Below are 57,671 nucleotides of genomic sequence, written 5' to 3' on the forward strand. Positions count from 1 at the left end.
TCCTCGTCGGGCTCCAGTCCGGCGGCGACGAGTTCTTCCCGCCAGCCGCGCAACCGCAGGTGTGCCGGCTGGCGCTCGCGGCCGGTGCGGGAACCGATGAAGGCGATCCGCCGGCGTCCGATGGAGAGGAGATGACGGACTGCCTCACGAGCCGCGGCCACGTTGTCGATGGCGATGTGATCGTAGGGGGCCTCGTACTCCCGCTCCCCCAGCAGCACCAGCGGCGCAGTCTCGTCCCGCCCGGTCAGGTCCTCGGTCTCCAGGTGGATCGGACTCAGAATGAGTCCATCGATGACATGGGAACGAAATCCCTGGCTGACCAGGACCTCCTGCTCACGCAGTCCGGCCGTGTGGTCCACCAGAACGGTGTAGTCGTACCGGGCGGCCGCGTCGATGACCGCGCCGGCCAACTCGGCGAAGTACGGGTTGCCGAGTTCGGGGACGGCGAGGGCGATGATGCCGGTGCGGCCCTTGCGCAGATGGCGCGCGGTGAGGTTGGGGCGGTAACCGAGTTCGTCGATGGCCTGCTGCACCTTTGCGCGCATGTGCGGTGTGACGTGGGGGTAGTTGTTCACCACGTTCGACACGGTCTTGACCGAAACGCCCGCCCACTGCGCGACGTCTTTCAGACTGACGCCCACTACACTCCTTCGCTGGACCGAACCGGGGCCCCGGAAACATCCGGGTCCGGCATGCTGTGCGCCGGGCGCCGCCGGCACTGCGGCCGTGCGGCACCCGGTGTTCCTCAGGTGGTTCTGCGGCTCCGTGCCAGGTATCGCTGCGCCACCACGACCACGATCAGGAAGCCGCCGCTGACCACGGACTGGTAAGAGGAGTTGAGCGAACCGATCTGGTTGATCAGGTTCTGAATCACCGCGAGCAGCAGCACCCCCCACAGCGTGCCGCTCACCGAACCCGCGCCGCCGATGAGCAGCGTGCCTCCGATGACGACCGCCGAGATGGCGTCAAGTTCCATGCCAACACCGATGATGGTGACGCCGGAGGAGAGCCGCGCCGCGTTGATCGCGCCTGCCAGGCCGGCCAGTAGCCCGCTGAGCAGGTAGACCATGACCTTCGCTCGGGCGACGGGGAGACCCATGAGCGTCGCCGCGTCGGCGCTGCCGCCCACGGCGAACAGTGTCTGGCCGAAGGAGGTGCGTTGCAGGACCAGACCTCCGGCGCCGAAGAGCACTGCGGCGATCAGGATCGGATAGCCGAATCCCCAGATGCTGCCCTGCCCGACGTGGGCGAAGGCCGACTCCTTGGGAACCAGGTACGTCGTGGCGCCCTCGTCGGTGATGGCAAGCAGCAGCCCACGGGCGGCCAGCAGCGAGGCGAGGGTCACGATGAACGGCGCCAGACCGGCGCGTGCGATGAGGAGCCCGTTGAGGGCGCCGATCGCTCCGCACACGGCGAGTGGGACCAGCAGGGCCGGGAGGATGCCCCATTGCGAGGCCCAGGCCGCGAGTACGCCGCCGAGCGCGAATACCGAGCCGACGGACAGGTCGATGCCGCCCGTGATGATCACCAGGGTCATGCCCAGTGCCACGATGGCAAGGAAGGATGCCTGGACCGTCACTCCGCGGGCGTTGTCCATGGTGGCGAAGGTCGGATAGACGAACGACGAGACAACCACCACGAGGACCAGAACGGCGAGTACGCCCTGGCGTTGGACCAGTGAGGCGAAGCGCTCCCTGCCGGTCGACTGTTCGGCAGCGGCGTCCTGCCAGGGGGGGCTGCCGGGCGGAACGGGTGCGGCCGGCGATCGAGAACCGGCTTCGGAGGAACCGAGTGCTGAGAGGAGTTTCATCGGGATCGGCGCTCCCGGGCGACGTATACGGCGGCGAGAATGATGGCCGCCTGGGCTATCTGGGCAGTGGAGTCGGGCAGATCGTGCTTGACCAGGGTGGCGCGCAGCAGCTGCATGAGCAGAGCGCCGGCGACGGTGCCGAGGACGCGGATGGAACCGCCGCTGAGCGGTGTCCCGCCCACGACCACGGCGGTGATCGCGGACAGCTCCATCAAGTTGCCCAGGGAGGAGGGGTCGCTGGCGGTGAGCCGGGCGGTGGCCAGCACGCCCGCCAGCGCCGCTAGTACGCCGCACAGGACGTACACACCGGTCAGGACCCGTTTGACCGGCAGACCTGCCAGTGCCGCGGCGGGGCGGTTGCCACCGATCGCGACGACCTGTCGGCCGAAAGTGGTGCGGTGTACCAGGAAGGCCACGGCGAGCGCCAGCACACCGGCGATCAGAACGACCAGCGGGATGCCGAGGAAGCTTCCGGTGCCCAGGGCGAGCAGATCGGGGTTGGCGATCTGCTTCAGCTGTCCGTCGGCCACGACCAGGGCGATTCCGCGGCCGCCGACGAACAGGGCGAGGGTGGCGACGATGGGTTGAAGGCCGACCAGCGACACCAAGGTGCCGTTCACCGCGCCGACCACGGCGCCGGCCAGGAGAGCGATGAGGAGGGCCGGCACGAGTCCGTAGCCGAGGTAGAGCGGCAGCAGGGCGGCGGCCAGCGCCATGGCCGAACCCACGGACAGGTCCACGCCCTCGGTGCCGATCACCAGGGCCATGCCCAGAGCCACGATGACAACCGGGGCGGCCTGGATCAGCTGGGTGCGGAAATTGTCGACGGTGACGAAGTGCTCTGTGAAGAAGGCGTTGAAGACCAGCAGCGCGGCAACTGCGGCGTATACGCCGTACTCCTGGAACCATGCGGGGTCGCGCAGCTGTGACAGGCCGCGCCCCGGCACTACGGTCGCTGGGCTGGTCATCGGAGATCCTCCTTGTCGGCCGAGGCCTTGGCCGGGACGTGCGGGCCGGTGCCGGTGCCGGTGATGTCGGAGTCCGGGGCGGGATGCATTCCTGCCGGAGCGGCGGCTGCGGAATGGTCGGCGAGCACTTCCAGCAGTGCGCTCTCGCCGACCTGATCGCCGGTCAGCTCTCCGGCCACGGACCCGCCCCGCAACACCACGATCCGGTCGGAGCCCTCGACCAGTTCCTCGAGGTCGGAGGAGATCAGCAGGACGGCGAGGCCTTCCTGGGCCAATTCGTCGATCAGCGCCTGCACCTCGGCCTTGGCACCGACGTCGATGCCGCGAGTGGGCTCATCCAGCAGCAGCACCTTGGGCTGCAGGCACAGCCACCGCGCGAGCAGGACCTTCTGCTGGTTGCCGCCGGAGAGTTCACCGACCTTCTGCTCCGGGCTGGAGGCCTTGATCCGCAGCCGCTTCATGAAAACGTCCACGATGCGGTCCTGCTGCTTGCGTGAGACGACGCCGACCCGGGACAGCCGGGGCATGGCGGCGAGCACGATGTTCTCCCGGACCGACAGGCCCGGCACGATGCCCTCCGCCTTGCGGTCCTCGGGCAACAGACTGATCCCGGCGCGGATGGCACTCGCGGAGGTCGTCCGACGCAGCGGCCTGCCGGCGATGCTGATCTCTCCCGCGTCCAGGGGCAGGGCGCCGGCCAGCGTCTTGGCCGTCTCGCTGCGCCCGGATCCCAACAGGCCGGCAAGTCCGAGCACTTCACCCGGATGGAGATCCAGGCTGATGTCGTCCAATTGATGTCTGCGGGTCAGACCTTTGGCCGTGAGGACGGGCCGGCGCGCGACGTCATGTCCCTCGTCTCCGAATGCTGTCACGCCGTGCCTGCGGACCTCCGTGATCTCCCGGCCGAGCATCATGGACACTAGGTGCATGCGGTCCACGTCGGCCAGGTCGCCTGTGTGGACGTGCCGGCCGTCGCGCAGAACGGTGACCCGGTCGCAGACGCGATACAGCTCGTCCATGCGATGGCTGACGTAGACGACAGCGATGTTCTGCCGCCGCAAATCCCCGATGACCTGGAACAGGGTCTCCACCTCTCGTGGTTCCAGGGACGAGGTGGGTTCATCCATGACCACCACCTGGGCCTGGACAGACACTGCGCGGGCCAGCGCGACCATCTGCTGCGTCCCGACGCCCAAGGTGTGCAGCGGCCGCCGGGCATCGACGCGGACGCCGAACCCGGCGAGCAGCTCGGCCGCCTCGCTGTGCATGCGCCCGAAATCGATCAGCCCGAAGCGGGACTTGGGCTCACGTCCGAGGAAGATGTTGCGGGCCACGCTCATCAGAGGGACAAGGTTCACCTCCTGGTAGATCGTGGAGATGCCCGCCTGCTGCGCCTCGAAGGGGCGAGTGAAGTGCATCTGCCGTCCGGACAGCAGCAGTTCGCCGCCGTCCGGGCGGTGGACGCCGGTGAGTACCTTGATCAAGGTGGACTTGCCCGCCCCGTTCTCGCCGACGAGGGCGTGGGTCTCGCCTGCATGAACGGTGAACGAGACGTCGTCGAGGGCGACTACGCCGGGGAACCTCTTGCTGACGCCGCGGGCCTCCAGCAGTGCCGGTGCGTTCGGCGACTGTGCGCCTGCCGCAGCGGACGCTGCCGCTTCGGGGGGTGCCATGAACCTGGCCTTCCGGAGATCGTATGGGTGGTTCCCAGGCCGCCACGAGATGAGACGGGGGTCGTGGCGGCCCGCAGCGGCATGGGTCAGTACGCTCCGCCGATCGACGACTTGGCGTTGGCCTCGTCGTAGGCGCGGTCGGAGATGATGACGTTCTCCGGGATGGACTCGCCGCCGTAGAACTTCTGCGCGGTCGCGAAGGCGAGCGGGCCGAACCTCGGGTTGGACTCGATTACCGCGTTGTACTCGCCGTTGGCCAGGGCCTGGACGGCGTTGCGCGTGCCATCGATAGAGACGATCTTGATGTCCTTGCCGGGCTTCTTGCCGGCGCCCTTGAGAGCAGTGAGCGCGCCGAGGCCCATCTCGTCGTTCTCGGCGTAGACCGCGGTGATCTCCGGCTTGGACTGAATGAGCTGCTCCATGACCTGCTGACCCTTGTCGCGTGCGAACTCGCCGGTCTGCTGGGCGACGATCTCCAGGCCGGGCGCCTTGGCCTTGATCTGGTCGACGAACCCCTTGGTGCGGTCGGTGGTGACGTTGTTTCCGGAGGCGCCCAGCAGAATGGCGACCTTGCCCTTGCCCCCCGTGGCCTTGATCATCGCGTCGGCTGCCCGCTTACCCTGCTCCACGAAGTCCGATCCCAGGAAGGCGAGGTAGTCCTTGCACGCCGTGGCGTTGATCTTCCGGTCGATCGTCAGGACCGGCACGTGCTTGTCGGCTGCGGCCTTGAGGGCCGGCTCAAGACCGTCGGAGTTGAGCGGCGCGACGATGAGGAACTGTGCCCCCTGGGCGAGCATGTCCTGGATGTCGCTGATCTGCTTGGACAGTTGCGACTGTGCGTTGGTGGTCAGCAGCTTCTTGACCCCGACCTTCGCCGCCTCGTCCTTGATGGACTGCGTCTCGGCGATGCGGAAGGGGTTGGCCTCCTTCTCCGACTGGGAGAAGCCGACGATTGCGTTCTTCAGGTCGACCTTCGGGGCGCCGTAGGCGGTCAGGGCGCAGCCCGGGCCGGAACTCGCCTCCGGCGTCTTGGCTGACTGCGCCGCCTGGGACGCATCGCTGCCCCCGTTCTCGGTCGTCTCCGACTTCGAACAGCCGGTGGCGGCAAGGGTGATGGCCGCGATGGAGAGCCCTACGGCGGAGAGCGTGCGGGACCTGTGCGTGGTGGTCATGAAAGGACACTCCTTGGCGGACGGGACGGTGCCGCCGGGCGGCGTACGGTCGCGGGCAGTGCGGGAGTGCAGCCGTGCCGCCCTGGATGACCGGAGCGTGGGCGTACGGTTGCCGAAAGGGGCTGTGAGCTGCTGGAAAGCCGTGTAACTGGCTCAGTTCCGGACTGTCTCCGACTGGCTTTACAACGTTATATAGGCGCCCTGGTGCCAGCGGCAAGAGGGTTGCAGCGACGTTTCCTAAGCGTGTCCGAGCCGACGCGACGAGCCGCCATGCCGGATGTGGACGGGCGGGGACACCTGTTGCCGAACCTCTGGACAGCCGCCGGGCGACGTGCTGTCATTCCGGTGTCACACAGGTTTCCAACGTTGGAATAACGGGCCGGGTACGCCACTTGCTACCGCGGACTTTGTCGACGGCGCCCACATGTGCAGCGAGCCGCGAGGCCCACCGAGCCCCTGTCCTCATCGGCCGCATCAGCCCCCACAGTTCCGGCTCCGAGTCCCTCTGCGCGAGGAAGAGTCCATGACACGACAGCCCACCCATACCCGACGATTGCTCCGGGCGCTGCTGCTTGCCGTTGCCCTGGCGCTGCCGATCAGCGGCCTGGTCCCGATCGCGCCGACTGCCGAGCCGGCCGCTTCTGCGGCCACATTCGCCGACAACGACCCATCCGGCGCCGTGAAGGGCCTGAAGGGCGAGTACTTCAGCATGTCCGAACCGGGCGCCCGGGACTTCGCCACCCTCGGAGGAGTCTCGCTCGACCCGCAGATCAACTTCCCTGGCCTGGTCCCCATGTTCGAAACGCTGACCGGTAAGGGAGAGCACACGACAGCCCGCTGGACCGGCCAGATCGAGGCGCCCACCACCGGCGACTACACGTTCTACGCCATCGGCGACAACGGCTTCAGGCTGTTCATCGACGGCAAGGCTGTCATCGACCACTGGCAGCCCGACTGGGACACGGAACAGACCAGCGAGCCGGTCACTCTGACCGCCGGTGAACGCCACGAATTCCGCCTCGAGATGTTCCAGGACACCGGCGGCGCGAACATGTTCCTGCGCTGGTCAAGCCCCACGCTGGCGAAGCAGTTCGTCCCCGAGACGGCGTTCACGCCGCCGGCCGACTTCCAGTCCTTTCCGGTGGAACTCTCCGTCGCCGAGGACGGCCTGCGCCTGCAGGCGACGTTCGAGGGCGCGGTCAGCGCCATCGACGCCGTCAAGGATCACCTGAAGGTCGAGGCCGACACGTCGCCGATGCCGGTCGAGGCGGTAGCCGTCGCCTCGGACGACCCTCACTCCCTGGTCGTCACGCTGGCGGCGCCAATCCAGAAGGACCAGCGGGTCCGCGTCACTTACGACGGTGAAGGCGGCCTCAAGGCCGGCGCCGACACCGTGCCGCTGATCATCCGTACGGCACGGAACGCGTCCACGCACCGGCTCACCACCACGTGGGGCGACAAGCTCGACAGCAAGAACCCGCTGCCGGAGTACCCCCGTCCGCAGCACGTGCGCGACCAGTGGAAGAACCTCAACGGCCCCTGGCAGTTCGCCGGCGCCGACGCGGGCGAACAGCCGGTGTTCGGCAAGAACCTCGACGAGAAGATCATCGTGCCGTTCCCGGTCGAGTCGCAGCTCTCCGGCATCGAGCGGCACGAGGACCACATGTTCTACCGCAAGCTCGTCACCGTGCCCAAGGACTGGAAAGTCGGCAGCAGTAAGCGGCTGAAGCTCAACTTCGACGCCGTCGACTACCAAGCCCGCGTGTGGGTCAACGGCAAGCAGGTCGCCCAACACACTGGCGGCTACACCGGATTCAGCGCCGACATCACCGACGCGCTCCAGGGCACTGGACCGCAGGAGATCGTGGTCGCGGCAACCGACACGGGCGGCATCAACCAGCCGACAGGCAAGCAGTCCACTGCGCCGAGCGGCATCTTCTACACCCAGTCGTCGGGCATCTGGCAGACCGTCTGGATGGAGCCGGTTGCAGACACCTCCGTCGACGGCCTGATCACCACGCCCGACATCGACTCCAGCAGCCTGTCGGTGACCGTCAACTCCGAGCACGCCTCCTCCGCGGCCCGCGTCAAGGCCGTCGCCCGCGACACCCGGGGCAGGACGGTCGGCACCGTCACCGGCCCCGCGAACAGCCGGCTGCGCCTGCCCGTCAGCAAGCAGCACCTGTGGAGCCCGGACGACCCGTATCTCTACGACCTCGAAGTCACGCTGACCGACGGCCGGTCCACCGACTCCGTCGACAGCTACTTCGGCATGCGGAAGATCGGCGTCGAGAAGGTCGGCGGCTACCAGAAGCTCGTCCTCAACGGCAAGCCGATCTTCTCCCTCGCCATGCTGGACCAGGGTTTCTGGCCCGACGGCCTGTACACCCAGCCCAGCGACGCCGCCCTTGCCTTCGACCTCAAGGCGCAGAAGAAGCTCGGCTTCAACGCGGTGCGCAAACACATCAAGGTGGAGTCCCCCCGCTGGTACCACCACGCCGACAAGCTCGGCCTGCTGGTGTGGCAGGACTTCGTCGCCGGCAGCCTCACCAACGAGACCGGTCGAAAGGCGTTCCTCGACGAGGGCAAACAGGCCATGCAAATGCTGCACAACTCGCCCTCGATCATTGGCTGGATCGTGTTCAACGAGGGCTGGGGCGAATGGGACCGCGAGGAGACCGGCCGCATCGCCGAGTCCGTCAAGGCGGCCGATCCCTCCCGCGTGGTCAACGCACACAGCGGTGTGAACTGCTGCGACTCCAAGGGCGACTCCGGCAAGGGGGACATCATCGACCACCACGACTACGGAAACCGCGAGGCACCGTTCCCCGACCACCGCGCCGCGATGGACGGCGAGCACGGCGGCTTCACCCTCCGCACCCCCGGCCACATGTGGCCGGGTGCTCCAACGGCGATCTACAGCGGCGTGGCCGACAAGGACGCGCTCACCCGCAAGTACGTCGAGAACACCGAGACGTTCTACCTCGCAGCCGCCGGGGCAGAACTGTCCGGCTCGGTGTACACGCAAGTCACCGACCTCGAGAATGAGCTCAACGGTCTGTACACCTACGACCGTCGGGAGATCAAGGTCGACCCGGCGAAGGTGCGCGAGATCAACCGAAAGGTCATCGCGGCGGGCGCAGCCGCCAGTGAGCGGCAGGAGCTGCACGGCGGTGCGTTTCTGGCCCCTCGACGAGGGCGAGGGCACCACCGCGGGCGACAAGGGCCCCAACCGCAGCTCGCTGACGCTTCGTGAAGGCGCCTCCTGGACTCCCGGCGTGAGCGGCACAGCGCTGAAGTTCGACGGTGAGGGCCAGTACGCCCAGACCGAGGGCCCGGTACTCGACACCACCAAGAGCTACTCGGTGTCGGCCTGGGTCACGCTCGATTCGATTCCCGGCAACTACGCGACCGTGGTCAGCCAGGACGGCAGGCGCACGGAGAACCCGTTCTACCTGCAGTACGGGCAGGGCGCCTTCGCGTTCAGCACACCCGGCGGCAACCGGGCCCGCCTGGAGACCAAGCCCGAACTGGGGCGTTGGTACCACCTCGTCGGGGTGCGTGCCACCGCGAGCGACGACATCCAGCTGTACCTCGACGGCCAGCTGGTCGCAACGGCCGCATCCGGCCCCGCCGACGTCAGCACCGGGCCGTTGTCCGTCGGCCGCGCCAAGTTCGCAGGTGCGAACACCGACTTCTGGAACGGCGCAATCGACCAGGTGCACGTCTACGACAAGGCGCTCACGGCCCAGGAGGTGAGCGCGCTCCACGACCAGGAGAAGCCGTAAGCCTCCTGCTCAACCGAGGATCCCCGGTGAGCGGGTCGTGACCCGCTCACCGGGGGAAACCCACCACGGCACCCTCACAGGCCGCCCGAAGTCTTTCGGGCGGCCTGACGCTGCCGTGGAACTCCCGTCGCGGGCGCGTAACCGGCAGGGCGCCACGCGGTGACGCGATGGCGGATTTCATGCGAAGGGAACTGGCGTCACTCGGCTATTCAACCGGCTCCGGCCAAGCACCTGTAGTCCCCATCGATACTGTGAACGAAAAACGCAGTCTCACGGCGTGGAGTCTCTTGATCGAGCAAGGTATATATGTCAACGCGGTACTCCCTCCCGCCGCGTCGCCCGCCTGAGGAGCAGCTACATCGCGGTGCACATCAAGGAGCAACTCGCCCGGGCACTCGAGGGCTTCGGCGCGGTCCGCGACCAACTGCTCGATTGACGACTTATCCACTGAGACTGACACGGAGTCATACCGGAGTCACAGCGCCACCCAACTCGGGCACTGATGGCTGTGCGTCTGCGGCCGATACATCTGAATGCGTCGCTTGCCTGCTGCCTTGGCGCCGTACATCGCCAGGTCGGCATTGCGCATCAATTCGTCGGGGGTGATTCCCGGAGTGGCCACCGCGAGCCCGATCGAAGCCGCGACCACGGCTTCGGTCCCCGCGAGGCGGTAGGGCTGTGCCAAGGCGAACAGCAGCCGCTCCGCCACCTCCCGCGTCCGTGACTCACACGCTCCCGCCTCGCCCTCCAGCAGTGCGCCGAACTCATCCCCGCCGAGGCGGGCAACGGTGTCTTCCGCTCGTACCGCAGCCTGCAGCCGCCGCCCAGCCTGGATCAGCAGTTCATCGCCCGCCGCATGCCCGGCCGAATCGTTGACTTGCTTGAAGCCGTCCAGGTCGAGGAAGAGCACCGCGGGCGGTGCACTGTCGGCCGACCGCTTGGCAAGGGCGTGCTTGACCCGATCGGCGAACAGGGCACGATTGGGCAGGCCGGTCAGCGCATCGTGGAACGCCAAATGCTCCAGTTGTGCCTGCAGCGCGACCCGCTCACTCACATCCCGGCTGTTGGCGATCAATCCATCGGCGTGAAGACTGATCGTCGACTCGATGTGGCGCCACTGTCCGTCGGCCGACCGCATCCGGCAGGAGACACGATGATTCAGGCTGTGACTGCCGAGATGGTCTTCCTCCCTCAACTTCTCGACGGTTTCCTTCAGCGGCGGCATGTCGTCGGGATGAATGAGCAGCGGCACGCGGGTGCCAAGAAGATCCTCAGGCCGGTACCCGAAGACCTGTTGCACAGCTGGACTGATGTAGAGCAGGACACAGTCCTCGCCGGCGATGGCGATCACGTCACTCGAGCCCTGGACGAGCGTACGGAAGTGGTCCTCGCGGGTGGCGACCTCTCTGGTGAGGCAGAGACTGTCAGCGTGTACTACGCCTTGGCGCACACTCAGTGCGCACAACACGGTTCCTCCGACGACGAGCATGACCACATCGAGGCGGTAACCGGACAAGGTGTGCACCACAACGGCCACCGCGCAGACGACCACGGGGAGGAACGCCGCCACCACCCCCGCCACGGGCAACTCCCGCCGGTCCACGTCCAGGACACTGGCGCCGCCGGGCAGCCACGGCGCCGCGGCGATAAGGAACATTCCGGTCATCGAGCATGTCTCGATGACGGGAATCGTGGTTGAGACGGCAGGCTCTGCCGAGAAGATGCGGAAAATGTCGCTGACCGCGAGGACTACGAGTGCGAATGCCGCAACGGTGACGGACGCGCGCTGTTCGCGTGGCCTGGCGAAGCGCAGAACCAGCAGCAGTCCCAGGACGAGGGTGTCCGCGACCACTCGGCCGAGATCGGACAGCGCTGCCAGGACGTCACCGCCCAGATCTGCCCGGTGCAACAGGAATACCCAGCCAAGGGTGAACAACGATCCGGCAATCATCCACCCGTCCAAGAGCCGTCGCAGCCAGGTCAGCCTCGTGCCGCCGTCGCCGGCCGCGACGACCAGCCCGGCCACGCCCAGGCTCAGCGCGACGGCGATGCCGGCCACGGCAAGCAGTTCGACGGCCGAATAGAGCATCCCGGTGGGCGGCCGAAGCAGTGCTGTCAACTGGCGCAGCACAAGCTCATGGATGCCGGCCGCACCCGCGGACAGGCCGAGCAACAGCAGGCGCAGCCGCACTCGTCCCGTGGCCGAACGCGCCCGCGCGAGGATGGAGAGGACGGCCACGCCGTGCGCAGCGGGCACCCCGATATCGGCCACCGCCAGCCCCACCTGGGCGAACCGCCCGCCCATTGCAGCTGCGACCACGGAGCCGATGCAGACGGCCTGACCCACTCCCGCCACGTACAGCCACCTGCTGCGCAGCTCGGCCGGTGGCGGCCCTCCCCCGTCAGCGCGCTCAAGCACCATACGCAACACGAACTCCCCGAGATTGTGCCCGGCTCAGAAGCCTCGTCCCTGACGTCCACGATGGAGTAGGGACGGCAGGAAGGTAGAGGATCTTCGTCGCTAATCGGGACGTATGATTCGGAGTTCACCTGAATTAACGACAGATCCAGGCATCGTCGAGGCTGATATGACTGCTGCGTGGTAGGGGGGTCGCGTCGGCGGGGCATCGCCGCCCGGGCCTGCTCTTCAGGCTCACGCCACTCGTCGGACGCGTCGTACGTCGATCGTCGGACACCGGCCGCGTCGACACGAGGAGGTCAATGGCGGTGGCGGAGCCGGGCCGTGGAAGGGGCGGCCGTCAGCCGGAGGAGCGGGACAGTGTAATGGCGCGTCCACTCATCAGGATGTACATGCGCCGCCGTTCTCTCGCTGACGGTTAGTCGGGAGATACGCTACGTCAACAGCGAGATCGCCGACGGGCATGCTCACCGTGCCGGGAGGAGAACGGGTGGTCGCGGACCGGTCGGACACGCAGCGAGCTGAAGGCCGAGCACCGGACGAGGAGCAGCGCGAGCGGGACATACGGGTCGTTCCCAGAACCCTTGAGCGCGATGCCGAACTGGTCGTTGTCAAGGCGGCGTTGGACGCCGTGAGCGGCGTTTCGACGACGGGTGCGGTGATCCCCGCCGCACGCCGCGGTGGGTTGCTGGCCTTGACCGGACCGGCCGGGGCAGGCAAGACGACCCTCTTGGAAGAGGTGCGTCGCCTTGCGGCCGAGCGGGATTGCACACGGCTCTTCGCGAAGGGCGGCGAGCAGGAACAGAGTCTCGCCTTCCATGTGGTGCGGCAGTTGCTCCAGCCGCTGCTGGCCTCGTACTCCGAGAGCGAGCGCCGGGAGGTGCTGGGTGACTGGTACGGCATCGTCGGTCCATGCGTCGGCCTGAGTCCCGCCGCGGAGCGCGCGGTGCCGGATCCGCAGGGGGTGCGGGACGGTCTGGACTGGGTGGTCACTCATGTCGCGGTAAGGCGCGGCCCCTTGGTCCTGGTCGTCGACGACGCGCACTGGGCGGACGCGGAGTCCCTGGCCTGGCTGACCTCATTCGCCGCGCGTGTCGAGGACCTGCCCGTCCTCGTGGTCGTCGCCTACCGCCCGGAGGAAATGCCTGACGAGGCAGAGGCGTTCAGCGACATGGTCGAGCGGAGCCGGGTGCGTCCGCTGGACCTGGCGCCGCTGACGCCGGCCGCGGTCGCCGATCTGATGCGCGAGGCGCTGGGCACCGGGGTCGACGACGACTTCTGTCACGAAGCCTGGCTCGTCACCGGAGGCAACCCCTTCGAGACGGTCGAGCTGGCGGCCAAGGTACGCGACCGTCGCCTGGCCCCCACGCGGGAGAACGCCTGTACGTTGCGGGACCTCGCGGCCGAGACCAAGGGCGGCGGCCTGGTGGACCGGCTGGAGCAGCTGGGCACGGTCGCGGTGCGGCTGGCCTGGGCCGTCGCCGTCCTCGGTTCGGAGGCGAGCTTCGGCCTTGCGGCATCACTGGCGGCGCTGGGACCGGCCGAGGCCGCGGAAGCGACGGATGTGCTGCGGGCCGAGCGCATTCTGACCTACGGCATGAAGCCGGAGTTCGTCCATCCGCTGATCGCGACGGCGGTCTACCGGGCCATCCCGTCCGCGATGCGAGTGGCGCTGCACGGCAAGGCCGCCTGGGACCTCGTCGAGGCGGGCGAGAGCCCGGCCGTAGCGGCCCGGCATCTGCTGGAGACACAGCCGGAGGGCGACGCCTGGGTGGCGGAGCAACTGCGCGAAGCGGCCCTGGAGTATGTGCACCGCGGTGCTCCCGACGCTGCCCGGCGCTGTCTGAGCCGCGCGCTGCGCGAGCCTCCGCCCGCGAGCCTGCGGGCCAACGTGCTGCATGAACTCGGTTCCCCGGCGCTGCTGCTCGATCCGACGGTGACGGTGAACCATCTGCGGGCCGCGTTGCAGGAGCCGGCCCTGCCGTCGGCACTGCGGCAGAGCATCGTCATCCGTCTCGGGCGGGCGCTGTCGCACTGCGACCGGCTCACGGAAGCCGCGGAGGTGGCGATGGAGGAAGTCCGTGTCGCCACGGACTCTCGGGTGCGTCTGCGCATGCTCATGGAACACTTCATGTTTTCGGCGTTCACGTCCGACGACCGGCAAGCGCCGGTCCTTTCGCGCCGGCTCAGCCAGCTCACGCAACGGTTGTCCGGCCAGAGCCAGACCGAGCGTTATCTCTACGGGCTGCGCGCATGGGATGCGATGGTGCGCGGCGAACCGGCGGCGACCGCCCTGGAGTTCGCGGAGCGGGCGCTGGGTACCGGCGGGATGAGCTGGACGGACGAGCAGTGGGGCTTCGAAGTCCCGTCGCTGGTGGCCCTCACCTTCCTCTACTGCGACCGCCCCGACCGGGCCGAGGAGCTGTACGCGGCGGCCATCGCCGAGTACGAAGAGCAGGGCTGGCGCGGGGTGCACCTCTCGCTCGGCTACAGCCTGCTCGGCTATATCCGGTTCTGGAAAGGCCAGCTCACCGACGCCGAGGACTTCGTACGCGCCGGGCTGCAGCTCGGGGACCGCCTGGGGCCCGCAGGCACCCATGCGCAGTGGTACGCGCTGGCGAGCCTCATCGAAATCCTGATGGCCCGCGGGGAGACCGCGGCTGCCCAGGAGCTGGCGGTGCAACGTCGGTTCGGCAAGCCGTTCCCGTCGGCCGTGACGCTTCCCGACGCCGAGACCGTCCACGGCGAACTGCTGTTGGAGCGGGGCATGGACCAGGAGGCCGCCGAAGAGCTGGCCGCGGTGGGCCGCCGCCTGGACCTGCGCGGTATGCGCAATCCGGCCTGGTGCCCGTGGCTGCCCCATCTCGCGCTGGCCACCCGGACGATGGATGCCGGGCAGGCGCTGGACCTGGCGCGGGAGGCGCTGCGCCGCGCCGAGCGCTTCGGCACGGCAACGGCGGTGGGGAAGGCGCTGCGGGTGCTCGCCCGGGTGACGGACGGGCCCGAGGGGATTGCTCTGCTGCAGCGTGCCGTCACCACGCTGGAGTCGGCACCGTCGTCGTACGAACTCGCGGGCGCTCTGGTCGAGTTCGGTATCGCGCTGCGCCGTGCCGGACTCCTGGCGCAGGCAGCGGAGACGCTGCACCGCGGTGTGGACCTGGCCGGTCAGTGCGGGGCCGGGGGTGTTGCGGCGCGGGCGCGTGACGAGTTGGTCGCGGCGGGGCTGAGGCCGCGCCGCTTGGAGGTGGTACGGCAGGGGCCGCTTAGCGGAGCACCATCCGCGTAGTCAACGGCGCACGGTAGGACGTGCGCGCGGTGCCGTGCACCACATCGCGGTGGCATGGTGCGCCGGGGGCCGCATCGTGGTTTCCCCCGGCGTGGAGAGGTGAAGCATCAAGGGCGTACGAACGGAGAGTAGATGCTCTCCGCCCTGATTTGTTCGCTCTTGCTTCCTCGTCTCGCTCCCTCGGAGGGGGCCATGCGCGCTGCTGTGGCAGGTGCGGGGGGCCACACCCTGATGGCCCTCGATGATGCCGGCCTGCTCGGCGACCTCGCACTGACCTGGTCCGGCGAGTTGCTCCACTCAGCGGCCTCACACCCCTCCAACTGCGTGCGGCGCTCGGCGTGGTGGACGCACCGCCGGGGCAAGTGCACCGTGCTGATGGCCCTCGCCGTCGCACGAGCCACTCCTGCGCAACTCCGCCTTCTGCGTGCTCTGGTGGGCCGCCCCGAGCTGCCCGAGGACCAGGCGGACTCCGTACGGGCAGTTCTGGAAGCCACCGGCGCCCGCCTCGCGGTGGAGCGGATGATCGCCCGTCGCTGCCGCCGAGCCATGAAAGCCCTCGACCTCGCCCCCTTCCCGGGGGCTGCCGTCGAAGCCCTGCGCCACCTTGCCCACGCCGCTTCCGTGAGGACGTCATGACCGAATTCTTCCTGCCCGAGCTGCCTCGGCTGCTGCCCGTGGCCTACCACCCCAAGGCGGCGCAGATCGAGTTCCGGTCGAACGGCTGGGTGCGCAGCCGACTCGGCGACTGTTTCCCGAGTGAGGAAGACCTGCTGTCCTTCTTACGTCAGCGGAACGGACTGTACGGACCACTGACTGTGCCGTACGCCGACGAGCAGCGGGCACTCGATGTCGCCGACTGGTACCAGTACGTCACCGTCATCGACAGCTTCGTCTCTGACCGCTCGGCGCTGGGAGCCGATGAGGCCGGTGCCCGGGACGTATTCGCCGGCATCATGGACGACTTCCACGGTGACGGCGGCGGGAGCGAGGACTTTTCCTACGGCATGGCGGGCAAGGAGCTGTGGCGTCGTATCAGCCCTGGACTCTCTCCAGGTCAGATCCGCCGGTTCTCCGGTGCTCTCGAGGCGTTTCTGCGCGGGTGCGTCACGGAGATCCGTTTCAAGCTGACCGAGCGGGTGCCGGACTACGAGACCTGCATGACCGTGCGTCTGGACAGTTTCGGCTGCGACTTCATCCGGTTGATGACCGAATACGCGGCGGGCGTCGACATGACCGGATGCGATCGGCTGCTCGCAGACGTGCACACGCACTGCATGCGGCAGATGATCATCGTCAACGACCTGCTCTCGTGGCGCAAGGAGCATGCGCAGGGCGACAAGATGACGGTGGCCCGCGTGCTGATCGAGCGCGAGGGACTCGGTCTGCAGAGTTGCGTCGACCGGCTCCGTGAGCTGGTCGAGCACCATGAGAAGGCCTATATCGCGGCCCGGGACCAGGTGCTGGACGGTCCACACGCAACGCGCGCGGACATCCGCGCGTATCTGAACGGCCTGGACCACCTGATCGGTGGCAGTGCGGAGTTCGAGTACCTCACGCCTCGCTACTTCGGCGACGGCTACGTCTGGGACGGATCCACCTCGGGCTGGATCAGCCTCACCGCACCCGTCACCCGATTCCGGGCGAGACCCAGCGCCGATACCAATACCGATGCACAGAGCGGCAGTCCGCAGGCGGCGACACCATCCATGACGAGGAGCTGAAGAGTGGCAGACACTGCACGCATACGGCCGGGCACCGGACACTCGACGACCGGCGTGGCCGCGCCGTCGAGGAAGGGCCGCGCCCCCGGCCGGCTCCCCGTTCTCGGCCACGCGATCCCCCTGCGGCGCCGTCCGCTGGAGTTCCTGGAGGGCCTGCCCGAGCACGGCGACCTGGTCGAGATCCGTCTGGGCCCCCAACCCGCCTACATGGCCTGCCACCCCGAGCTCGTGCGACAGGTCCTGCTGGACCCGCGTACCTACGACAAGGGCGGCCCGCTGTTCGACAAGGTCCGGCCCCTCGTGGGCAACGGCTTGTTCAGCTCCGCCTGGGCGGAGCACCGATTACAGCGTCGGCTGGTGTATCCCGCCTTTCACCCCAGCCGGACGGCGTCGTATGCCGCCATGATGTGCGAAGAGATAGACGCCCTGCTCGGTTCATGGCGGGAAGGCCGTGCCATCGACCTCGCCGCCACGCTGCATGCGCTGACGGTCCGGGTCACCACGCGAACCTTGTTCTCCACCACGGCCGATGCCCGGGCCGTTGCCGACGTACAGCATTGTCTGCCCATCATCCTCCGGGGCATCTACCGGCGGATGACCGCGCCGGTCGGTCTCCTGGAGAGACTGCCCACCCCGGAGAACAGGCGATTCGAGCAGGCACGCACGAGGCTGCGCGCCGTCATCGGCGAGACGGTCCAGGGCTGCCGGCGATCGGGGGCGGACAACGGGGACCTGCTGTCGATCCTGGTCAGTGCCCGGGACGAGGAGAGCGGTGAACGCCTCACCGATGAGGACCTCCGTGACCAGGTCATGACCCTGCTGATCGCAGGTACCGAGACCACCGCGAGCGTCGTGGCATGGACCTTCCACCTGCTGAGTCAACACGCCGAGGCCGAGGAGCAGTTGCACGACGAAGCCGACCGCGTCCTCGAGGGTCGACTGCCCGCGTTCGGCGACCTGCCCGCCCTGGACTACGCCCGACGCGTCGTCACAGAAACCCTTCGCCTCTACCCGCCGGCCTGGCTGCTCAGCCGGATGGTCACCGTCGAGACGGAACTCGCCGGGGAGAAGCTGAGGCCGGGGGCGACCGTCCTGTACAGCCCGTACATCCTCGGCCGCTCTCCCGGCCTCTTCCCCGACCCCAGTCGCTTCGACCCCGATCGCTGGCTCCCCGAGCGAGCGGCATCGGTGCCGCGCGGCGCGATGGTGCCCTTCGGCGCAGGCGGCCGCAAATGTATCGGGGAGGCCTTCGGCATGGCAGAGGCGACCCTGGCCGTCGCCGCCGTCAGCACGCGCTGGCGGCTTCGGCCCGTGCCCGGGACGACGGTCCGGCCGAGGCCGGAAGCGGCCCTGGGCACAGGTCCCCTGCGCATGCTCCCCGAACCGCGTCACTTCGGGGCACGGCGTACGCATCCCTGACATCGACCACCGATCTGCCGAGCGGCGACGCTCATCCCGGCGGCCGACTCAGCCGGTCACTGACCGCCCTCTGGAGAGCGCTCGTCCCCGCCCGCCGCGCGGTCGTGTTCGAAGACCCAGACAGCCACCTGGGCACGCGAGGTGAAGCCGAGTTTGCTCAGTATGTGCTCGACGTGGCCCTCCGCCGTGCGCTGGGCGATCACCAGCGTGGCCGCGATCTCCTTGTTGCTCAGCCCTTGCGCGACCAGCTGGGCGATCTGGGTCTCGCGGCGGGTGAGCGGGGAGGGCCGCTCGTCGTCCTCGCCCGGTTCCACCGCCTCCAGGTGCTCCTCGAGCGCGTAGCCGAGCGCCTCGTCGTAGGAGAGCCGGGAGCCCTTTTTGACGTCGGCGCGGAAGGCCGTCGCACCGAGGGCCCGGCTCGTGCGGGCCTCGCATTCGTCGTGGTACTTGACGAGGTGCCCGTACCCGGACAGCGGCGCGCCAATTGCGTGCCAGATCGTCTGCAGGATGCCCAGGAGCTGGGCGGCTCGCTCATAGTGCTCCTCGGTGGCGGCGATCCAGGCCAGCACCTCGAGGTTGACGCCGACCCCCAGCGGATCGTCGAGCGAACGGTTGAAGGCCAGGCTCGCCTTCTCGAGTTCGGCGGCGCGACGGGTGTCGCCCTGGCGCCAGACCTCGATTCCGAGCGCCATCATCGTGTAGGCCCGGTGCCAGCCCTCTCCGTAGGCGTCGCACACCCGCAGAGACTCCTCACCGATCGAGATGGCGTGCGGCGAGTCACCGAGGAACGAGTGGACCAGGGAGAGGCGGATCAGCGACAGCGCGAGTCCCACCGGGTCGTTGGTGGCCTGGTGCCTGGCGACCGCCTCCTCGTAGAGCCCGATCGCGGATTCGGCGTCCCCCCGGTACATGGCGACCATTCCGGAGTACAGCGCGGTGTATGCGAGTACGGACTCGTCCGCGAGCCGTTCCCCGAGCCTGCCGCTCTCCTCGAGCATGGCCGCCGCGGCGGCGGTCTCGGACTGGATGACGGCCAGCCAGCTGTTGGTCCACAGCGCTCGGGCCCGGACCTGGCTCGGTTCGGTGCAGATGGCGAGCCCCTCGTCCAGCCAGCGCCGTCCCTCGCCGAGGTAGTAACTGGTGATCCAGTGGTAGAGCAGGTCCGAGGCCATGCCCAGGCCGGTCTCGGCCTCGCCGGATTCGGCGAAGCTGTACTCCAGGGCTGTGCGCAGGTTGGTGTGCTCCAGGTGGAGCCGGGTGAACCAGGCCACCTGGGACGGACCGAACAGCTCGGCACGCGCTTCGCCCGCCAGCCGCCGGTAGTAGTCACGGTGGCGCCGTTGCCAGAGCGCCATCTGCCCGGCCGCGACGAGCTGCTCCCGGCCGTACTGCCGCAGTGTGTCCAGCAGCCGGTAGCGCACGGTCGCATGGGGCTCCTCCCTGAGAAGGACGGACTTGTCGACCAGTCCGGTCACCACGTCGAGGACCTCGTCGCGGCTGATGCCGTCGCCGGAGCACACCTGCTCGGCCGCCTCCAGGTCGAAGCCGCCGGTGAATACCGAGGCGCGAGCCCAGAGCAGTCGCTCCTGGTCGGTGCACAGAACGTAACTCCAGTCGATCAGCGCGCGCAGTGTCCGGTGGCGCGGGAGCACCGCACGCGAACCGGCGGTGAGCAGCTGGAACCGGTCGTCCAGCCGCTCCAGCAGCTGTTGAACGGAGAGGGCACGCAGCCGGACGGCGGCAAGCTCGATTCCCAGGGGGATGCCGTCCAGCTGCCGGCAGATGCGTTCCACCGCTTCGCGGTTGGCCTCGGTGACGGAGAACCCTGGCAGGACGGCGCCCGCCCTCTCGATGAACAGTCGTACGGCGTCGCACCGGGCCAGCGACTTGGTGGGCAGCCGGGGGTGATCGGTGCTCGGCAGGGCCAGCGTCGGCACGGCCAGGGTGTGCTCGTATGTCAGGCCCAGTACCTGCCGGCTGGTGGCCAGGATCTTGAGGTCGGCGGTGGAGCGCAGTAGCGAGTCGGCCAGGATCGCGCACTGCGGCAGCAGATGCTCGCAGTTGTCCAGGATCACCAGCATGCGCTTGTCCCGGAGGTGGTCGGTGAGGACGTCCAGTGGCGGCCGGGACGAATGGTCCCGGATCTCCAGCGCTTCGCCGACGGTCTGGGCGAGCAGCTCGGGATTCTCCAGCCCGGCGAGTTCGACCAGCCACACACCGTCCGGAAATGCCGACCGGACCTCGGCCGCGACACGTGACGCCAGCCGCGTCTTGCCGACTCCCCCCACGCCCGTGAGCGTCACCAGGCGCGATCCGGACAGGCTGCGACGGACCTCGGCCACCTCGTGCCGACGCCCCACGAAGCTCGTCACCTCGGCAGGCAGCTTGCCTTCCTGCCGACGTGTCGAAACGCTTGGTGTCACGACAGCCATCGATTCCTCGGATCGGTCCCGGTCCACGGCGCACCTGCCGATTGCGAACCGGTCCGACGCAATCCAGCGTATTCCTCCGCAGCTCGGCCGGTCCCCTGCCGCCCGGCAAGGGTCGAAGAGCGATCCGGCTCCGCCTCCCGCAGGGTGCAACCATGGTGTTATGTCCGCCTACGGTGCCAATGGCACTCGTCCCCGTCTCCGGCGGGGCGCTTCCTTCGGCGACGTGTCCGCGCTCATCGGCCGCCGACGGCAGCTGGCCGATGCCAAACGGATGCTGCGGCACTCTCGCCTGGTGACCCTCACGGGCGTGGGCGGGGTGGGCAAGACCAAGCTGGCGGCAGGAGTTGCCGACGAGGTGCGCAGAGCGTTCCCCGACGGCGTGTGGCTGGTCGAGCTCGGCGCGCTGGAGGGCGAAGGGCTGCTCCCGCAGACCGTCGCGACCGCGCTCGGGCTGCGGGACCAGTCGGCCAGAGACCCGACGGACCTGCTCTGCGACCATCTGCGCGACGCGCGTGCCCTGCTGGTTCTGGACAACTGCGAGCACATCCTGGACAGCTGCGCGGCACTCACCGACCACTTGTTGCGGGCGGCTCCCCGGCTGTGTGTGCTGGCCACCAGCCGCCAGCCCCTGGGGGTGTACGGCGAGTCCGTCCTCTCGGTGCCTGCACTGGCCGTGCCGGAACCCCATCGAGCACTCCGCCCCGCGGCGGTCGGCCACTATGCTGCGGTCAGGCTCTTCCAGCGGCGGGCGGAGGAGGCGTCGCCGGATTTCGCTCTCGGCCCCGAGAACCTGGAGACGGTCGTCCGGCTCTGCCGGCGCCTGGACGGGATCCCGCTCGCCATCGAACTGGCCGCGGCGCAACTGAGGACGCTCACGCCTCAGGAGCTCCTCCGACGGCTGGAGGAGCGCCTTGAGCTGTCTCCGGCTGACACCGCCGCGGATCTGCCCCGGCACCAGACCTTGCGCGCGTCGATCGACTGGAGCTTCGATCTGTGCTCCCCCGGTGAGCAGCGGCTGTGGGCGCGTGTGTCGGTCTTCGCCGGGAGCTGCGGGCTGGAGGCGGTCGAAGCGGTCTGCTCCGGTGACGGCATACCCGAGGAGCGCGTCCTCGACCTGGTGGCGGGGCTGGTCGACAAGTCGGTCCTGATCCGGGAGGAGCAGGACGCCCAGGTGCGCTACCGCCTGCTGGAGACGATCCGGCAGTACGGCGCGGAGCGTCTGGCCGAGGCCGGGGAGAAGCCGGCCCTCCAGCGCCGCCACCGGGACTGGTACCACCAGTTGGTGGACCGCGCGGAGGCAGATTGGCTGAGCCCGCGTCAGGAGACCTGGCTCACCCGGCTGCAGAGCGAGCACGCCAACCTCCGCACCGCCCTGGAGTTCTGTCTCAGCGAGCCCGGCCAGAAACAGGCGGGGCTGGAGATCGCCTCGTCGCTGTGGTTCCACTGGCTGTGCAGCGGACTGCTCAGCGAGGGCCGTCACTGGCTCGGCAGGGCGCTGGCGCTGGCGCCGCAGGACACGGTGGCCCGTGGCAAGGCGCTGTGGGTGGACGGCTGGCTGTCGGTGCTCCGGGGCGACACGGCCTCCGCGCTGCCACAGCTGGAGGAGTGCCGGGCCCTCGCTCTCCGGCTTCACGATGGGCCCACCCTGGTCCATGCAACGCAGTACCTGGGCGGACGCGCGCTCTACGAAGGCGACTTCCAGCAGGCGATCGGCCTTCTGGAGGAAGCCGTGGAAGGCCACCGCGCGTCCGGCGACCGCAACGGCCTGATGACCGCCCTCTACCAGCTCACCATGGCTTGCGCCATGTCGGGCGATCCGCGTGCCGAGGATGTCGGGAAGGAGTGCCTGGACCTGTGCGACCAGGCGCACGCGCCCTGGTCCCGCTCCTACGCCCTGTGGGCGCTCGGCCTCCATCTCTGGCGCCAGGGCGAGCCACGCCGTGCGGCAGAACTCCTCCGCGATGCCCTGACCGCACGCCGGGTCGTAGGGGACGGGTGGGGAATCGCCCTGTGCCTGGAGGCGCTGGCCTGGACCGCCGCCTCAGCCGGCGAGGCGGAACGCGGGGCCCGGCTGCTGGGCGCGGCCGAGGTCGTGTGGCGTTCCATAGGGATCTCGCAGTCCGGATTCAGGCACATGGCCGCGGGACACGAGAGGACCGAGACCCGGCTCCGCACCGATCTCGGCGAGCGCAGATACGCCGCGGCAGTCCGGCGCGGCACGAAGATGGGACTCGACCAGGCGGCGGACTGGGCGTTGTACGACTCCTCGGCCCCGGCTCCGTAGGCCCCTCGGGAGGCGGCGGTCGGCCAGTGACGTGGGCCCGGACATACGGGGATCCGCTGTACGGGGATCCGCAGCGGAGCCGCACGTGGAGCGATGACGCCGTCACCCTGCGACACCTCACGGGCCCCTGTGGGTCGTTTCAGGTACCGATCCGGGGATATATCCCCTCCCCGTCACTTTCGCCGACGGCACATGATGGTCGCGTCATACGAGATCCGTCCGAGCCGGGCGGAGAATCGAAGGTTCCGAGCAATGTGCCAGCACCAGCCATCCTGTCCCTCCTCAACCGCGCCCGACCATGACGCCGCCCGCCTCGTGGCCTACTACCCCGAGCAGGGGTGGGGCCGCCTCTGTAACGGCGTAACGGTTTTCGAGGACATGGGTGAACTCCTCCCCGACGGCGGGTCCGCCCCAACCGGTCAGGCCATGGAGGGCAGGGCGGCATGAAACCGTTCACCGCGCCCGTGCCAGAGACCGCGGCCGTGCCAGAGACCGCGGCCACTGGGCCGTGGCACCCCGAGCTCGGCACTCCCCCGGCCCGGCCCGCCCGTAAGAGGTCCTGGCTCCTGCCCAGCGACCCGTCATCAGTGCGTGAAGCACGGCGGCTCAGCCGTGCCCAGCTGGCCGACTGGGCGCTCGACGAGCAGATCGACGACACGGTGCTGCTCGTCAGCGAGCTGGTCACCAACGCCCTGCGCCACGCGTGGGGGCCGGTCCGCCTCACCTTCTGCCTGCCCTCCCCGCACGGTGGGCTGCGCTGCGAGATCGAGGACGCGAACCCGGTCGGACCCCTCAGGCGCCACGTCGAGGAGCACGACGAGGAGGGGCGGGGGCTGCACATGCTGAACCGGCTGGCCCGCCGCTGGGGCAGCGAACGTACAAACGCCGGGAAGGTGGTGTGGTTCGAGCTCCCATGCCTGCCTCGGCCCCGTATAGAGGGCCGCGCCTGACGGCGGAAGGAGGAACTATCGAGGACACAGAGACACGCGAACAACATGACAGCCATCGAAATGGGCCCAGGGTCCGGGAGACGAGTTCCATCGAGCCTCCCGGACCCTGGGCCCCACCCACGCTCTGAGCACCTTGAAACAGCTCTCGTGAGCCATCGGGCACGAGGGGCTCAATTCGCCCATACCACCGCCTCGGATAGGCTGATGTGTTAGCAATTGCGCCCCGAAAATGCTGCGCCCAAAGTCGCCGTACCCGAAGACGCTGCATCGACTTATGCGTCGGCAGCACCCGCCCGGAAGATCGCCAGGGAGTGGTCGGCAAGCAGAGGCCCCCACGCCCCGGGGTGAGGTCATTGCGTGGACACACACGAGTCGACGAGTGATGTGCCGGATCTGCCCCTGTCCGCAATCGGGCACGCGAGTGTGCTCAGCGACCTGCTTCCGATCGCGCTGTGGAGGGTCGACGCGCAGGGGCGCGTCGTGGAGTGGTCGCTCGCCGCCCAGGACCTGCTCGGCTACGCGCCCGAGCAGCTGCTCGGCCGGTACGGGATCCCGATGCTGGTCCCCGAGTCCGACCGGGAGCTGGCCGACCGGCTGACGCAGAAGGTCATGGCGGGTGAGGCTGTGGTCGGAACCCTCCCGGTGCGGCACCGCGACGGGCACCTCGTGCCGATGGAGATGTGGATCTGCCCCTCTGCGGACCCGCAGGGCGGAAGGGGCCTCCTGGCCATCGCAGTGGAGACCTCCGCGGTGCTGAAAATGCGCGATTCGCTGGCGGCCCTGGAAGGTCTGTTCACCCAGTCCCCCATCGGTCTGGCCACGCTCGGCCCCGATCTGCGCTTTCTCCGGGTCAACGACGCGCTGGCCCAGATGAACGGCGTCTCCGCGGCCGAGCACCTCGGCAAGCGGCCGGCGGAGGTCGCGCCAGGGGTCAACGCCGCGGCGCTGGAGGCTGTGATGCAGCAGGTGCTGGACAGCCGCAGGGCAGTCATCGACGTACGCCGCACCGGTCGCACCCCGGCCGATCCCGATCACGACCGGACCTGGTCCTGCTCCTATGCTCCGCTGCTCGGCAGCGCCGGCCGGCCGCTGGGAGTGATTGCTTCCCTGATCGACATCACAGAAAAGCAGCAGGCGCAGGTCGAGGCCGAGCGGGCGCGGCAACGCTTCATGCTGCTCGCCGAGTCGGGCACGCGGATAGGGACCACATTGGACCTGCGGCAGACCGCCGAAGAAGTGGTGCAGGTGCTGGTGCCCGAGCTGGTCGACTCGGCCGACGTACAACTGCTGGAAGAGGTACTCGACCCCGATGAGGCCGCCGCATCCACCCACGGCGTGGCGCGTCGTATGGCGGTTGCCTTCACCGATCCGTCCGCCCCCACCGAGAAGCTCGCGGTAGGCATGACCTTCCAGGTGCCGCTCGGCTCGGTGTACGAGCGGGTCATCGCCGATGGGCACCCCATGAACCTCTACCTGTCCGACATCCCGGCGCTGATCAACGATCCGCGCGCCGAGCGAGTGCGTACGTACCTCGCTGCCCGTGTGCGCTCCGCGCGCCTGGTCCCGCTGGTCGCCCGCGGCAAGGTGCTCGGCGCCGTGGTGGTGACGCGGACCCGCAGCCGCGAGCCGCTGGACGAGCAGGACTGCCTGCTCATCGACGAGCTGGTCGCCCGAGCCGCGCTGAACATCGACAACGCTCGCATGTACACCAGGCAGCGAAAGGCGGCCCTCACTCTGCAGCGCAGCCTGACGAACAACAAGCTGCCGGAAGTGACCGGCCTGGAGCTCACCGGGCGCTACCTCCCCGCAAGCGACCACGAGGTCGGCGGCGACTGGTTCGACGTCATCGTCCTGCCCGACGGCAGGACCGGGCTGGTGATCGGGGACGTCATGGGGCACGGAATCCATGCGGCGGCCGTCATGGGACAGCTGCGCACAGCGGTGCGAACGCTGGCACGTCACGGCATCCCCCCGGCTCAGATCCTCTGCTCCCTGGACGCCGCCGTGGCCGACCTGGGGGAGAACGAAATGGCGACGTGCGTCTACGCGGTGCACGACCCGGCTGCCGGCGGATGCCTGATCGCCAGGGCCGGCCATCCACCTCCGGCCGTGGTCGACACCCGGGGGACGACCGCGTTCCTCGACGGCCCGCCGGGTACGCCCCTGGGAGCGGGAGGCCAGGACTTCCAGACCCAGCAGGTGCCGCTGCCTCCCGGCAGTCTGCTGGCGCTTTACACCGACGGTCTCATCGAGGCTCGCGACAGAGACCTCGACCAGGGAATGCAGGAGCTCGCCGAGGCGCTGCGACAACTCGACCGCCCGTTGGAGGAGATCTGCGACCGCGTCCTCGGCCGATTGCTGCCCTCCGCGGCCCAGGACGATGTGGCAGTGCTCCTCGCCAGAACTCTGCCTCCGCGGGGCCCTGTGAGGAGCCGACCCGGGCCGCACCGCTCGGGCGGCACCGCTCGGAAGGTGCAAGGGTGGTAGGGATGGACACTCCGGTGACAACGTTCAGCGAGGGCCCGGAAGACCCGTTCGCGGTGCGGCGCGCGGCCCTGGTGGTGCTGGACGACCGCGGGAGGGTCGTCGGCTGGAGCGAGCGGGCCGAGGCGCTGCTCGGCTACCCGCCCGAGGAGGCGCTCGGGAGGCCGGCGGTCGACTTTCTGGTCGACCCGCGCGACCAGGACGTCGTCATGGACGCGGTGGCCGCGTGCGTACGCGACCGGGGCTGGTTCGGGGTCGTGCCCGTCCGGCATCGCGACGGCCATCGTGTGGAATTGGGGTGTCGGGCCCGATTGACCGTGAGAGGCGACTCCCCCCGCGAATGGATCCTCGTCGGTGCGCCCGCTGAGGAGGTGGTCCAGTGGGAGACGGACCGGTCGGTCCTGGACGGGCTGTTCCGCCGTTCCCCGATCGGTCTCTCCGTCCACGCCCCGGACCTGAGCATCCTGCGTGTGAACCGGGCGCTCACCAAGTTCAGTCAGATACCGGCCGAGCGGCATCGCGGGCTCCGCATCAGCGAATTCCTGATCCGGCAGGACAGCGACGCCGTGGAGAGGCAGTTGCGGGAGGTACTGGAGACGGGCCGGTCCTCGATCTTCACCGAGCAGCCCTGCCATCTGCGGCGGGATCCCGGCCGTGAACTGGTCGTATCGGTATCGGCCTTCCGGATGGAGGACCCCTCCGGACGGATCCTCGGGGTCACGCAGACAGTCGAGGACGTGACCGAACGCTATCGGGCCCGCCGTCGGCTGGCTCTGCTGAACGAGGCCAGCGCACGCATCGGAACCACCCTGGACGTGGCGGAGACGGCGCGTGAGCTTGCCGAGGTGGCGGTCCCCGACCTCGCCGACTGCGTCTCCGTGGACCTGCTGGAGCCGGTGACCCGCGGTGCAGAGCCCACCCAGGAGACGTTCGGACCCGTGCGCCGGACGGCGATCCGCAGCATCCTGTCGGAGGCGGCGGAGGTGATGTATCCGGTGGGCCACACGATTCACATACCGCCGGAAACTGTGCAGGCGCGGTGCCTGGCCGAGCGGCGTCCGGTCCTCGAAGCGCAGCTGGAAGGTCCTGCCGGGTGGCTCCCCCTGGACCCGGAGCGGGCTGAGCGCGCCCTCAGCCTGGGTATCCACTCGCTGATGGTGGTGCCGCTGGTCGCGCGGGGGCTCGTGCTCGGCCTGCTCAGTCTGTGGCGGTCGCAACGGGTCGAGCCATTCGAGGAGGACGACCTCACACTCGCCGAGGAGTTCGCCGCCCGCGCCGCCGTCTCCATCGACAACGCACGCCGCTACACCCAGCAGCACGACGCCGCCCTCACACTGCAGCACAGCCTGCTCCCGCACGAGGTGCCCGCGCACCCGGCGGTCGAGATCGCCCACCGCTACCTTCCGGCCGACGCGACGACCGGCGTCGGCGGTGACTGGTTCGACGTCATCCCGCTCTCCGGGCTCCGCGTCGCCCTCGTCGTCGGCGACGTGGTCGGCCGCGGCATCCACGCGGCGGCCACGATGGGCCGGCTGCGCACCGCCGTACACACCCTGGCCAACCTCGACCTCACTCCTGACGAGGTCCTCTCCCACCTCGATGATCTCGTGGACCGTCTGGCGGCCGAGCAGGAGCCGACCGACGACCGTTCCCCTCAGGTCATTGGCGCAACCTGCCTGTACGCGGTCTACGACCCCGTCTCGCGGCACTGCGTCCTGGCCCGCGCCGGCCACCCGCCGCCCGCGGTGGTGACGCCGTCCGGACAGGTTCACCTCCTCGAACTGCCTGCAGGCCCGCCGCTTGGCCTGGGTGGGCTGCCCTTCGAGACAGCCGAGCTGGAACTGGCAGAAGGCAGCCTCCTGACCCTGTACACCGACGGCCTCATCCAGGCCCTCAAGCGAGACGTCGACGAGAGTCTGGCGGATCTGTGCGGGGCACTGACCCCGGCGACCCGCTCGCTGGAGGAGACATGCAGGGCGGTGGAGGGCGCATTGCTGCGTGACCGGCCCACCGATGACGTTGCCGATGACGTGGCTCTGCTCATCGCCCGTACCCGCGTCCTGGCGGCGGAGAAGGTGGCCACATGGGAGCTGCCCGTGGAAGCAACCGCCGCCGCTCGGGCCCGGGCTCTGACGGCATCCCAGCTGGCGGAGTGGGGGCTGGAGGAGATGACCTTCACCACCGAGCTGATCGTCAGCGAGCTGGTCACCAACGCCTACCGGTACGGCAACGGGCCGATCGCCCTGCGGCTCATCCGTGACAGCCACCTCATCTGCGAGATTTCCGACACCGGCAGCACTTCGCCGCACCTCCGCCGGGCCCGCACCACCGACGAGGGCGGCCGCGGGCTCTTCCTGGTGGCCCAGCTCACCGAGCGGTGGGGCACCCGGTACACCCGCGACGGCAAGACGATCTGGACCGAACAGCTCCTTCTCAACGGCGCTCCAGCGAGCCTCGGATGAATGCTGCCTGGCCGGCGTGTTGCAGGTCGTCGGAGAGGACGCTGATCAGTCGGACGCCCAGGGTGACCGGCGGGGACCAGGACTCGTCCACAACGCGGTCCAGTGCCGCGTCGTCGAGCCCGCGGACGAACCGCAGGGTCTGCTCGTGGACGGCGTCGTAGTAGCCGAGCAGCGGCTCGGCCGACTGGACCTGTACCGCGGCGACCTGCCTGCTGGCGTGGCCGAACCCGGTCGCTCTCCTGGGAAAGGGCAGTTCGAAGCGGTCCGCCCAGCCCTGGGAGAGCCACACCTGCTCCACATCACCCGCATCAGCCACGTGATCGTCCTGGATGCGCGACAGATGCCACACGAGCCAGGCGATCGAGTTCGCGTCGGCGTCCAGCCGGGCGTTGAGGTCGTCCGCAGAAAGCCCCTCGACCGCGCCGTGTACTGCCTCCCGGACGCGCTCGAACGCGTCTGCCAGCAAGTCTGCGCTGTACATCCACTGCTCCTCGGTCCGATCGTCACAGGAGTTCGTCGCCCGCTCCGGGGACGCTCAGCGGGGCTCACCGCTGTCCACGGGGGACGGCCAGGTCGGTGAGCAGCGCGGCGCCCGGCGCGAGAGCCGACCATGTGCCACGCCAGGTCAGCACGGCGACGGCGGACGTCGGGAACTTGGTCTGTGCGCGCTGCATTGTGCCGCCGAGTGCCTCTCCGGCGAGCAGCAGGATCAGGTCCTGGAGGCCGGGGTTGTGCCCGATCAGCAGCAACGTCCCGACATCGTCGGGCACTGCGCACACGGCTTCGAGAAGAGGCTCGTCGTCCGCCCCGTAGAGCCGCGGATCGTATCGCACCGGCGGGGTGCTGCCCAGCTCCCGGGCGGCCAGCTCCCAGGTCTGGCGGGTACGGCGGGCGGTGGAGCACAGGACAAGGTCGGGCAGACAGTCGGCTTCTGCCAGCCAGCGGCCGGCGGCGGGGGCGTCGCGCAGGCCGCGCGGGGCGAGCGGGCGGTCATGGTCGGGAACGCCCTCGGGCCGTGCGGACTTGGCGTGCCGCAGGACGACCAGCCTCCGCAGCGGGCTCATACCGGCGCTCCGGCGGGGTGCGGGTGGCCGGTCTCGCGGGCGAGTTCCAGGCCGAGTACGCGGTCCAGATGGGCGAACGTCTCGAACTTCGCTCCGGCCGGCACGTCCGTGGCCGCCTCCAGATCCCGCAGCAGGTCGAGTACGGCGGTGGTGCCGAGACTGTCCTCCAGCGCGGTACGGGCCGGGCGCAGGCGGTCGGCGGGCATCGGCTTCGACGGCTGTTCCGCCCAATCGGCTACGGCACGCCGCCATCGGGCCAGCGTGCGGCGGGCCTCGTCGAGGCCTTCGGCACGCAGCGTGACCGGCTCATGGTGGGCGTGGGAGAGCAGCAGCAGGCGTACGGCAAGCGGATCCTGCTCCTCGAGTCCCGCCATGGACACGGAGGTATGCGCCTCCGCCACCTGCAGGGAGGCGCCGCTTCCGCCCTCGTACGCGCGGTCGGTGAGGTGTACGCCGGGTGGGCCTCCGAGCAGGTCGGCGATGTGGTCCGGGGTCCCGTGGGCATCGGCCGACCGGATGCCCACAGCGGCGGCCGACGGGACCCCCGGGCCCGTCCGTCCCAGCAGGACCTGTCTGCCGCGCAGCTCGACGACGCGCGCCAGCACATCCGCGACGAGCAGCACGCGCAGACCGGTCAGGACGCCCGGCCCGCCGTGCGGTGGCACATGGGCGCAGATCCGCAGCGGACCACGGCCAGCCAGTTCGTCAACGATGCGCAGCACACAGCCGAGCCTAGGCGCCCCGACCCCCACTCCGCACCGCGAACGACCGGTCGGAGTAGCTGCGCGTACGGATGGTGATCCGCCTCGGGGACGGCCCCTCCTACGACGCCGCACCTGTGCCGGTGCACGACGTCCGCGACGTCGCACACCGCCCGCCCGGCTGATGACGGGGCTGCGCGCGGCTCTAGGGCGTGTCCGACCAGCTGTACGGCGGCCCGGCGCGCCCGCTCGTCGTTCCGGCGCCCGCGGCCTCCAGTTCGGCGTCGGCCGCCCTCATCAGCTGCCCCGCGAGGTCCTTCATCGCACGGCTCGCCGAGAGTTCGTCGCCGATCGTGGGGATGTCCACGTCCTGAGGGTTGCAGCGGGCGACCCCGTGACCGGTGAGCGTTGCGGTACCGGTGTCCAGTACCGCGCGGGCTTTCGTCGTGCCGTCCTCCTCCGACAGGTGGAGGTGGACGCTCCAGTCCAGCGTCCGATTCATCGCACACCTCCTCGCCCGCGTCCGGCCCGAGTGCGCCAGCACGACGCGGTCCTGACTCCAGGATGGTCACTCCCTCGACGGGTTCGCTCTTCCAGTCTGCTGGAGTAGGGTGCAACAGTAAGTCTGGTTTTCAAACTCATTGAGGACGGTGCGGCGACATGAGCGTGACGGCTTCGGGGACAACGGTCAGCGTCGGCCGTTCGTGGTGGTCGTGGGCCGGCGTTCACGGCGGATATCTGGCGGCGCAGGGGCTGGCCGGAATGCGCGGCCTGCTCGGCGACGCGTCCGTCGTGCGGACACTCACCACGCACTTCCTGGCACCGGTCGGCGACCAACCCCTCCGCATCGAGGCCGCGGTCGAGCATGCCGGGCGCGGCACCTCGTTCGCGTCGTTCGTCGCCGAGCAGGGTGGCGCCGCAGTGCTGCGGGGCTCAGCGGTGTTCGGCACTCCGCACCCCGGCCCCGGTTACGACGGCAGCCAGATCCCCGCCGTGCCCGGGGCGGACGACTGCGAGGCGCTGGAGCTGCCGGAGCGTCTGGCCGCGTTCGCGCGGCACCTCGAGATACGTCCCGCGACCCCGGCACGGCCACTCGGCGGCGGCGACCGCGCCGAATTGACGGCATGGGTGCGTTTCGCCGACGGGCGCGGGCTGGACGCCGAGGCGGTCGTCATCCTGGCGGATGCCCTGCCCCCCGCGCTCTTCGCGCGCTGGACCGCACCAAGGCCCGTTCCCTCGGCCGAACTGACCGTCCACTACGGCGACGCCCTGGACCGTGGGCCCGTCGACGGCTGGGCACTGGTCCGTATCCGTACCGAACACGCGGGAAGCGGCTGGGCGGTCGACGACAGCACAGTGTGGACGGCGGACGGCCGGCTGCTCGGCTCGGGACGGCAGGCCCGGCGCATCCTGGCCCCGATGACGTGAACACCGGTCGCCTTCTGCGCCCGGCAGGCGCTCAACACCCGGGCACCGAGGTTCCGATCGGCTGCTGCGGGCGTAATTGCGCCATATGTACGCAGCGACAGGGAATCCTAACGAGTTCTTGATCCCCTCCCCTCTCGGAGTCGTGCTGCTGAGCGGGTGGGGCGACATACCCTCGCGCCGTGCTGAATGTGACGGGGATACTCAAGCGGCTGGTCATCGGCCGGGCCAGGCGCAGCGAGGAGCTGGGCGAGACGCTGCTGCCCAAGCGTCTCGCCCTGCCGATCTTCGCGTCCGACCCGTTGTCCTCGGTGGCTTATGCCACGCAGGAGATCCTGCTGGTCCTCACCCTGGGCGGCCTGGCGTACCTGCATTTCACGCCATGGATCGCGGCCGCGGTCGTCTCGCTGATGACCGTGGTGGTGCTCTCCTACCGCCAGGTGGTGCACGCCTATCCGAGCGGCGGGGGCTCCTACGAGGTCGCCTCGACGAACCTGGGCCCGTCCGCCGGTCTTGTGGTCGCCGCCTCGCTGCTGGTCGACTACGTGATGACCGTGGCCGTCTCGGTCGCCTCCGGCGTGGACAACATCATCTCGGCGATGCCCGCCCTGGTCGAACACCGGGTGCCGATGGCGCTCACCTTCGTCGCCGTCCTGACCGCCATGAACCTGCGCGGCGTACGCGAGTCCGGCCAGGCGTTCGCGGCCCCGACCTATCTGTTCATCGGCGGCGTACTGATCATGGTCGGCACCGGCCTGTTCCGCTACCTGCTCGGTGACGCGCCGGTGGCCGAGAGCGCCGCGTACGGCGTCGAGCCTGAGCCCGGGGACGTGAACCTGGCAGGACTGGCCCTGGTGATGCTGGTCCTGCGCGCGTTCTCCAGCGGCTGTACGGCACTGACCGGCGTGGAGGCGATCTCCAACGGCGTGCCTGCCTTCCGCAAGCCCAAGTCCGAGAACGCCGCGACCACCATGGCCGCGATGGGCATCATCGCCATCACCATGTTCGTCGGCGTCACCACCCTCGCGATCGTCGCCAAGGTGCACATCGTCGAAGACCCATGCCGGCTGACCGGGCTCACGGACTGCGAGTCGTACACCCAGCGCACCGTCATCGCCCAGCTGGCGGCCTCCGTCTTCGGCGGCGAGAACAGCGTCGGCTTCTACTTCATCCAGGCCGCCACCGCCCTGGTGCTGATCCTCGCCGCGAACACCGCCTACAACGGCTTCCCACTGCTCGCCTCGATCCTCGCGCAGCACCGCTATCTGCCGCGCCAGCTGCACAACCGCGGCGACCGGCTCGCCTTCTCCAACGGCATCCTGGCCCTGGCGGTCGTCGCCGGCCTGCTGCTGTGGGCGTACAAGGCGGATGTCACCAGCCTCATCCACCTCTACATCCTGGGCGTGTTCACCTCCTTCACGCTCTCCCAGACGGGCATGGTCCGGCACTGGAACCGCGAACTGCTCACCGAGACCAACCCCGCCGTCCGCCGTCGCCATCAGGTGGCCAGGGTCATCAACGCGACCGGCGCGGTCGTCACCTCCCTGGTCCTGGTCATCGTCCTGGCCACCAAGTTCACCGAGGGCGCCTGGCTGGCAGTGCTCGCCGCCATCGTGCTGTGGGTGATGATGCGCGGCATCCGCCGTCACTACGACGCCACCGCGGCCGAACTCGCCGTCACCGACCCGCGCAGCGAGATGGTGCCGCCCTCCCGCGTGCTGGCCGTCGTCCTGGTCTCCACCATCCACAAGCCGACCCTGCGGGCACTGGCATACGCCCGCGCCTTCCGGCCGGACCGCCTGGAAGCCCTCACCGTCGCGGTCGACCGGGACGGGGCCGCCGCGCTCCAGCGCCAGTGGGAGGAGTACGGGATCCAGGTACCGCTCAAGGTCCTCGACTCCCCCTACCGCGAGATCACCGGCTCCGTCCTGGAGTACGTCCGCTCGATAAGGCGCGACAGCCCGCGGGACGTGGTCGCGGTCTTCATCCCCGAGTACGTCGTCGGCCACTGGTGGGAAAACCTGCTGCACAACCAGTCCGCGCTGTGGCTCAAGAGCCGCCTGCTCTTCACTCCCGGCGTCATGGTCACCAGCGTCCCCTGGCAACTGAGCTCCTCGGCCCACGCCGACCACCCGGCGGCCCGCGCCCCCGGCTCGGTACGCCGCGGAGAACCCACCGAAGCACGCCAGAGCGAAGACGTCACCACGCACCCGTGACGATCCTCCAGGGTGGACCTCGCGGCCGGACCCGGGTGGGTGGACCCTGGAGACAGGACCACGCGGCGGCGCCCCGATGCCGCGTGTGCGCGAGGAGGCAGACCATGAAACGGACTCTGGAATGGAAGGTCGGTCTGTACCTGTCGGAGGAGGACGGAACGACGAAGGCGCGGGCGGTGCTGGACACCGGGGCCTCAACACTCACGGGGCAGGGGACCGCACGGTGCAGCGCAGAGGACGCGGACGTCCCCGAAATCGGTGACGAGCTCGCGGCCGGCCGCGCGCTCAAAGACCTCGCGGGTCATTTGATGCGGGTCGCGGACCGCGACATGGAGAGGGTGGGCGCCGCGCCGGAACCGCCCCTCGGTCCGCCGTACAGCTGGACAGTGGGGACGTAGGCCCGGCTCACACCTGATGCCCGCCGGTCGCCGTCCCGTCCTGGCCCGTGGGCTGCTCCTGGGGCAGGGCCAGGGCGCACGATTCCCCAGGCGCCACGGAGACGGTGCTGTCCGGCAGGGCGATGTCGATCGGTGACCGGTCGGAGTCGGGCACGGTGATCTGCAGTTGTCCCGCGCTCAGCCGGAGCCGTACGCCCCAGTGCCCCTGGTAGCGGATCGCGAAGCCGTACTCCGACAGCTCCGGCAGCGGCACGGGGTCGAGCCGCAGCGTGCCGCCCCGTGTCTCCAGGCCGGTCAGTCCTCGCTGTACGAGATCGAGGGTGCCGGCCATCGCGCCGAGGTGAATGCCCTCCCCCGTGGTGCCGCCCTGCAGATCGGCGATGTCCCCGGCCAGCGCCTCCTGGCAGAACGCCCATGCCTCGGCGCGCCGTACCCTCGCCAGCACCCAGCCGTGCACGAGGCTGCTGAGCGTCGAGCCGTGGCTGGTGCGGCGCAGATAGTGGTCCACGGTGCGCTGCCAGACGGTGTCGTCCAGCTCGTATCCGAGCCGGCTGAAGAGTCCCTGGAGTTCGGCCGGTGAGAAGAGGTAGCCGAGCATCAGCACGTCGGCCTGCTTGGACGCCTGATAGTTGTTGACCGTGTCCCCTTCTGCCTCCAGGATCCGGTCGAGGCGCCGGATGTCGCCGTAGCGGTCCCGGTAGGTGTCCCAGTCGAGTTCCGTGAGTTCGCCGTAGCCCTCGAACTGGCTGATCACCCCGGCGTGGAAGGGCACATGCAGCTTGCGGGAGACCTCCTCCCACGCGTCGAGTTCGCCGTCGGCGAGTCCGGTGCGTTCGACGAGATCCCTGCGGCGTGGCTCCGGGAGACAGCGCAGTACGTCGAGGGCGCGGGCGAGCACCCAGGCAGCGGTGACGTTGGTGTACGCGTTGTCGTCGAGGCCCGCCTCGCTCGCGCCGGGGTAGGCGTCGTGGTACTCGTCGGGGCCTACGACTCCGCGGATCCGGTAGCGGCCGAGGGTCCTGTCGTACGCCGCCGCGTCTGCCCAGAACCGGGCGATCTGCAGCAGCATTTCGGCGCCCTTGGTGTGCAGGAACTCCATGTCGTCGCTCGCCTCGCAGTACTGCCACACGTTGTAGGCGATCGCAGAGCCGACGTGGTACTGAAGCCGGGAGTGGTCGGGCAGCCACCGTCCCGAGAGCGGGTTGAGGTGCAGTTGCTGGGTCTCCTCGCGGCCGTTGCTGCCGCTCTGCCAGGGGTACATGGCCCCGGCTCGCCCGGCGTCCCGAGCGGCGAAGCAGGCCCGCTCCAGGCGCCGGTGGCGGTAGCTGAGCAGGGCCCGGGAGACCTCGGGGAAGTGCAGGTTCAGACAGGGCAGGACGAAGAGTTCGTCCCAGAAGACATGGCCGCGGTAGGCCTCGCCGTGCAGACCGCGGGCCGGAACTCCGACGTCGAGTTCGGCGGTGTGCGGGGAGAGCGTCTGCAGTACGTGGAAGAGGTGAAGCCGCAGGATCGGGCCCGCGCTGTTCGGCACGTCGAGTTCGGCGGCGCGCCACAGCTGGCGCCAGGCCGTGCTGTGCGAGGCCAGCAGGGCGTCGAAGCCCGGGGCGCGCTTCACCCGGTCGACGGCGGCGTGCAGCGGGTCGCTGATCGCCGGGTCCCGGGAGGTGTGCAGGGCGATCGTCTTGTCGACGGTGACGGTCCGGCCCGGGGTCAGTGGCAGGCGCAGGAGCTGGGCGACCCGCAGGTTCTCGTGGCGGGTGGTCGGCTCGGCCGAGGCCGGCACATGGGCAACGTCGCCCACGTCGACCACGTCGACCACGTCGGTCACTGTGCGGGCCGCCAGGCCGATCCTGATGTCGGAGGTACTGGTGCGGCAGCGCAGCCACATGGTGTCGGGGGCCGACGTCCCGGTATGGACGTGGGTGAGGTGACGGCCGGCCAGCTGCCGGTAGCGCTCGACTCCGCTGTTGGTGACCGTTCCGTCGAGCGCCGACTCGACCTCGATCTCCCCGGACCAGCCATCGGCGGTGAACTCGGTGCGCAGCAAGGCCAGATGGGGGGAGGCCATGTGCACAAGGCGAAGCTGCCGCACCGCGAGGCGCCGGCCGCTCTCGTCCTCGTAGCGCAGGGTGCGCTCCAGCGTGCCGGCGAGCAGGTCCAGCGTCTGGTGGTGGTCCAGGACCTTGTGGGTGTCCGGCGAGAGCCAGTTCCCGGAGTCGGTACGGAATCGCAGCGGCAGCCAGTTGGGTAGGTTGACCATGTCCTCGTTCTCGACCTGCCGTCCCGCCACGTCCGAGATCAGCCGGTTGTAGCAGCCCGCGGCGTACGTACCCGGGTAGTGCACGGGGTCGGCGACGCACTCGGGGGCCGCGCCGCGAGTCGCGAAGTAGCCGTTGCCGAGGGTGCACAGGGACTCACGCAGGCGCTCCTGTTCCGGGTCGTAGCCTTCGTACACCCAGGTCCAGTCGTGCATCGTCAGTCCTCCGGGGCGAGAAGTTCCGCGAGGTCGCGGACCACGCTGTCCGCGCCGTGTTTCAGCAGTTCAGCACGGGTCTCGTCAGTACGGTCCCGGTCCACGCCGATGACCGGGCCGAAGCCGCCGCGCGTTCACCTCCTTTCGCCGGCCCGCCGGTACGCGTATGCCGATGCGGGGACGGCCTTCAGCCCGTCCAGGTCCAGTCGGCGATCTCGGGCAGGTCGGTGCCGTGCGCGCGGATCCACGCGTGGTGGCGGGTGCGGGCGTCGGCCATGTGCTGGCGTACGGAGGCGGCACGCACTCCGAGGCCGGGAACGCGGTCGACGACGTCCATGACCAGCCGGAAGCGGTCCAGGTCGTTGCGTACGACCATGTCGAACGGGGTCGTGGTGGTACCCATTTCCTTGTAGCCGCGGACATGGAGATTGGCGTGGCCCGCGCGGCGGTAGGCGAGCCGGTGGATGAGCCAGGGGTAGCCGTGGTAGGCGAAGATCACCGGCTTGTCGCGGGTGAACAGTCCGTCGTACTCGAAGTCGACCATGCCGTGCGGGTGTTCCTCGCGCGGCATCAGCCGGGTCATGTCGACCACGTTGACGACCCGCACGGCGAGTCCGGGCAGGTGCCGGCGCAGCAGCTGGGCTGCGGCCAGCACCTCCTGGGTGGGGACGTCGCCCGCGCAGGCGAGCACCACGTCCGGTTCGTGCTCGCCGTGCGCCGTTCCGGCCCAGTCCCAGACGCCGACCCCGCGGGCGCAGTGGGCGCGGGCCTGGTCCATCGACAGCCAGTCGAAGCAGGGCTGCTTGCCGGCGACGATCACATTGACGTAGTCACGGCTGCGCAGAGCGTGGTCGGCCACGGAGAGCAGGGTGTTGGCGTCCGGCGGCAGGTAGACGCGTACGACCTCGGGGCTCTTGCTGAGTACGTGGTCGACGAAGCCGGGATCCTGGTGTGAGAAGCCGTTGTGGTCCTGCCGCCAGACATGCGAGGTCAGCAGGTAGTTGAGGGATGCGACCGGGGCCCGCCAGGTCAGTTCCCTGGATGTCTTCAGCCACTTGATGTGCTGGTTGACCATCGAGTCGACGATGTGGACGAAGGCTTCGTAGCAGGAGAACAGTCCGTGCCGGCCGGTGAGGAGATAGCCCTCCAGCCAGCCCTGGCAGAGGTGTTCGGAGAGGACCTCCATGACCCGGCCCTGCCGGGAGAGATGTTCGTCGGTCGCGATGGTCTGTGCCTGCCAGGCCTTGCCGGTGGCGCCGAAGACGGCGCCGAGCCGGTTGGAGTCGGTCTCGTCGGGCCCGACGAGACGGAAGTCCCGGCGCCCGGACGTGGCCTCCATGAGCTGTTCGATGAGACCGCCGAGGACCCGGGTGGGCTCGTGCAGGGTCGATCCCGGCTTGTCGACGGGCACGGCGAAGCGGTCGAGATCTGGGATCGGCAGGTCACGGACGAGCAGGCCGCCGTTGGCGTGCCGGGTGGCGCCGAGGCGCCGGGCGCCCTCGGGGACCCAGGCGAGGACGTCGGCGGTGGGGCGGCCCAGCGTGTCGAAGAGCTCGTCCGGCCGGTACGAGCGCAGCCATGCCTCCAACTGCCGCAGGTGCGCCAGGTTTTCCCGTACGCCGGGCAGCGGGACCTGGTGCGAGCGCCAGGTGCCTTCGACCGGCTCCCCGTCGACCTCGGCCGGTCCGGTCCAGCCCTTGGGCGTACGCAGGACGATGACGGGCCAGCGCGGCCGCTCTGTGACGTCCTCCTCGCGCGCGGTGCGCTGCAGGATGGCGATGTGCTCCAGGGCGCGGTCGAGGGCGGCGGCCATGGCACGGTGGACCTGGCGAGGGTCGTCGCCGGTGACGTGGATCGGATCGTGTCCGTATCCCCGCAGCAGCTCGTCGAGTTCAGCCTCGGGGATGCGGGACAGGACCGCCGGGTTGGCGATTTTGTAGCCGTTGAGATGGAGGATGGGCAGCACCGCCCCGTCATGCACGGGGTCGAGGAACTTGTTGGAGTGCCAGGAGGCGGCGAGCGGGCCGGTTTCGGCCTCGCCGTCGCCGATCACGCAGGCGACGAGCAGATCCGGGTTGTCGAGCGCGGCGCCGTACGCGTGCGCCAGTGAATAGCCGAGTTCGCCGCCCTCGTGGATCGAGCCGGGGGTCTGTGGAGCGACATGACTGGGCACCCCGCCGGGAAAGGAGAACTGCCTAAACAGCCTCTCCATGCCGGCCGCGTCCCGGCTGATGTTCGGGTAGGTCTCGCTGTAGCTGCCCTCGAGCCAGGAATTGGCCAGGACCGCCGGGCCGCCGTGTCCGGGGCCCCAGATGCACAGCGCGTCGATCCCGCGGTCCTTGATGACGCGGTTGAGATGGGTGTGGACGAGGTTGAGCCCCGGCGACGTGCCCCAGTGGCCGAGGAGCCGCGGCTTGATGTGCACGGGTTCCAGGGTCTCCCTCAGCAGCGGGTTTGCCATCAGATAGATCTGCCCGGCGGAAAGATAGTTCGCGGCACGCCAGTGAGCGTCCAGGGTGCGCACCTCCTCGTCGGTCAGTACGGTGCTGTCCTGGTGCTTGACCTTGGGCATGAGTGACTCCGTAACGTCATCGAGCGGGGGAGGCGGTATGGCCGGCAAGAAGGCGCGGCCCGATGCGCTGCCGCGTGCGCTGTACGAGCGGGAGCTCCTGCGGCTGCAGACGGAGCTCGTGAAGCTCCAGGAATGGGTGCGCGCGGAAGGCGCGCGACTCGTGGTGGTGTTCGAGGGGCGCGACGCAGCGGGCAAGGGCGGCACCATCAAGCGGGTCGCTGAGCATCTCAACCCCCGGGTCGCACGGATCGTGGCTCTGCCCAAGCCCACCGAGCGCGAGCGCACACAGTGGTACTTCCAGCGTTACATCGCACACCTGCCCGCCGCGGGCGAAATCGCACTGTTTGACCGAAGTTGGTACAATCGGGCGGGCGTCGAGCATGTGATGGGCTTCTGCACCAAGGAGGAGCACCAGCGGTTCCTCCACCAGTGCCCGATCTTCGAGCGGATGCTCGTGGAGGACGGGGTCCTGCTGCGCAAGTACTGGTTCTCGGTGAGCGACGACGTACAGGAGCAGCGGTTCCGGCGCCGCCTCGATGACCCCACACGGCGGTGGAAGCTCTCCTCGATGGACCTGGAGTCCATCACCCATTGGGAGGCGTACTCCCGGGCCAAGGACGAGATGCTGGTGCACACGGACATCGCGGAGGCGCCGTGGTTCGTCGTGGAGAGCGACAACAAGCGCAGGGCGCGTATCAACATGATCGCCCATCTGCTGGAGTCCGTCCCCTACCGCGACGTGCCCCCGCCGGCGCTCGAACTGCCGCCCCGGCCGCCACCCACGGGCTATGTGCGCCCGCCGCGTGATCTGCAGACGTACGTCCCCGACCATGCGGCCGGCCTGACCGGCTGAGCCGGCCGGGAGGGTCTCACCCCCGGTGCGACCCCGCTATATCTCGATTGCAATAACCAATACCTAGGGTTATGACACCTAACCCTAGGGAGATGATTACACTCGTGCCCAGTACAGACATACTGGTCAATGCTGATGGATCTTGTGGAGAATCCTGGCAGGCTCATAGGGGAGACCAGGGCGCTTCCGCACACCGAAGAGGAGAAGACCCTGGACGGCGACGAACGTCGGCGTGCCATTCTCACGGTCGCGCGACTCAACGGATCGGTGGACGTCACCGCCCTTGCAGTGGAGTTGGCGGTGTCCCTGGAGACCGTGCGCCGCGATCTGCGGGTGCTGGAGGACAGCGGCCTGGTCCGTCGTAAGCACGGAGGCGCCTATCCCGTCGAGAGCGCCGGATTCGAGACGACCCTCGCCTCCCGAACCACTCGGCACGTACCGCAGAAGGCCCGAATCGCCGCGGCAGCAGTCGAGTTGCTCGGCGAGGCCGAGACCGTCTTCATCGACGAGGGGTACACCCCACAGCTGATCGCGGAGGCACTGCCCGAGGACCGGCGGCTGACCGTCGTCACCGCGTCACTCACCACCGCGGGCGTGCTGGCCGGGCGGGACAACACACAGGTGATCATGCTGGGCGGTCGGGTGCGGGGCAACACGATGGCAACTGTGGACCACTGGGTGACCGACATGCTGGCCGGCCTGGTCATCGATCTGGCGTACGTCGGGGCCAACGGCATCTCCTGTGAGTACGGGCTGACCACCCCCGATCCGGCAGTCGGCCATGTCAAGGCACAGGCGATGAAGTCCGCCCGGCGCCGGATTTTCCCGGGGATCCACACCAAATTCGGCGCGGTGAGTTTCTGCCGGTTCGCCGAGGTGGCGGAGTTCGAGGCCATCGTCACCGATACCTCGCTCACCGCTGCGGAGGCACAGCGCTATGCGCTGCTGGGCCCCCACGTCCACCGGGTGTGAGCGCGTGAGCGGTCGCAGAGTGCCACGGCAACCGGGCACCGGACCGGGCGATCCGGGTCCTGGAGACGGGCCCTCAATTTCCCGTCGGCAGGCGGCAGTCGGCTGCCGTCAGAGTGTCTCGGTCAACGAATCCGCCAGTCGACGGCGGGCGGTCCGGGTCGCCGGCACGGCCGCGGCGGCGACAGCACCCAGCACCGCACCGACCACGACCGAAGCCAGCAGCAGCGCGGGCGGGACATGAGCGATGCCGGCGCCCATACCGCTGGAGCGGCCCTGGGTGTCCACCAGCCAGCTGCCCGACAGCACCCCAAGTCCCGTGCCGATCCCGGCGGCCAGCAGTGCCGTGAAGCCGGCGGCCGCCACGATCGCCGAGCTGATCTGGCGAGGTGTCAGTCCGATCGCCTTGAGCGCCAGCAGATCACGGCCGCGGTCGCGGACGCCGGTGCCGATGACGGTCAGCAGCTCGGTGAGCCCGATCAGGGCCAGCACTCCGATCAGGGCCGCGATCACGCCCCGCGCCGGTTCCAGCCGGTCCGCCGGGTTGGGTGTCTCCCTGATCTCCAGCGCGCCTCCGGCCGCCTCGGCGAGAGCGCTGCTCACCGCACGGGGTTCCGCGCCGGGCCGCAGGACGAGATGGTAGAAGTCCGGCCGCAGTGCCGGGTCGCGTTCTTCGAGTGTGTCGAGCGTCGTCGAGATGACCCGGCCGCCGGCTTCCGGTTCGATGCTGCGTCCGACGATGTGCAGGATCTGCGGCCGTCCCTCGACCGTCATCCGGACCCAGTCTCCGACCCGTACGTCCAGCAGATCGAGCAGCCCTTGGCCGGCGACCGCCTCGTCGGGGCCGTCGGCGAGGCGTCCCTCGACAACGGTGAAGGGGTAGGGAGCGCGGTCGGTGCCGAGCCCTCGCAGGGTGATGGTGCCGGTCTGCCCTGGCACCAGCGCCGCGACCTCCACGCCCGGGTGGACGGCGGCGACGTCCGGGGGCGCGGTCAGCGCGCGCTGGAGTTCCTGGCCGGTGAGGCTGCCGGGCTGTTCGGCCCGTACGGTCAGCGCCGCGGGCACTCCCATGTCCGCGGGGCGGCTGCGGAACATGTCCAGAGTGGACCAGGTGACGAGCGCCACCGTGATCATGAGGAGTGGCAGCGCAAGCCGGGCCACGGTGATCAGGGTGCGCGGCCGCCGTGGGAACGCCGCGCGCCACCCGAGTACCAGCGCGGGCGGCACCCGCATGCCGAGCGCCCGGCGGCCCAGCCCGGTCATCGGCGCGGCCGAGGGAAGTGCCGCCCGGGCGACCGGCACCGGCGGGACCCGGCCGGCTCGCCAGGCGGCGAGTGAGGTGGCGGTCGCGATCAGCAGCACCGCGCCGCTCGGGACGCCGATCATCAGGGCGGTGTGTCCGGGCAGGTCCTGCCACACCCCGGCCGCGTCCCCGATCGGGCCGGGTATCCGGGCACCCACGAGCGCGATCGCCGCCGTGCCCAGGGTGACCCCGAGCAGCGCGAAGGCGAGGTGCTGGACGAGGAAGCCGCGTACCACCTGGCCCGGTGTGAACCCGATCGCCTTGAGGATCGAGATGTCCCTCAGCTGTCCGCGGATGCGGGCGCTGATCGCCCCCGACGCGGCGAGCGCGGCGGCCAGCAGCGCCCCGAGACCGAACACGCCGAACAACTGCCCGAGCAGCCGTTCGTCGCCCCCGGCCTCGGCGCGCGCCTGCTGCCACTTGGTCACCTGGGCGACACGGTCGGCGCCGAGCAGCGTGACTGCCTGCTGAACGGTGAAGTCGGTGTCGTCCGGATCGTCCAGTCGCAGTCCCACGCTGTGGCTGGTGCTCTGCGGTGCGATGCGGTCGAGCGTGCCGGGCAGCACCCATCCGATACCGGGCTCGCCGCCCGGCCGGTAGCCGGGTTCCGCGGCTTCGGCGACACCGGCCACCCTGAGGGTGCGTGCGGTGCCGTCCGATCCCGTGACAGTCAGGGTGTCGCCCGGCTCCGCCCAGAGCACCCGCGCGAGGGAGCTCTCCAGTACGACGCCCTCTGCCCGCGTATCGAGCCAGGTCCCGTCGGTGACCAGTGGCCGGGCGATCTCCGGCGGCAGGGTGCCCGCCGCGCGCAGGGCCACGCTCGCCCGCACCCCCCGGGCTTCAAGGGTGGCCTGACCGGTGCGGTAGGGCCCGGAGACACCGGCGACACCGTCCAGTGCGGACAGCGCCCCCGTGTCCGCGGCGACCCGGGTGTGGAGCCAGACATGGGCGCCCTGCGACTGCGTGAAGATCCGCTGCCAGGGGTTGGCGGCATAGCTGAAAAGGGCCACGGCCAGCAGCAGCGAAGCGATGATGCCGGCGCTGGCCAGGACGACGAACACCGACTGTCCGCGGTGTGCCCGGAGATCGGCGTGCGCCCAGCGCAGAGTGGCCCGCACGTCACTCCTTCAGTTCGAGTACGCCGGAGACCCCGCGGCCGGTGGTGCGCTGCCCGGCGCCGAGTGCCGCGTCGTCGGCTATTCGCCCGTCGAAGAAGCTGATGACACGGTCCGCCGCACTGGCCATCCGTGCGTCATGGGTGACCAGCAGGATCGTCTGGCCGCGCTGGTGGAACCGGGAGAGCAGCCGGAGTACTTCCCTGGTTCCCTTGCTGTCCAGGCTGCCGGCCGGTTCGTCGGCGAGTAGCAGCGCGGGATGGTTCACCAGTGCCCTGGCCAGGGCTACGCGCTGCTGCTCGCCGCCGGAGAGTTCGCCCGGCATGGACCGTTCCCTGCCTTCGAGGCCGAGTTCGGCGAGCAGTTCGGCCCGGCTGTCCCGGGCCGCTTTGGGTGAGGCTCCCGCGAGCAGCGCGGGCAACTCGACGTTGTCGGCGACAGTGAGGTCGGAGACCAGGTTGAAGAACTGGAAGACGATGCCGATGCTGCGGCGGCGCAGCACCGCCCAGCGCGCCTCGCGATACGCGTCCACCTGACGGCCGCCGAGCCAGAGACTGCCGCTGTCGGGTCGCTGGAGTCCGCCGATGAGGTGCAGCAGCGTGGACTTGCCGGCGCCGGAGGGGCCGGTGACAGCGACGAATTCCCCGGGCTGAACGGTCAGATCCACCCCGCGTACGGCGTGGACGGGTGCGCCTTCGCCGTGGTGGGTCTTGGTCAGACCCTCCGCGCGCACGATCGGCACACTGTCCCCTTGACCAGGCGCGGCAGCACCCAGCGCGGCAGGAGCGGTGTCCTCGCTCATTCCAGCTCCTCCTGACAGCGTTCCAGCCAGTCGAGGTCGGCCTGCAGATGCAGCATCGCGCCCTCGATGAGCAGCTGGGAGACTCTGTTGTCCCGGTCCTCGGCCGCGGCCAGCTTCGACAGGTCACGCATGGTGTTCAGGTACTGCCGCCGCTGTTTGTTGATCAGCGTGATCGGGTCGGCAAGACCTGAGTGAGGTGCGAGGGCGACCTTCATGAAGAACTCGTCCCTGACCCGCGGCTCGTCCGTGGTCTCTTCGAACCAGGCGAGTACGGCCTCCCGCCCGGCGTCGGTGAGCCGGTACGTCCGCTTGTTGGGCCTGCCGGACTGCTCGACGTCCTCACCGGCGATCAGACCGGCCTTTTCCAGCCGCCCAAGAGTGACGTAGATCTGGCCGACGTTCGGCTGAGGGTACGCGGCGCCCAGGAGCTTCTCAAGGTCCTGCTTGAGCTCGTAACCGTGCGCCGGACCACCGGTGAGGAGTGCCAGGAGCGGCAGCCGCACGCGCTCCCTCCCTCTCGCTCCATAGTTTCCTGTTGACTCGAATGCGGGTGTGTTTCGCGCCACCCGCCTTCTCCGCCTGGACGTCTAGTATCGCCCATGCCTAACCGGTATACATAGGCCACATGGGACGGCGGCGCTGCCGGATCGGTGCACTGGGAGGAACCTATGCGGTGGATACACGCCGCGGGTAGGGGGCTCCTCGCTGCCGCCGTGATCCTCGCGGGTTACGCGGGCTTCGGCTCCGAGTCCGGAACCGCGGCCCCCAAGGGCCGCGGACCCATGACGTTGGTGACGGCGGGCGATCTCACCGAGTATCTCGGTCCGCTGCTGGACGACTGGAACCGCAGCCACGCGAAGGAACAGGTCACGCTCGTCGAGCTGCCCGACTCCGCGGACGAGACCCGGGCCCAGATGATCAGCGAGCTCCGGTCCGGCAGCGACCGGTTCGACGTACTGAACATCGATGTGGCCTGGACCTCCGAGTTCGCGGCGGCGGGATGGATCTCCCCCCTGCGGCGCGGTGGCTTCCCGCTGGACTCGTTCCTGGCGCCCGTGGTGGACACAGCCACCTTCGACGGCCGCCTCTACGCCGTCCCCTATGTCACCAACGCCGGGCTGCTGTACTACCGCAAGGACATTCTGGAGCGGGCGGGCGAACAGCCGCCGCGCACCTGGGCGGAGCTGGCCCGGCAGGCCCGGGATGTGGCCCCCAAGTACGGCATGGACGGCTACGCCGGCCAGTTCCTGCCGTACGAGGGACTGACGGTCAACGCCACGGAGGCGGTCCATTCGGCGGGCGGCTCGATCCTGCGGGACGACGGCGCCCGGGTCACTGTGGACTCGGCCGCGGCCCGGACCGGACTGGAGTTCCTCGCCGGCGGAGTACGGGACGGCTGGATCTCCCCGCAGGCCCGCGACTACAAGGAGGAGGAGTCCCGGCAGGCCTTCCAGGACGGCCGGCTGCTCTTCCTGCGGAACTGGCCCTACGTCTACTCGGTGGCCAACGCGCCGGGGTCGAAGGTGGCCGGCGCATTCGATGCGGTGCCGCTGCCCGGACCGTCCGGACCGGGCACGAGTGTGCTCGGCGGCTCCAATCTCGCGGTGAGCAGCCACTCCCGGCATCCGGAGTCGGCCGCCGACCTGATCGCCTATCTCACCAGCGAGCGGGTCCAGCGACAGGTACTCACCGAGGGCTCCCTGCCACCGGTTCGCGCCGCGCTGTACGAGGATCCCGCTCTGATCCGGGCCTACCCGTATCTGCCCACGCTGCGGCAGAGCGTCCTGGCGGCCGAGCCGCGCCCCAAGAGCCCCCGGTACGACCAGGTGAGCCTCGCGGTGCAGGCCGTCGTACAGGACGTCATGGCGCTGCGGCAGACGCCGCAGCAGGCCGTGGCACGGCTGTCCCGCGAGCTGGGATCGATCTCCCGCAAGGGCTGAATCTGCCCACCGTCTCCCCTCGGTTCATTATTTACTTGTTAAGTAGCAGCTCGCTCTGGCATACCGCCAAATATCCGGGCAAACCTGGGCCGTTTCTCGCAGCATCGTTGACACGCTGCCGTCACCCCTACTTAACATGCATGCATAACAGCGCACCCGCTCTGGGGCGCTCTCGCATCCTTCAGGAACGGGTCAACGCGAGATGCTCACAGCTCTTCCGGCCGTCCTCGGCCACCCCTCCCGCACGGCCACCTCCTGGTGGCGCGACGCGGTGATCTACCAGGTCTACGTGCGCAGCTTCCTCGACAGCACGGGGGACGGCATCGGCGACCTGGCCGGCGTACGGGCCGGACTGCCGTACCTCAGGAAGCTCGGTGTCGACGGCATCTGGCTCAGCCCGTTCTATCCGTCGCCGCAGCACGACCACGGTTACGACGTCGCCGACTACTGCGACGTCGACCCGGTCTACGGCGACCTGGCCGAGTTCGACCTGCTGATGGCCGACGCCCGCCGACTCGGCCTCAAGCTGCTGCTCGACATCGTCCCCAACCACTGCTCCAGCGAGCACCCGTGGTTCCGCGAAGCGCTCGCCGCCGACCCCGGCAGCGCCGCCCGCGCCCGTTTCCACTTCGCCGAAGGCCGCGGCCCGGACGGAGCGGAGCCCCCCAACAACTGGCGTGCGATGTTCGGCGGGCCCGCCTGGAGCCGGATCACAGAGTCCGACGGCACCCCGGGGCAGTGGTATCTGCACCTGTTCACCCCGCAGCAGCCCGACCTGAACTGGCGCAATCCTGAGGTCGGCGACAGTTTCGAGCAGGTGCTCCGATTCTGGCTGGACCGGGGCGTCGACGGCTTCCGTATCGACGTCGCCGCCGGCCTCTTCAAGCACCACGAGCTGCCCGACTCGGACGACCCCGGCGCCGACGAGCGTGCCCGTGACTCGGTGAACCCGCTGGCCTGGAACCAGCCGGAAGTCCACGAGGTGTGGCGCCGCTGGCGATCGGTGTGCGAGGAGTACACGGCCGGGGACGGCAACGAGCGGCTGCTGGTCGGCGAGGTCTCCGTAGCGACCGCGCGTGAACACGCCAAGTACGTACGGTCCGACGAGCTGCACCAGGCGTTCTTCTTCGACCTGCTCAGCGCTCCCTGGGACGCCGACGCCTTCCGGGCGACCATCACGGAGGCGATACGCGACATCGCCGGGACCGGCTCCACCGTCACCTGGGTGCTCAACAACCACGACCAGGTGCGCACGGTCACCCGCTACGCGGGCGAGCCCGGCGTGGAGGCCAGCGGGCTCGGTGCGGCACGTGCCCGCGCCGCCGCGCTGCTGATGCTGGCACTGCCCGGCGCCGCGTACGTCTACCAGGGCGAGGAGCTCGGCCTCCCCGAAGTCCTCGACCTTCCCGACGAGGTACTCACCGACCCGATCTTCCACCGCACCGGCAGCCGCGCGCGCATCCGGGACGGCTGCCGGGTGCCGCTGCCCTGGTCGGGCCACGCGTCACCGTTCGGCTTCAGCCAGGGTGCGGCCGGCGCGCGGCCCTGGCTGCCACAGCCCGAGTGGTTCGCCGAGCACGCCACCGACCGGGCACTGGCCGACACCCGCTCCTTCTGGCACCTCTACCGCGACGGACTTCAACTGCGGCGCAGTCTGCCGCAGTTGGGCGAGGGCAGCCTGCACTGGCTGGAGGCGCCCCCACAGGTACTGGCCATGACCCGCGGTGACGGACTGATCTGCGCGATCAACTTCGGAACCGAGCCCGTGCCGGCCCCGGTCGCGGGCACTCCGCTCCTCTCCAGCGGTCCCTGCCCGGACGGTGTGCTCCCCGGAGCGACCGCCGCGTGGTGGACGGGCGACTGCCCAACCCCCTGAACCACCCACCATTCCCACCCCTCGGAAGGACTGTCACCATGCGACGACACATGACGACCCGACGGACCACGGCGGCCGCATCGGCGGTACTCACCCTCGCCCTCGGCGCGACGGCCTGCGGCGGCTCGCCCGGCCCGGCGAGCGGCGGCCAGGAACTCACCGGCCAGACCGTGACCGTGGCCGGAGTCTGGACCGGCAGCGAGCAGAAGAACTTCCGCAAGGTGCTGGACGCCTTCACCAAGAAGACCGGCGCCAAGACCGTCTTCGTGCCGACCGGTGACAACGTCTCCACCTTCGTCGGCAGCAAGATCGAGGGCGGCAACGCGCCGGACGTGGCGATGGTGCCTCAGGTCGGCGTACTCCAGCAGTTCGCCAAGGAGGGCTGGCTCGAACCCCTGTCGCAGAAGGCCGAGACGACCGCCGGCGCGAACCTCGCCACGGTGTGGAAGAACTACGGCACCGTCGACAAGACCTACTACGGCCTCTACTTCAAGGCGGCCCACAAGTCGACCGTCTGGTACAGCCCGAGCGCGTTCGAGCAGGCCGGAGTGGCGGAGCCCAAGAGCTACACGGACATGCTCAAGGCGGGCCGCACGCTCGCCGACTCCGGACTGCCCGCCTTCGCCGTCGCCGGTGAGGACGGCTGGACCCTCACCGACTGGTTCGAGAACATCTACCTCTCCCAGGCCGGACCGGAGAAGTACGACCAGCTGGCCGCCCACACCCTGCCCTGGACCGACGCCAGCGTGGTCAAGGCACTCACCACCCTGGGCGAGGTGTTCAAGGACAAGCAGCTCGTGGCCGGAGGCTCGGCCGGCGCGCTGCGCACCGACTTCCCGGGCTCGATCGAGCAGGTCTTCGGTCCCGAGCCGAAGGCGGGCATGGTCTACGAGGGCGACTTCGTGGGCGGTATGGCCAAGGACGACTTCGGCAAGAAGCTGGGCGAGGACGCCAAGTTCTTCCCCTTCCCCGGTGTCGACAGCGGCAAGGCACCGGTGGTGAGCGGCGGTGACGCGGCCGTGGTGCTCAAGGACGGCAAGAACAAGAAGGCGGCCCAGCGGCTGCTGGAGTTCCTGGCCACCCCCGAGGCGGCGTCGGTGTGGGCCGGCGCGGGAGGCTTCCTCTCCCCCAACAAGGACGTGGACCTCGCCTCGTACGCCGATGACACCACCCGTTCCACGGCCAAGTCGCTGGTAGACGCCGGTGACTCGGTGCGCTTCGACATGTCCGACCAGGCCCCGGCCGCGTTCGGCGGAACCAAGGGCGCGGGCGAGTGGAAGCTCCTCCAGGACTTCCTGCGCGACCCCTCGGACCCGAAGGCCACCGCGGCCGAGCTCGAAGCCGCGGCCGCCAAGGCGTACAAGAACTGAGGCCGCGCACCATGGCTGTCACCACATCCGCCCCCGCCGCGAATCCGCGGCGGCGGGCGCAACGCAGGAGGCGGAACATCGCGGTGGTGTTCGTCCTGCCCGCCCTGCTGCTGCTCGGCGCGCTGGTCGTCTACCCCGTGCTGTTCTCCGCCGGACGAAGCCTCTTCGACGCGAGCGGCGACCGGTTCGTCGGCGGCGACAACTACGCCGAGATATTCAGCGATCCCGCGACGCTCAAGGCGATCCGCAACAGCACCATCTGGGTTGTCGTGGCTCCGGTTCTGCTGACCGGTCTCGGCCTGGTGCTCGCGGTGCTGACCGAGAAGGTGCGCTGGGCGACCGCCTTCAAGCTGGTGCTCTTCCTGCCCATGGCGGTGTCGTTCCTGGCCGCCGGCATCATCTTCCGGCTCGCGTACGAGGAGGACCCGAACCGGGGTGTGCTCAACGCCGTGGCCGTGGGCGTCCACGACACCTTCGACGACCGTTCGGCGTACCCCACCGCCAGAGCCCGTCAGGGCCAGGGACTGACCGGGGATCCGGGCGGTGCGTACCGGACGACCGACGGGGTCAGCCCCGGAAAGTCCGTCAGCCTCGGCTTCGTAGGAGTGGCACCGGACAAGATGCCGTCCGACGCCCGGCCCGCACTCGCCGCGTCCTCTGCCGCGCCCGCCGCGGACGAGGTGAAGGGCGTGGTCTACCTGGACTTCACTCCAGGCGGAGGCGGCAAGCCGGGCAAGGTGGACCCGGCCGAGAAGGGGCTGCCGGGGATGTCGGTCGAGGCGGTACGGGACGGAAAGGTGGCCGCGAAAGCCACCACCGCCGCGGACGGCTCGTTCATCTTCCCCGGCATGGAGGCCGGTTCGTACACCGTCCGGCTCCCGGCGGAGAACTTCGCAGCCCCCTACCAGGGCATTTCCTGGCTCGGCCCGGCTCTGGTCACCCCGGCGATCATCGGTGCCTATCTGTGGATCTGGACCGGCTTCTCGATGGTGCTGATCGGGGCGGGACTGGCCGCCATCCCCCGGGACGCCCTGGAGGCGGCCCGGATGGACGGCGCCAATGAGTGGCAGATCTTCCGGAAGATCACGGTGCCGCTGCTCGCTCCGGTGCTGACGGTGGTCTTCGTGACCCTGGTGATCAATGTGATGAAGGTCTTCGACCTCGTCTGGATCATTGCGCCGGGGCCGGTCCAGGAGGAGGCCAACGTCCTGGCGACCCGGATGTGGCTGGTGTCCTTCGGCGGCGGCAACAACCAGGGACTCGGCAGCGCCCTCAGCGTGCTGCTCCTGCTCCTGGTCGTGCCCGCAATGATCTTCAATGTCCGGCGCTTCCGAAGGAGCGGAGCATGAGCGGTCACAGCACCATCGAGCGCAATCCGTCCCAGCCGGTCGCCAAGGCCTCCGCCCACGTCCCTGTCCCCTCACACCGGCCGCGCCCGCGGCCCTTGGGCGTACTGACGAAGTGGCTCGGCAACGGACTGGTCCAGGCCGTCCTGCTCGTCGTCGCACTCATCTGGATCACCCCGCTGGCCGGGCTGTTCCTGTCCTCGATGCGCTCCGAACAGGACAACGCGGCCGAGGGCTGGTGGACGGCGCTGACCGAACCCGGGCAGCTGTCCCTGGACAACTACACCGCCCTGTTCCAGGACTCCGGTATCACGCAGGCCTTCTGGAACACCGTCCTGATCTCGGTGCCCACCACGGTGCTGGTCGTGGGCATCGCGGCGCTGGCCGGATACGCCTTCGCCTGGCTGGAGTTCCCCGGCCGCAATGCGGTCTTCCTGGTGGTCGTGGGTCTGCTCGTGGTACCCGTACAGATCGGGCTGCTGCCCGTGGCCAAACTGTTCGGCGCCGTCGGGCTGTTCGGCACGATCCCGGGCGTGATCCTCTTCCATGTCGCCTACGGGCTGCCGTTCGCGATTTTCCTGCTCCGCAACTACTTCGCCGAGATCCCGCGCGAAATGCTGGAGGCCGCCCGGATGGACGGCGGCGGGGAGTGGCGGATCTTCTCCCGGCTGATCCTGCCACTGGGCCGGCCGGCTCTGGCCAGCCTGGCCATCTTCCAGTTCCTCTGGGTATGGAACGACATGCTGGTCGCACTGCTCTTCGCCGACAGCGAGTCCCAGCCGCTCACCGTCGCCCTCCAGTCCGAGATGCGGCAGTTCGGCAGCAACATCGGCGTACTGGCACCGGGTGCCTTCCTCTCCCTGGTGGTGCCGCTGATCGTCTTCTTCGCCTTCCAACGGCACTTCGTCCAGGGGGTGATGGCGGGCTCGGTCAAATAGCCGGCGCATCGTCGCGGCCGAGGCCGCAGCCACGACCGGCACATGCCGACGTCAAGCACGTGATCGCCCGGACCGTTGTACGGTCCGGGCCTTCATCGTGGCGGGTGCGAGCTGCTGCGGGCGCGAGATTCAGCTCCCTCGCCCAGAATGGGAGTGTGGCCCCCGAACCGGCAGTCGCGGCGAGCCCGCCGCATGTCGCCGCGCATGTCGCCGCCCGGGCGAATTCACGATCCGAACACGGTCCCATCACCTGGATGACGACCTGGCGCCGCCCTTTGGCCGGATGCTCCCTGACGGACCATCGGCATGTCCCCGACATTAAGGAAGCGCCAGTGAGACTGCACCGCTCCGCACGACCGGCGGCAGCCGCCGCTCTCGGCGCCGCGCTTGTCGCCCTCCTCGCCCCGACCCCCGCGCAGGCCGGTCACTCCGCTCTGCCCACGATCACCCCCACGGCGGAGACCCCGGCCCTCTACGACGACGAAGCGGGCGGCAACGCCAATGCCGACGACCCCGCGATCTGGCGCAACGCCGCAGAGCCGGCCCGCAGTCTGGTCGTCGCCACGGCGAAGGAGGGCGGCCTGCGGGTCTACGACCTCGATGCCAGGCAGGTGCAGTCGATTCCCGCGCCCGCGCCGCCCGGTGCGGGGGACGCGCCGGGCCGGTTCAACAACGTCGACCTCGTCTCCGGACTGCGGACGCCGGCCGGCCGCGCAGACGTCGCGGTGGTGAGCGACCGCGGCAGTGACCGGCTGCGCATCTACCGCATCGACCCGTCGCGGCCGGGACGCCCGCTGACCGACGTCACGGATCCGGCGGCCGCGCCGGTGTTCTCCACGAGCCAGTCCGAGATCAACGAGCAGCGCACCGCCTATGGCCTGGCAACCTGGACGGACAAGGGCACCGGGCGAACGTACGCACTCGTCAGCCGGCGCAACAGCACGACAGTCGCGCTCCTGGAGCTGAAGCCGACGGCGGCGGGCACAGTCGGCTACCGCAAGATCCGCACGCTCGAACTTCCGTCGTCCTTCCGCCTTCCCAATAGCACGAGTTGGAGCCCGTGCGCCGAGCCCGGCGAACTGCCCCAGGTCGAGGGCATGGTCGTGGACCCGGCCAACGGGATGCTCTACGCCGGCCAGGAGGACATCGGCATCTGGCGGATGCGTGCCGACCTCACCGGCAAGCCCGTACTGGCCGACAAGGTCAGGGAGTACGGCGTCCCCGGCGTCTACGACGAAGAGACCGAGGAGTGCACCCTGGGCGCCGATCCCGGGTACGGCGGCAAGCGACTGGCAGCCGACGTCGAGGGCCTGACGCTGTTCCAGGAGCCCGACGGCGACGGCTATCTCATCGCCTCCAGCCAGGGTGACGACACGTTCGCGCTGTACGACCGGGAGATCTCCGAGCACAACGAGTACGAGGGCGGCTTCCGGATCGGCGCCGCCTCGGGCACGATCGACGGCAGCGAGGAGTGCGACGGCGCGGCTGTGCTCAACCAGCCGCTGGGCGCGCGCTATCCGCGCGGTCTTCTGGTGGTCCAGGACGGGCATGAGACGCCCGCGGTGCCGAACGGTGAGGGCGGCGACAGGGAGGCCACCGGCTTCAAGTTCGTCGACCTCGGCGCGGTGGTCGACGCCGCCGACATGTGACGCACAGGACTTGAGGTGATGGCCCGCGGCAGCACGGGGATGCCCGCTGCTGCGGGCCGGAGCCTCTACGGTGCGGCCATGGGCCCGCCGCCTCTATGCGCCGTTGTCCGCGAGGGCGGCGAGGTAGCGCTCGGCGTCCAGAGCCGCGGCGCAGCCCGAGCCGGCGGCGGTGATGGCCTGGCGGTAGGTGTGGTCCACGACGTCGCCCGCCGCGAAGACGCCGGGGATGTTCGTACGGGTGGAGGGCGAGGCGACCTTGAGGTGGCCGTCCTGTTCCAACTCCAGCTGGCCCTTGACCAGTTCGGTGCGCGGGTCGTAGCCGATGGCCACGAACAGGCCGGTGGCCGCGAGTTCGGACGTCTCGCCGGTCGTGGTGCTGCGCAGGGTGAGGCCGGCCAGCCTGCCGTCCTTCTCGTGGATCCCGGTGACTTCGCTGTTCCAGGCGAACGAGATCTTCGGGTCGGCGAAGGCGCGCTCCTGCATGGCCTTGGAGGCACGCAGCGTGTCGCGGCGGTGGACGACGGTGACGGAGCGCGCGAAACGGGAGAGGAAGGTCGCCTCCTCCATCGCTGTGTCGCCGCCGCCGACGACCACGATGTCGTGCTCGCGGAAGAAGTATCCGTCGCAGGTCGCGCAGTACGAGACACCGCGGCCCGAGAGGGCGTCCTCGCCCGCCAGGTTCAGCTTGCGGTGCTGCGAGCCGGTCGCGACGATCACGCTCTTGGCCCGGTGCACTGTGCCCGCGGTGTCCGTGACGAACTTGATCTCGCCGGTGAGGTCGACGGTGACGATGTCGTCGCGGATCAGTTCGGCGCCGAAGCGCCCGGCCTGGGCGCGCATGTTGTCCATGAGATCCGGGCCCATGATGCCGTCGCGGAAACCGGGGAAGTTCTCCACCTCGGTCGTCAGGGCCAGCGCACCGCCCGCGGTCACCGAGCCCTCGAACACCAGCGGCGTGAGGGAGGCGCGAGCGGTGTAGAGGGCGGCGGTGTAGCCGGCCGGGCCGGAGCCGACGACGATGACGTTGCGGATCTCGCTCTCGGTCGTCACTTCGCGGTCTCCGGCGCTGCCTCGGCGATCAGGCCCTCGACCAGGGTCCTGATCTCGTCCCGGATGGGCCGTACGGCCTCGACGCCCTGGCCCGCCGGGTCTTCCAGAGCCCAGTCGAGGTACTTCTTGCCGGGGAAGACCGGGCAGGCGTCCCCGCAGCCCATGGTGATGACGTAGTCGGACGCCTGAACGGCCTCGGCCGTCAGCACCTTCGGCCGCCGGCCCGAGATGTCGATGCCGACCTCCTTCATCGCCTCGACCGCCGCCGGGTTGACCTGGTCGGCGGGCAGCGAACCGGCGGAGCGGACCTCGATCCGGTCGCCCGCGAGGTGGGTGAGGAATCCGGCGGCCATCTGCGAGCGCCCGGCGTTGTGGACGCAGACGAAGAGCACGGAGGCGATCGGGCTGGAGGACATCGGTTCTTCCTTTGCGGAGTGTGCGGAGCGGTTCAACGCGGGTGTGCGCCCTTCCACTCAGTCCGGACTGGTATCAGCTCCAGATGATGCGAGAATATCAGCCCATGGTGACGTCAGTCGACACTGACCCGATGGGACTCGATCCGGGCTGACCTCGATCGTCGCCGAGCCCGGCACGCTCGACCGGTCACGCACTTCGAGCCCCGGCAAGCGCGGCGAGTACTTCGGCGGCACACTGCTGGCATGGCTGCGAGTCAATCGCTTGATGTGCTGGTGGTGGGCGCCGGGCCGACCGGGCTGGCGCTCGCGGCGCAGTTGCATGCGTACGGGATGCGGTTCCGGATCATCGACCGGAACCTCGACCGGGCCCGGGAATCACGAGCGCTGGCCATCCAGCCCCGGACCCTGGAAGCCCTCTCGCCGTTCGGGGTGACGGACGAGTTGCTCGCGCGCGGGAACCCGGCCGTGCAGCTGCGGCTGCATCTTCCGGGTCGTACCGTGCGGGTGCCGCTGTTCGACATCGGCGTCGCCGACACCAAGTACCCCTACCTGCTGTTCCTCTCCCAGGCCGAGACGGAGAGCGTGCTCAGCGGCCATGTCGCCGCAGCGGGTACGACGGTCGAGCGGGGCACCGAGCTGCTCGAACTGGATCTGACGGCCGAAGATGCTTACGCGGCCTGCCGGTTGAGGCATCTGGACGGGAGCGAGGAGGAGGTGACCGCCCGCTATGTCGTCGGCTGCGACGGGGCGCGCAGCACGGTCCGCGAGCAGGCCGGTATCGGCTTCGAGGGCTACGCGTACCCGCAGACCTTCGTGCTCGCGGACCTGGAGGTGGACGGTCTGGAGAAGGGCGCTGCGCACGGGTACCTCACCGAGGCGGGGGTTGTGTTGTTCTTCCCGCTGGTCTCACCGGCGAGCTGGCGGATGCTCGCGATGCGGCCGCCGGGAGACGCTGGCGCAGAAAGCCCCTTGGATCTCGGGCAGTTGGAGGCGATTGTGGAGCGCTACGTCAGCGACCCGCTGCACCTGCGAGACCCCGTATGGATGACCAACTTCAAGCTCTACAACCGCGGCGCCAAGAACTACCGCGCCGGACGCGCCTTCCTCGCCGGCGATGCCGCCCACATCCACAGCCCCGCCGGGGCCCAGGGCATGAACACGGGCATCCAGGATTCCCTCAATCTCGGCTGGAAGCTCGCACTTGTCTGCCGTGGCGCCGCACCGGACGCACTGTTGGACACGTACGAGAGCGAACGCGCCCCGGTCGGCCGGAAGGTGCTGCGCTTCACCGACCGCGCGTTCACCATCGCCACCGGCCGCAAGCCACTGCTGAAGCTCGCCCGAGCCCGCATAGCACCCCGGCTGGCACCGCTGGCCCTGCGCCTTCCCTTCCTGCGCGCCGCGGCCTTCCGTACGGTCTCCCAGCTGGCCATCCACTACCGGCGCAGCCCCGCCACCACCGAGGGCCCGCATGCGCCCAGGCGCGGCCCACGGGCAGGTGACCGGCTCCCCGACGCCACCGGCGACCTGCACGCGATGACGGCCGCTCCCGGATACCACCTGCTGCTGTGCGGGCGCCGCGAGGTGTGGGACACCGACCGGATCGCGGCTGCCACCGGCGGTCGCGACCGGCTGCTCCATGTCCACACGCTCGGCCCGAACGGGCCTTGGCGGGGCATCATCCACTGTCTGGTCCGACCGGACGGCTACATCGGATACCGCGCAGGTGGCACGGACCTGACCGGCCTTCTCGGATACCTCGACCGGTGGCTGCCGAGGTAGCGATCAGGCGGCGAACGGCAACCGCTTCATCGGATCCCGCACTCGGCGAACTCGCAGCGGTGACGCACGGTGACGCCCGTCCGCCGAGCGAGGATCGCGGCGGCGTCGGCGTAGCTCAGTGCCTTGGGGCCGGTCAGGATGTGGTCGGTAGCGGCACAGAAGGGCGGGGGTGGGTCCCAGCCGTGCAGAGGCATCTGGGATGCTGGCGCCGTGTCGCTCACGCCACTCGCCCCGGATCCGATAACGGCCGACCCGCCCAGCACCACCGAGAACCCACTGCTCACCCAGTCGTGGCTTGACTTGGCCTTCCTGCACTGGGCCGTCGACCCCGCCGACGTGGCACCCCTCCTGCCTGCCGGCACCGTCCCCGACACCCTGGACGGGGTCACCTACGTCGGCCTCGTAGCCTTCCGCATGCACCGTGTCGGCTGGTTCCGGCTCCCCGGCGTCCCCTATCTGGGAACGTTCCCGGAGACCAACGTCCGCCTCTATTCGGTGGACGCCCACGGACGACGGGGCGTCGTCTTCCGCTCGCTCGACGCCTC

General features: G+C 69.4%; 41 protein-coding genes and 1 pseudogene (2 of these 42 only partly in view). 23 read left to right on the forward strand and 19 right to left on the reverse strand.

Annotation, left to right across the window (positions count from 1 at the left end; all coding sequences use genetic code 11):
* The 5 genes from ACFYWY_RS26450 to ACFYWY_RS26470 form a co-directional block, all read right to left on the reverse strand.
* Positions 1–641, reverse strand: partial view of a LacI family DNA-binding transcriptional regulator gene (locus ACFYWY_RS26450; protein WP_389190509.1) — the 5' portion only. Its footprint begins 403 nt before the window's first position; the window shows 641 of its 1,044 coding nt (coding positions 1–641); its start codon is at positions 639–641; its stop codon lies beyond the left edge, outside the window.
* 104 nt (positions 642–745) lie between these two features.
* Complete coding sequence (locus tag ACFYWY_RS26455) at positions 746–1,810, reverse strand: ABC transporter permease (RefSeq protein WP_389190510.1); 1,065 nt, start codon at positions 1,808–1,810, stop codon at positions 746–748.
* On the reverse strand, positions 1,807–2,778 hold the full coding sequence (locus ACFYWY_RS26460) for an ABC transporter permease (RefSeq protein ID WP_389190511.1): 972 nt from the start codon (positions 2,776–2,778) through the stop codon (positions 1,807–1,809). The genes ACFYWY_RS26455 and ACFYWY_RS26460 overlap by 4 nt, the downstream gene beginning before the upstream one ends.
* Positions 2,775–4,451 (reverse strand): sugar ABC transporter ATP-binding protein, encoded by a 1,677-nt coding sequence (locus tag ACFYWY_RS26465; RefSeq protein WP_389190512.1) that lies wholly within the window; start codon positions 4,449–4,451, stop codon positions 2,775–2,777. Before ACFYWY_RS26465 ends, ACFYWY_RS26460 begins: the two co-directional genes overlap by 4 nt.
* Positions 4,452–4,537: 86 nt before the next feature.
* Complete coding sequence (locus ACFYWY_RS26470) at positions 4,538–5,623, reverse strand: ABC transporter substrate-binding protein (RefSeq protein ID WP_389190513.1); 1,086 nt, start codon at positions 5,621–5,623, stop codon at positions 4,538–4,540.
* A gap of 523 nt (positions 5,624–6,146) precedes the next feature.
* On the opposite strand from ACFYWY_RS26470, the pseudogene ACFYWY_RS26475 reads away from it, so the two are divergent.
* A pseudogene (locus tag ACFYWY_RS26475) lies at positions 6,147–9,411 on the forward strand (LamG-like jellyroll fold domain-containing protein).
* A gap of 475 nt (positions 9,412–9,886) precedes the next feature.
* On the opposite strand, the gene ACFYWY_RS26480 reads toward ACFYWY_RS26475, so the two are convergent.
* Complete coding sequence (locus ACFYWY_RS26480) at positions 9,887–11,758, reverse strand: diguanylate cyclase domain-containing protein (RefSeq protein WP_389190514.1); 1,872 nt, start codon at positions 11,756–11,758, stop codon at positions 9,887–9,889.
* Between the two features lie 562 nt (positions 11,759–12,320).
* Here ACFYWY_RS26480 and ACFYWY_RS26485 point away from each other — a divergent pair.
* From ACFYWY_RS26485 to ACFYWY_RS26500, 4 genes are all read left to right on the forward strand, one after another.
* Complete coding sequence (locus tag ACFYWY_RS26485) at positions 12,321–15,116, forward strand: ATP-binding protein (RefSeq protein WP_389190515.1); 2,796 nt, start codon at positions 12,321–12,323, stop codon at positions 15,114–15,116.
* A gap of 192 nt (positions 15,117–15,308) precedes the next feature.
* Positions 15,309–15,752, forward strand: a complete 444-nt coding sequence (locus tag ACFYWY_RS26490) for a hypothetical protein (protein ID WP_389190516.1) — start codon at positions 15,309–15,311, stop codon at positions 15,750–15,752.
* Positions 15,749–16,837, forward strand: coding sequence for a terpene synthase family protein (locus ACFYWY_RS26495; RefSeq protein ID WP_389190517.1), 1,089 nt, complete (start codon positions 15,749–15,751; stop codon positions 16,835–16,837). Before ACFYWY_RS26490 ends, ACFYWY_RS26495 begins: the two co-directional genes overlap by 4 nt.
* A 3-nt stretch (positions 16,838–16,840) precedes the next feature.
* Positions 16,841–18,256, forward strand: coding sequence for a cytochrome P450 (locus ACFYWY_RS26500; RefSeq protein ID WP_389190518.1), 1,416 nt, complete (start codon positions 16,841–16,843; stop codon positions 18,254–18,256).
* A gap of 56 nt (positions 18,257–18,312) precedes the next feature.
* Here ACFYWY_RS26500 and ACFYWY_RS26505 read toward each other — a convergent pair whose 3' ends face one another.
* Positions 18,313–20,628, reverse strand: coding sequence for an ATP-binding protein (locus tag ACFYWY_RS26505; protein WP_389190519.1), 2,316 nt, complete (start codon positions 20,626–20,628; stop codon positions 18,313–18,315).
* A gap of 283 nt (positions 20,629–20,911) precedes the next feature.
* Here ACFYWY_RS26505 and ACFYWY_RS26510 point away from each other — a divergent pair, with 283 nt between their 5' ends.
* The 5 genes from ACFYWY_RS26510 (at position 20,912) to ACFYWY_RS26530 (ending at position 28,868) form a co-directional block, all read left to right on the forward strand.
* Positions 20,912–22,972: an ATP-binding protein gene (locus tag ACFYWY_RS26510; RefSeq protein WP_389190520.1), complete on the forward strand. Its 2,061-nt coding sequence runs from the start codon at positions 20,912–20,914 to the stop codon at positions 22,970–22,972.
* Between the two features lie 252 nt (positions 22,973–23,224).
* The gene (locus ACFYWY_RS26515) at positions 23,225–23,419 is read left to right on the forward strand and encodes a DUF5999 family protein (protein WP_389190521.1); all 195 of its coding nucleotides are present in this window, start codon (positions 23,225–23,227) and stop codon (positions 23,417–23,419) included.
* A complete protein-coding gene (locus tag ACFYWY_RS26520; RefSeq protein ID WP_389190522.1) occupies positions 23,416–23,922 on the forward strand; it encodes an ATP-binding protein in 507 nt (168 codons plus the stop codon). The genes ACFYWY_RS26515 and ACFYWY_RS26520 overlap by 4 nt, the downstream gene beginning before the upstream one ends.
* Positions 23,923–24,279: 357 nt before the next feature.
* Positions 24,280–26,409, forward strand: a complete 2,130-nt coding sequence (locus ACFYWY_RS26525; RefSeq protein ID WP_389190523.1) for a SpoIIE family protein phosphatase — start codon at positions 24,280–24,282, stop codon at positions 26,407–26,409.
* Between the two features lie 2 nt (positions 26,410–26,411).
* Complete coding sequence (locus ACFYWY_RS26530) at positions 26,412–28,868, forward strand: SpoIIE family protein phosphatase (RefSeq protein WP_389190524.1); 2,457 nt, start codon at positions 26,412–26,414, stop codon at positions 28,866–28,868.
* On the opposite strand, the gene ACFYWY_RS26535 is transcribed toward ACFYWY_RS26530, so the two are convergent.
* The 4 genes from ACFYWY_RS26535 to ACFYWY_RS26550 all read right to left on the reverse strand — a co-directional run bounded on the left by ACFYWY_RS26535 (position 28,840) and on the right by ACFYWY_RS26550 (position 31,135).
* Positions 28,840–29,349 carry a DUF664 domain-containing protein gene (locus ACFYWY_RS26535; RefSeq protein WP_389190525.1) on the reverse strand — a complete coding sequence of 170 codons (510 nt, stop codon included), beginning with the start codon at positions 29,347–29,349 and terminating at the stop codon, positions 28,840–28,842. The two genes, ACFYWY_RS26530 and ACFYWY_RS26535, sit on opposite strands and share 29 nt — an antisense overlap.
* Positions 29,350–29,413: 64 nt before the next feature.
* Positions 29,414–29,932, reverse strand: coding sequence for a SixA phosphatase family protein (locus tag ACFYWY_RS26540; protein ID WP_389190526.1), 519 nt, complete (start codon positions 29,930–29,932; stop codon positions 29,414–29,416).
* Entirely contained in the window at positions 29,929–30,654 is a 726-nt protein-coding gene (locus ACFYWY_RS26545; RefSeq protein WP_389190527.1) for a hypothetical protein, read from the reverse strand. Before ACFYWY_RS26545 ends, ACFYWY_RS26540 begins: the two co-directional genes overlap by 4 nt.
* Before the next feature lie 184 nt (positions 30,655–30,838).
* On the reverse strand, positions 30,839–31,135 hold the full coding sequence (locus ACFYWY_RS26550; RefSeq protein WP_389190528.1) for a DUF1876 domain-containing protein: 297 nt from the start codon (positions 31,133–31,135) through the stop codon (positions 30,839–30,841).
* Between the two features lie 158 nt (positions 31,136–31,293).
* On the opposite strand from ACFYWY_RS26550, the gene ACFYWY_RS26555 reads away from it, so the two are divergent.
* The 3 genes from ACFYWY_RS26555 to ACFYWY_RS26565 all read left to right on the forward strand — a co-directional run bounded on the left by ACFYWY_RS26555 (position 31,294) and on the right by ACFYWY_RS26565 (position 34,672).
* On the forward strand, positions 31,294–32,061 hold the full coding sequence (locus ACFYWY_RS26555) for an acyl-CoA thioesterase (protein WP_389190529.1): 768 nt from the start codon (positions 31,294–31,296) through the stop codon (positions 32,059–32,061).
* Between the two features lie 179 nt (positions 32,062–32,240).
* On the forward strand, positions 32,241–34,274 hold the full coding sequence (locus ACFYWY_RS26560) for an APC family permease (protein ID WP_389190530.1): 2,034 nt from the start codon (positions 32,241–32,243) through the stop codon (positions 34,272–34,274).
* Between the two features lie 104 nt (positions 34,275–34,378).
* Positions 34,379–34,672 (forward strand): DUF1876 domain-containing protein, encoded by a 294-nt coding sequence (locus tag ACFYWY_RS26565; RefSeq protein ID WP_389190531.1) that lies wholly within the window; start codon positions 34,379–34,381, stop codon positions 34,670–34,672.
* 7 nt (positions 34,673–34,679) lie between these two features.
* Here the strand turns inward: ACFYWY_RS26565 and ACFYWY_RS26570 are convergent, their stop codons facing one another.
* Both ACFYWY_RS26570 and ACFYWY_RS26575 read right to left on the reverse strand, forming a co-directional pair.
* Complete coding sequence (locus ACFYWY_RS26570; protein WP_389190532.1) at positions 34,680–37,145, reverse strand: glycoside hydrolase family 65 protein; 2,466 nt, start codon at positions 37,143–37,145, stop codon at positions 34,680–34,682.
* 187 nt (positions 37,146–37,332) lie between these two features.
* A complete protein-coding gene (locus ACFYWY_RS26575; protein ID WP_389190533.1) occupies positions 37,333–39,717 on the reverse strand; it encodes a phosphoketolase in 2,385 nt (794 codons plus the stop codon).
* Positions 39,718–39,754: 37 nt separating this feature from the next.
* Here ACFYWY_RS26575 and ppk2 point away from each other — a divergent pair, with 37 nt between their 5' ends.
* Both ppk2 and ACFYWY_RS26585 read left to right on the forward strand, forming a co-directional pair.
* Positions 39,755–40,570: a polyphosphate kinase 2 gene (ppk2, locus tag ACFYWY_RS26580; protein ID WP_389190534.1), complete on the forward strand. Its 816-nt coding sequence runs from the start codon at positions 39,755–39,757 to the stop codon at positions 40,568–40,570.
* Between the two features lie 210 nt (positions 40,571–40,780).
* Entirely contained in the window at positions 40,781–41,542 is a 762-nt protein-coding gene (locus ACFYWY_RS26585) for a DeoR/GlpR family DNA-binding transcription regulator (protein WP_389190559.1), read from the forward strand.
* 108 nt (positions 41,543–41,650) lie between these two features.
* On the opposite strand, the gene ACFYWY_RS26590 is transcribed toward ACFYWY_RS26585, so the two are convergent.
* Genes ACFYWY_RS26590 through ACFYWY_RS26600 form a run of 3 tightly spaced genes read right to left on the reverse strand, consistent with a single transcriptional unit; the run spans position 41,651 to position 45,262 of the window.
* Complete coding sequence (locus ACFYWY_RS26590) at positions 41,651–43,960, reverse strand: FtsX-like permease family protein (protein ID WP_389190535.1); 2,310 nt, start codon at positions 43,958–43,960, stop codon at positions 41,651–41,653.
* A gap of 1 nt (position 43,961) precedes the next feature.
* Entirely contained in the window at positions 43,962–44,759 is a 798-nt protein-coding gene (locus tag ACFYWY_RS26595) for an ABC transporter ATP-binding protein (protein ID WP_389190536.1), read from the reverse strand.
* A complete protein-coding gene (locus ACFYWY_RS26600; RefSeq protein WP_389190537.1) occupies positions 44,756–45,262 on the reverse strand; it encodes a PadR family transcriptional regulator in 507 nt (168 codons plus the stop codon). Before ACFYWY_RS26600 ends, ACFYWY_RS26595 begins: the two co-directional genes overlap by 4 nt.
* Positions 45,263–45,427: 165 nt before the next feature.
* On the opposite strand from ACFYWY_RS26600, the gene ACFYWY_RS26605 reads away from it, so the two are divergent.
* The 6 genes from ACFYWY_RS26605 (at position 45,428) to ACFYWY_RS26630 (ending at position 53,878) form a co-directional block, all read left to right on the forward strand.
* Positions 45,428–46,699, forward strand: a complete 1,272-nt coding sequence (locus tag ACFYWY_RS26605; RefSeq protein WP_389190538.1) for an ABC transporter substrate-binding protein — start codon at positions 45,428–45,430, stop codon at positions 46,697–46,699.
* 202 nt (positions 46,700–46,901) lie between these two features.
* Positions 46,902–48,575, forward strand: a complete 1,674-nt coding sequence (locus ACFYWY_RS26610; RefSeq protein WP_389190539.1) for a glycoside hydrolase family 13 protein — start codon at positions 46,902–46,904, stop codon at positions 48,573–48,575.
* A 50-nt stretch (positions 48,576–48,625) separates the two neighbouring features.
* On the forward strand, positions 48,626–49,945 hold the full coding sequence (locus ACFYWY_RS26615) for an ABC transporter substrate-binding protein (protein WP_389190540.1): 1,320 nt from the start codon (positions 48,626–48,628) through the stop codon (positions 49,943–49,945).
* Positions 49,946–49,956: 11 nt separating this feature from the next.
* Positions 49,957–51,294 carry a carbohydrate ABC transporter permease gene (locus ACFYWY_RS26620; protein ID WP_389190541.1) on the forward strand — a complete coding sequence of 446 codons (1,338 nt, stop codon included), beginning with the start codon at positions 49,957–49,959 and terminating at the stop codon, positions 51,292–51,294.
* Positions 51,291–52,229: a carbohydrate ABC transporter permease gene (locus ACFYWY_RS26625; protein ID WP_389190542.1), complete on the forward strand. Its 939-nt coding sequence runs from the start codon at positions 51,291–51,293 to the stop codon at positions 52,227–52,229. The genes ACFYWY_RS26620 and ACFYWY_RS26625 overlap by 4 nt, the downstream gene beginning before the upstream one ends.
* A 332-nt stretch (positions 52,230–52,561) precedes the next feature.
* Positions 52,562–53,878 (forward strand): phytase, encoded by a 1,317-nt coding sequence (locus ACFYWY_RS26630; protein ID WP_389190543.1) that lies wholly within the window; start codon positions 52,562–52,564, stop codon positions 53,876–53,878.
* Between the two features lie 93 nt (positions 53,879–53,971).
* On the opposite strand, the gene trxB is transcribed toward ACFYWY_RS26630, so the two are convergent.
* Both trxB and ACFYWY_RS26640 read right to left on the reverse strand, forming a co-directional pair.
* The gene (gene trxB, locus ACFYWY_RS26635) at positions 53,972–54,928 is read right to left on the reverse strand and encodes a thioredoxin-disulfide reductase (RefSeq protein ID WP_389190544.1); all 957 of its coding nucleotides are present in this window, start codon (positions 54,926–54,928) and stop codon (positions 53,972–53,974) included.
* A complete protein-coding gene (locus ACFYWY_RS26640) occupies positions 54,925–55,344 on the reverse strand; it encodes an arsenate reductase ArsC (protein ID WP_389190545.1) in 420 nt (139 codons plus the stop codon). The genes trxB and ACFYWY_RS26640 overlap by 4 nt, the downstream gene beginning before the upstream one ends.
* Positions 55,345–55,587: 243 nt before the next feature.
* Here ACFYWY_RS26640 and ACFYWY_RS26645 point away from each other — a divergent pair, with 243 nt between their 5' ends.
* Positions 55,588–57,126, forward strand: coding sequence for an FAD-dependent monooxygenase (locus ACFYWY_RS26645; protein WP_389190546.1), 1,539 nt, complete (start codon positions 55,588–55,590; stop codon positions 57,124–57,126).
* 26 nt (positions 57,127–57,152) lie between these two features.
* Here ACFYWY_RS26645 and ACFYWY_RS26650 read toward each other — a convergent pair whose 3' ends face one another.
* On the reverse strand, positions 57,153–57,320 hold the full coding sequence (locus tag ACFYWY_RS26650) for a hypothetical protein (RefSeq protein WP_389190547.1): 168 nt from the start codon (positions 57,318–57,320) through the stop codon (positions 57,153–57,155).
* 16 nt (positions 57,321–57,336) lie between these two features.
* Between ACFYWY_RS26650 and ACFYWY_RS26655 the strand changes: the two genes are divergently transcribed.
* Positions 57,337–57,671: the 5' portion of a YqjF family protein gene (locus ACFYWY_RS26655; protein WP_389190548.1), read on the forward strand. It continues 430 nt past the right edge of the window; 335 of the gene's 765 nt are visible here — the first part of the coding sequence; its start codon is at positions 57,337–57,339; its stop codon lies off the right edge, out of view.

This window comes from Streptomyces sp. NPDC002870, from assembly GCF_042888505.1.
Classification (GTDB): domain Bacteria; phylum Actinomycetota; class Actinomycetes; order Streptomycetales; family Streptomycetaceae; genus Streptomyces.

Excerpts from the sequence above, each read along its gene's own strand:
- ACFYWY_RS26455 (WP_389190510.1), bottom strand. The coding sequence starts at position 1,810 with ATGAAACTCCTCTCAGCACTCGGTTCCTCCGAAGCCGGTTCTCGATCG.
- ACFYWY_RS26460 (WP_389190511.1), bottom strand. The coding sequence starts at position 2,778 with ATGACCAGCCCAGCGACCGTAGTGCCGGGGCGCGGCCTGTCACAGCTG.
- ACFYWY_RS26465 (WP_389190512.1), bottom strand. The coding sequence starts at position 4,451 with ATGGCACCCCCCGAAGCGGCAGCGTCCGCTGCGGCAGGCGCACAGTCG.
- ACFYWY_RS26470 (WP_389190513.1), bottom strand. The coding sequence starts at position 5,623 with ATGACCACCACGCACAGGTCCCGCACGCTCTCCGCCGTAGGGCTCTCC.
- ACFYWY_RS26490 (WP_389190516.1), top strand. The coding sequence starts at position 15,309 with ATGCGCGCTGCTGTGGCAGGTGCGGGGGGCCACACCCTGATGGCCCTC.
- ACFYWY_RS26495 (WP_389190517.1), top strand. The coding sequence starts at position 15,749 with ATGACCGAATTCTTCCTGCCCGAGCTGCCTCGGCTGCTGCCCGTGGCC.
- ACFYWY_RS26515 (WP_389190521.1), top strand. The coding sequence starts at position 23,225 with ATGTGCCAGCACCAGCCATCCTGTCCCTCCTCAACCGCGCCCGACCAT.
- ACFYWY_RS26520 (WP_389190522.1), top strand. The coding sequence starts at position 23,416 with ATGAAACCGTTCACCGCGCCCGTGCCAGAGACCGCGGCCGTGCCAGAG.
- ACFYWY_RS26530 (WP_389190524.1), top strand. The coding sequence starts at position 26,412 with ATGGACACTCCGGTGACAACGTTCAGCGAGGGCCCGGAAGACCCGTTC.
- ACFYWY_RS26535 (WP_389190525.1), bottom strand. The coding sequence starts at position 29,349 with ATGTACAGCGCAGACTTGCTGGCAGACGCGTTCGAGCGCGTCCGGGAG.
- ACFYWY_RS26540 (WP_389190526.1), bottom strand. The coding sequence starts at position 29,932 with ATGAGCCCGCTGCGGAGGCTGGTCGTCCTGCGGCACGCCAAGTCCGCA.
- ACFYWY_RS26550 (WP_389190528.1), bottom strand. The coding sequence starts at position 31,135 with ATGAATCGGACGCTGGACTGGAGCGTCCACCTCCACCTGTCGGAGGAG.
- ACFYWY_RS26555 (WP_389190529.1), top strand. The coding sequence starts at position 31,294 with ATGAGCGTGACGGCTTCGGGGACAACGGTCAGCGTCGGCCGTTCGTGG.
- ACFYWY_RS26565 (WP_389190531.1), top strand. The coding sequence starts at position 34,379 with ATGAAACGGACTCTGGAATGGAAGGTCGGTCTGTACCTGTCGGAGGAG.
- ACFYWY_RS26570 (WP_389190532.1), bottom strand. The coding sequence starts at position 37,145 with ATGCACGACTGGACCTGGGTGTACGAAGGCTACGACCCGGAACAGGAG.
- ACFYWY_RS26575 (WP_389190533.1), bottom strand. The coding sequence starts at position 39,717 with ATGCCCAAGGTCAAGCACCAGGACAGCACCGTACTGACCGACGAGGAG.
- ppk2 (WP_389190534.1), top strand. The coding sequence starts at position 39,755 with ATGGCCGGCAAGAAGGCGCGGCCCGATGCGCTGCCGCGTGCGCTGTAC.
- ACFYWY_RS26595 (WP_389190536.1), bottom strand. The coding sequence starts at position 44,759 with ATGAGCGAGGACACCGCTCCTGCCGCGCTGGGTGCTGCCGCGCCTGGT.
- ACFYWY_RS26605 (WP_389190538.1), top strand. The coding sequence starts at position 45,428 with ATGCGGTGGATACACGCCGCGGGTAGGGGGCTCCTCGCTGCCGCCGTG.
- ACFYWY_RS26610 (WP_389190539.1), top strand. The coding sequence starts at position 46,902 with ATGCTCACAGCTCTTCCGGCCGTCCTCGGCCACCCCTCCCGCACGGCC.
- ACFYWY_RS26615 (WP_389190540.1), top strand. The coding sequence starts at position 48,626 with ATGACGACCCGACGGACCACGGCGGCCGCATCGGCGGTACTCACCCTC.
- ACFYWY_RS26620 (WP_389190541.1), top strand. The coding sequence starts at position 49,957 with ATGGCTGTCACCACATCCGCCCCCGCCGCGAATCCGCGGCGGCGGGCG.
- ACFYWY_RS26625 (WP_389190542.1), top strand. The coding sequence starts at position 51,291 with ATGAGCGGTCACAGCACCATCGAGCGCAATCCGTCCCAGCCGGTCGCC.
- ACFYWY_RS26640 (WP_389190545.1), bottom strand. The coding sequence starts at position 55,344 with ATGTCCTCCAGCCCGATCGCCTCCGTGCTCTTCGTCTGCGTCCACAAC.
- ACFYWY_RS26645 (WP_389190546.1), top strand. The coding sequence starts at position 55,588 with ATGGCTGCGAGTCAATCGCTTGATGTGCTGGTGGTGGGCGCCGGGCCG.
- ACFYWY_RS26650 (WP_389190547.1), bottom strand. The coding sequence starts at position 57,320 with ATGCCTCTGCACGGCTGGGACCCACCCCCGCCCTTCTGTGCCGCTACC.